General features: G+C 65.7%; 56 protein-coding genes. 37 read left to right on the top strand and 19 right to left on the bottom strand.

The features are described from left to right. The first annotated feature begins 862 nt into the window (after positions 1-862). On the top strand, positions 863-1831 hold the full coding sequence (locus tag LVY72_RS13740) for an MBL fold metallo-hydrolase (protein ID WP_237821792.1): 969 nt from the start codon (positions 863-865) through the stop codon (positions 1829-1831). Between the two features lie 133 nt (positions 1832-1964). Here the strand turns inward: LVY72_RS13740 and LVY72_RS13745 are convergent, their stop codons facing one another. The 11 genes from LVY72_RS13745 to LVY72_RS13795 form a co-directional block, all read right to left on the bottom strand. Beyond that, on the bottom strand, positions 1965-3029 hold the full coding sequence (locus LVY72_RS13745) for an ABC transporter permease (RefSeq protein ID WP_237821795.1): 1065 nt from the start codon (positions 3027-3029) through the stop codon (positions 1965-1967). Positions 3030-3039: 10 nt separating this feature from the next. Next, positions 3040-4536, bottom strand: a complete 1497-nt coding sequence (locus LVY72_RS13750) for a sugar ABC transporter ATP-binding protein (protein ID WP_237821797.1) — start codon at positions 4534-4536, stop codon at positions 3040-3042. Continuing rightward, positions 4533-5510 carry a sugar ABC transporter substrate-binding protein gene (locus tag LVY72_RS13755; RefSeq protein ID WP_237821800.1) on the bottom strand — a complete coding sequence of 326 codons (978 nt, stop codon included), beginning with the start codon at positions 5508-5510 and terminating at the stop codon, positions 4533-4535. Before LVY72_RS13755 ends, LVY72_RS13750 begins: the two co-directional genes overlap by 4 nt. A 99-nt stretch (positions 5511-5609) precedes the next feature. Further along, positions 5610-6326, bottom strand: a complete 717-nt coding sequence (locus tag LVY72_RS13760) for an enoyl-CoA hydratase/isomerase family protein (RefSeq protein WP_237821802.1) — start codon at positions 6324-6326, stop codon at positions 5610-5612. Beyond that, on the bottom strand, positions 6313-7215 hold the full coding sequence (locus LVY72_RS24725) for an NAD(P)-dependent oxidoreductase (RefSeq protein ID WP_237821804.1): 903 nt from the start codon (positions 7213-7215) through the stop codon (positions 6313-6315). The genes LVY72_RS13760 and LVY72_RS24725 overlap by 14 nt, the downstream gene beginning before the upstream one ends. Next, the gene (locus LVY72_RS13770; RefSeq protein ID WP_237821806.1) at positions 7212-8576 is read right to left on the bottom strand and encodes a M24 family metallopeptidase; all 1365 of its coding nucleotides are present in this window, start codon (positions 8574-8576) and stop codon (positions 7212-7214) included. The genes LVY72_RS24725 and LVY72_RS13770 overlap by 4 nt, the downstream gene beginning before the upstream one ends. A 28-nt stretch (positions 8577-8604) precedes the next feature. Further along, positions 8605-9633, bottom strand: a complete 1029-nt coding sequence (locus LVY72_RS13775; RefSeq protein WP_237822031.1) for a transketolase family protein — start codon at positions 9631-9633, stop codon at positions 8605-8607. Positions 9634-9635: 2 nt separating this feature from the next. Then, on the bottom strand, positions 9636-10475 hold the full coding sequence (locus LVY72_RS13780) for a transketolase (RefSeq protein ID WP_237821808.1): 840 nt from the start codon (positions 10473-10475) through the stop codon (positions 9636-9638). Beyond that, a complete protein-coding gene (locus LVY72_RS13785) occupies positions 10472-10825 on the bottom strand; it encodes a Dabb family protein (protein ID WP_237821810.1) in 354 nt (117 codons plus the stop codon). The genes LVY72_RS13780 and LVY72_RS13785 overlap by 4 nt, the downstream gene beginning before the upstream one ends. Positions 10826-10834: 9 nt before the next feature. After that, positions 10835-11374, bottom strand: a complete 540-nt coding sequence (locus LVY72_RS13790) for a flavin reductase family protein (protein ID WP_237821812.1) — start codon at positions 11372-11374, stop codon at positions 10835-10837. 37 nt (positions 11375-11411) lie between these two features. After that, positions 11412-12626 (bottom strand): acyl-CoA dehydrogenase family protein, encoded by a 1215-nt coding sequence (locus LVY72_RS13795; protein ID WP_237821813.1) that lies wholly within the window; start codon positions 12624-12626, stop codon positions 11412-11414. Positions 12627-12894: 268 nt separating this feature from the next. Between LVY72_RS13795 and LVY72_RS13800 the strand changes: the two genes are divergently transcribed. Further along, positions 12895-14331 carry a PucR family transcriptional regulator gene (locus LVY72_RS13800; protein WP_237821816.1) on the top strand — a complete coding sequence of 479 codons (1437 nt, stop codon included), beginning with the start codon at positions 12895-12897 and terminating at the stop codon, positions 14329-14331. A 386-nt stretch (positions 14332-14717) separates the two neighbouring features. Here the strand turns inward: LVY72_RS13800 and LVY72_RS13805 are convergent, their stop codons facing one another. After that, positions 14718-15986 carry an MFS transporter gene (locus tag LVY72_RS13805; RefSeq protein WP_237821818.1) on the bottom strand — a complete coding sequence of 423 codons (1269 nt, stop codon included), beginning with the start codon at positions 15984-15986 and terminating at the stop codon, positions 14718-14720. A 192-nt stretch (positions 15987-16178) separates the two neighbouring features. Continuing rightward, on the bottom strand, positions 16179-16832 hold the full coding sequence (locus LVY72_RS13810; protein WP_237821820.1) for a TetR/AcrR family transcriptional regulator: 654 nt from the start codon (positions 16830-16832) through the stop codon (positions 16179-16181). A gap of 139 nt (positions 16833-16971) precedes the next feature. Between LVY72_RS13810 and mhpA the strand changes: the two genes are divergently transcribed. From mhpA to LVY72_RS13885, 15 genes are all read left to right on the top strand, one after another. Next, on the top strand, positions 16972-18621 hold the full coding sequence (mhpA, locus tag LVY72_RS13815; protein WP_237821822.1) for a bifunctional 3-(3-hydroxy-phenyl)propionate/3-hydroxycinnamic acid hydroxylase MhpA: 1650 nt from the start codon (positions 16972-16974) through the stop codon (positions 18619-18621). A gap of 14 nt (positions 18622-18635) precedes the next feature. After that, entirely contained in the window at positions 18636-19730 is a 1095-nt protein-coding gene (locus LVY72_RS13820) for a maleylacetate reductase (RefSeq protein WP_237821824.1), read from the top strand. Further along, positions 19727-20644, top strand: coding sequence for a hydroxyquinol 1,2-dioxygenase (locus tag LVY72_RS13825; protein WP_237821826.1), 918 nt, complete (start codon positions 19727-19729; stop codon positions 20642-20644). Before LVY72_RS13820 ends, LVY72_RS13825 begins: the two co-directional genes overlap by 4 nt. 79 nt (positions 20645-20723) lie before the next feature. Next, positions 20724-21923 carry an NAD(P)-dependent malic enzyme gene (locus LVY72_RS13830; protein WP_372463712.1) on the top strand — a complete coding sequence of 400 codons (1200 nt, stop codon included), beginning with the start codon at positions 20724-20726 and terminating at the stop codon, positions 21921-21923. A gap of 67 nt (positions 21924-21990) precedes the next feature. After that, a complete protein-coding gene (locus tag LVY72_RS13835) occupies positions 21991-24393 on the top strand; it encodes a LuxR C-terminal-related transcriptional regulator (protein ID WP_237821830.1) in 2403 nt (800 codons plus the stop codon). A 157-nt stretch (positions 24394-24550) separates the two neighbouring features. Beyond that, positions 24551-25765 (top strand): acyl-CoA dehydrogenase family protein, encoded by a 1215-nt coding sequence (locus LVY72_RS13840; protein WP_237821832.1) that lies wholly within the window; start codon positions 24551-24553, stop codon positions 25763-25765. Positions 25766-25775: 10 nt separating this feature from the next. Then, positions 25776-26957: a flavin reductase gene (locus tag LVY72_RS13845; RefSeq protein WP_237821834.1), complete on the top strand. Its 1182-nt coding sequence runs from the start codon at positions 25776-25778 to the stop codon at positions 26955-26957. Between the two features lie 64 nt (positions 26958-27021). Then, on the top strand, positions 27022-28008 hold the full coding sequence (locus tag LVY72_RS13850; RefSeq protein ID WP_237821836.1) for an ABC transporter substrate-binding protein: 987 nt from the start codon (positions 27022-27024) through the stop codon (positions 28006-28008). Between the two features lie 2 nt (positions 28009-28010). Further along, the gene (locus tag LVY72_RS13855; protein WP_237821838.1) at positions 28011-28835 is read left to right on the top strand and encodes an ABC transporter permease; all 825 of its coding nucleotides are present in this window, start codon (positions 28011-28013) and stop codon (positions 28833-28835) included. Continuing rightward, the gene (locus tag LVY72_RS13860; RefSeq protein WP_237821840.1) at positions 28832-29620 is read left to right on the top strand and encodes an ABC transporter permease; all 789 of its coding nucleotides are present in this window, start codon (positions 28832-28834) and stop codon (positions 29618-29620) included. The genes LVY72_RS13855 and LVY72_RS13860 overlap by 4 nt, the downstream gene beginning before the upstream one ends. After that, complete coding sequence (locus tag LVY72_RS13865) at positions 29617-30423, top strand: ABC transporter ATP-binding protein (protein WP_237821842.1); 807 nt, start codon at positions 29617-29619, stop codon at positions 30421-30423. The genes LVY72_RS13860 and LVY72_RS13865 overlap by 4 nt, the downstream gene beginning before the upstream one ends. 31 nt (positions 30424-30454) lie before the next feature. Continuing rightward, the gene (locus LVY72_RS13870; protein ID WP_237821844.1) at positions 30455-31075 is read left to right on the top strand and encodes a malonic semialdehyde reductase; all 621 of its coding nucleotides are present in this window, start codon (positions 30455-30457) and stop codon (positions 31073-31075) included. A 73-nt stretch (positions 31076-31148) separates the two neighbouring features. After that, positions 31149-32225 (top strand): maleylacetate reductase, encoded by a 1077-nt coding sequence (locus tag LVY72_RS13875; protein ID WP_237821846.1) that lies wholly within the window; start codon positions 31149-31151, stop codon positions 32223-32225. Positions 32226-32234: 9 nt separating this feature from the next. Continuing rightward, complete coding sequence (locus LVY72_RS13880) at positions 32235-33149, top strand: hydroxyquinol 1,2-dioxygenase (RefSeq protein WP_237821847.1); 915 nt, start codon at positions 32235-32237, stop codon at positions 33147-33149. A gap of 821 nt (positions 33150-33970) precedes the next feature. Further along, positions 33971-34825 (top strand): DUF4365 domain-containing protein, encoded by an 855-nt coding sequence (locus tag LVY72_RS13885; RefSeq protein WP_237821849.1) that lies wholly within the window; start codon positions 33971-33973, stop codon positions 34823-34825. A gap of 377 nt (positions 34826-35202) precedes the next feature. On the opposite strand, the gene LVY72_RS13890 is transcribed toward LVY72_RS13885, so the two are convergent. After that, complete coding sequence (locus LVY72_RS13890) at positions 35203-36027, bottom strand: hypothetical protein (RefSeq protein ID WP_237821851.1); 825 nt, start codon at positions 36025-36027, stop codon at positions 35203-35205. Positions 36028-36314: 287 nt separating this feature from the next. Between LVY72_RS13890 and LVY72_RS13895 the strand changes: the two genes are divergently transcribed. Continuing rightward, on the top strand, positions 36315-38159 hold the full coding sequence (locus LVY72_RS13895; RefSeq protein ID WP_237821853.1) for an AAA family ATPase: 1845 nt from the start codon (positions 36315-36317) through the stop codon (positions 38157-38159). 180 nt (positions 38160-38339) lie between these two features. On the opposite strand, the gene LVY72_RS13900 is transcribed toward LVY72_RS13895, so the two are convergent. Beyond that, positions 38340-39254 carry a tyrosine-type recombinase/integrase gene (locus tag LVY72_RS13900; protein WP_237821855.1) on the bottom strand — a complete coding sequence of 305 codons (915 nt, stop codon included), beginning with the start codon at positions 39252-39254 and terminating at the stop codon, positions 38340-38342. 207 nt (positions 39255-39461) lie between these two features. Beyond that, positions 39462-39800, bottom strand: coding sequence for a hypothetical protein (locus LVY72_RS13905; protein WP_237821857.1), 339 nt, complete (start codon positions 39798-39800; stop codon positions 39462-39464). Between the two features lie 666 nt (positions 39801-40466). Between LVY72_RS13905 and LVY72_RS24395 the strand changes: the two genes are divergently transcribed. The 7 genes from LVY72_RS24395 (at position 40467) to LVY72_RS13935 (ending at position 44793) form a co-directional block, all read left to right on the top strand. Further along, the gene (locus LVY72_RS24395; RefSeq protein ID WP_269092524.1) at positions 40467-40601 is read left to right on the top strand and encodes a hypothetical protein; all 135 of its coding nucleotides are present in this window, start codon (positions 40467-40469) and stop codon (positions 40599-40601) included. An 858-nt stretch (positions 40602-41459) separates the two neighbouring features. Beyond that, complete coding sequence (locus LVY72_RS13910; protein ID WP_237821859.1) at positions 41460-41681, top strand: hypothetical protein; 222 nt, start codon at positions 41460-41462, stop codon at positions 41679-41681. Positions 41682-41743: 62 nt separating this feature from the next. Continuing rightward, the gene (locus LVY72_RS13915) at positions 41744-42946 is read left to right on the top strand and encodes a Fic family protein (RefSeq protein WP_237821861.1); all 1203 of its coding nucleotides are present in this window, start codon (positions 41744-41746) and stop codon (positions 42944-42946) included. A gap of 59 nt (positions 42947-43005) precedes the next feature. Further along, entirely contained in the window at positions 43006-43167 is a 162-nt protein-coding gene (locus tag LVY72_RS13920; protein WP_237821863.1) for an antitoxin VbhA family protein, read from the top strand. Positions 43168-43481: 314 nt separating this feature from the next. After that, positions 43482-44087 carry a hypothetical protein gene (locus tag LVY72_RS13925; RefSeq protein WP_237821864.1) on the top strand — a complete coding sequence of 202 codons (606 nt, stop codon included), beginning with the start codon at positions 43482-43484 and terminating at the stop codon, positions 44085-44087. Next, complete coding sequence (locus tag LVY72_RS13930; protein WP_308190801.1) at positions 44080-44358, top strand: helix-turn-helix domain-containing protein; 279 nt, start codon at positions 44080-44082, stop codon at positions 44356-44358. The genes LVY72_RS13925 and LVY72_RS13930 overlap by 8 nt, the downstream gene beginning before the upstream one ends. A 198-nt stretch (positions 44359-44556) precedes the next feature. Further along, a complete protein-coding gene (locus LVY72_RS13935) occupies positions 44557-44793 on the top strand; it encodes a hypothetical protein (RefSeq protein WP_237821869.1) in 237 nt (78 codons plus the stop codon). Positions 44794-44824: 31 nt separating this feature from the next. Here LVY72_RS13935 and LVY72_RS13940 read toward each other — a convergent pair whose 3' ends face one another. Then, positions 44825-45058: a hypothetical protein gene (locus LVY72_RS13940; protein WP_237821871.1), complete on the bottom strand. Its 234-nt coding sequence runs from the start codon at positions 45056-45058 to the stop codon at positions 44825-44827. Next, positions 45055-45633 carry a hypothetical protein gene (locus tag LVY72_RS13945; protein ID WP_237821873.1) on the bottom strand — a complete coding sequence of 193 codons (579 nt, stop codon included), beginning with the start codon at positions 45631-45633 and terminating at the stop codon, positions 45055-45057. The genes LVY72_RS13940 and LVY72_RS13945 overlap by 4 nt, the downstream gene beginning before the upstream one ends. Between LVY72_RS13945 and LVY72_RS13950 the strand changes: the two genes are divergently transcribed. Next, the gene (locus LVY72_RS13950) at positions 45632-45778 is read left to right on the top strand and encodes a hypothetical protein (RefSeq protein WP_237821875.1); all 147 of its coding nucleotides are present in this window, start codon (positions 45632-45634) and stop codon (positions 45776-45778) included. The two genes, LVY72_RS13945 and LVY72_RS13950, sit on opposite strands and share 2 nt — an antisense overlap. 310 nt (positions 45779-46088) lie before the next feature. Here the strand turns inward: LVY72_RS13950 and LVY72_RS13955 are convergent, their stop codons facing one another. After that, positions 46089-46817 carry a GIY-YIG nuclease family protein gene (locus LVY72_RS13955; protein ID WP_237821877.1) on the bottom strand — a complete coding sequence of 243 codons (729 nt, stop codon included), beginning with the start codon at positions 46815-46817 and terminating at the stop codon, positions 46089-46091. 375 nt (positions 46818-47192) lie between these two features. Here LVY72_RS13955 and LVY72_RS24915 point away from each other — a divergent pair, with 375 nt between their 5' ends. The 11 genes from LVY72_RS24915 (at position 47193) to LVY72_RS14005 (ending at position 55568) form a co-directional block, all read left to right on the top strand. Then, on the top strand, positions 47193-47456 hold the full coding sequence (locus tag LVY72_RS24915; RefSeq protein WP_372463713.1) for a helix-turn-helix domain-containing protein: 264 nt from the start codon (positions 47193-47195) through the stop codon (positions 47454-47456). A 208-nt stretch (positions 47457-47664) separates the two neighbouring features. Then, on the top strand, positions 47665-48105 hold the full coding sequence (locus LVY72_RS13960; protein WP_237821879.1) for a hypothetical protein: 441 nt from the start codon (positions 47665-47667) through the stop codon (positions 48103-48105). A gap of 656 nt (positions 48106-48761) precedes the next feature. After that, on the top strand, positions 48762-49082 hold the full coding sequence (locus tag LVY72_RS13965) for a hypothetical protein (RefSeq protein WP_237821880.1): 321 nt from the start codon (positions 48762-48764) through the stop codon (positions 49080-49082). A 79-nt stretch (positions 49083-49161) separates the two neighbouring features. Beyond that, entirely contained in the window at positions 49162-49470 is a 309-nt protein-coding gene (locus tag LVY72_RS13970; RefSeq protein ID WP_237821882.1) for a DUF1664 domain-containing protein, read from the top strand. Next, on the top strand, positions 49467-50051 hold the full coding sequence (locus tag LVY72_RS13975; protein WP_237821884.1) for a hypothetical protein: 585 nt from the start codon (positions 49467-49469) through the stop codon (positions 50049-50051). The genes LVY72_RS13970 and LVY72_RS13975 overlap by 4 nt, the downstream gene beginning before the upstream one ends. Next, positions 50048-51373, top strand: coding sequence for a relaxase/mobilization nuclease domain-containing protein (locus LVY72_RS13980; protein ID WP_237821886.1), 1326 nt, complete (start codon positions 50048-50050; stop codon positions 51371-51373). Before LVY72_RS13975 ends, LVY72_RS13980 begins: the two co-directional genes overlap by 4 nt. Beyond that, positions 51327-51860: a hypothetical protein gene (locus tag LVY72_RS13985; protein ID WP_237821887.1), complete on the top strand. Its 534-nt coding sequence runs from the start codon at positions 51327-51329 to the stop codon at positions 51858-51860. The genes LVY72_RS13980 and LVY72_RS13985 overlap by 47 nt, the downstream gene beginning before the upstream one ends. Continuing rightward, positions 51857-52009 (top strand): hypothetical protein, encoded by a 153-nt coding sequence (locus LVY72_RS13990; protein ID WP_237821889.1) that lies wholly within the window; start codon positions 51857-51859, stop codon positions 52007-52009. Before LVY72_RS13985 ends, LVY72_RS13990 begins: the two co-directional genes overlap by 4 nt. 514 nt (positions 52010-52523) lie before the next feature. After that, positions 52524-52760 carry a hypothetical protein gene (locus LVY72_RS13995; RefSeq protein ID WP_237821891.1) on the top strand — a complete coding sequence of 79 codons (237 nt, stop codon included), beginning with the start codon at positions 52524-52526 and terminating at the stop codon, positions 52758-52760. 205 nt (positions 52761-52965) lie between these two features. Next, entirely contained in the window at positions 52966-54807 is a 1842-nt protein-coding gene (locus LVY72_RS14000; RefSeq protein ID WP_237821893.1) for a helix-turn-helix domain-containing protein, read from the top strand. A 605-nt stretch (positions 54808-55412) separates the two neighbouring features. Continuing rightward, positions 55413-55568, top strand: a complete 156-nt coding sequence (locus tag LVY72_RS14005; RefSeq protein ID WP_237821895.1) for a hypothetical protein — start codon at positions 55413-55415, stop codon at positions 55566-55568. Positions 55569-56625 lie beyond the last annotated feature (1057 nt).

Raw genomic sequence — 56625 nt, forward strand, 5'->3', positions numbered from 1 at the left:
CCAGCGGGCATGACAACGTCCACCGCTCCACCCTGCGACAGTTCAAACCCCAACACAGGCGACGGCCAAGGCCCGTTCATGAACCGGCCACCGGCCCGGTGCTTCCCGCCCGAAGCGGAAGCACCAATGCCGGACGCCGCCCCAGCAACAACACCAAGCCTGGCCGTCCGGGGAACGCTCGGCGTGCGCCTGCGCGGGCAGGCCTACGCGGCTTCACACGCCAATAGACGGTCTGCGGCACGGATAGCCGCATGCCACCTCCCCTGCATCGTCCGCATCGGACGTGCCAAGGACCGGATCCGGACGTAATCACGGTTATCGGCTCTTGCTGCTGCGTTCCAGCCGTTTCACTGCGGTTGTCGGGCGCGGAAGAAACGGCCGCCGTTACAGGTGTGCCTCTTTGACGCGTGACCTAAGCAAGTGGACTCGCAGTCGTCGGTTCCGGCGGACCGACGTCGGCCGATACCGCCCGAGGTTGATGTAGTTGTGCGGAGTATCCAATAGATGGTGCGTTATCTGGCACTTGGGCATAAGTTTTCCGTGAGGCGCCCGTGAGTCTCCTAACATGGCGCACAGTGATGGCCATCACCGTCTTTTACTGCTCCATATTCTTCAGCTCAAACCTTCAGGAGACTCCCCCTTGTGCGACATCCTCACTAACGCTATGCGTAGCGGTGCAACCCGGCGACAGGCCATCACGGGCGTGCTTGCAGGCGCTACGGCCGTCGGTCTCAGCGCCGTTTTAGCGGTACCAGCTCAAGCGTCCCAGGTCCGAAAGCCATTTCAAGCCAAGAACCACCGTACGAAGCTCGTGCTACTCGGTACCGCTGGTGGTCCGCCTTGGTGGCCGGGGACGGACCGCATGGGAATCGCGTCGGCCGTCGTCGTTGGCGACCGTTACTACCTTGTGGACGCCGGCGAGGGTGTCGGTCCCCGCCTTCGGCGATCGGGGCTCGGCGACCCCCTTGGGGTGGTACAGAACGGGCCTTTGCGGGACCTCCGGGCGATCTTCCTGACTCACCTGCACTCGGACCATATCTCGGACCTGAACAACATCCTCTCCTCCGGCCTGCACAACGGGCTTCAGCGGGCACCGGAGAAGATCCAGGTCTGGGGTCCGGGCAACCGCGGGGCGCTGCCCGCATTGTTCGGCGAGGGCCAGGAGCCGCCCGTTGTGGCTCCCGATAACCCGACCCCGGGGACACGGGAGATGGTGGCGTTGATGGTCCGGACTTTCGCCACTGACTACAACGATCGGTCCCGGGACAACCGGTTCCCGGTGCCAGAGCAGTTGTTCGAGGGCTTCGATGTCCCGATTCCCGAGCGCTACCTCGCTGACCCGAATGGCAACCCTCATCCACGGATGAGCCCGGTACCGTTCTACGAGGACGATCGCGTGCGCGTGTCGGCTACCCTCGTTATGCATGCACCCGTTTTCCCTGCGTTGGCCTTCCGCTTCGATACCGAAGACGGTGCGATCGTCATCTCCGGAGACACCGGCGTCAGCGAGAACCTTGTCGAACTCGCCGAAGGCGCGGATATCCTCGCCCACGAGGTCATGGACCGTCAGTGGGCCGAGAGCCTGTTCCCGCAGCCGCGCGATGCTGGCTCCGAGGGGCTCTTCCAGCACATGATCCGGTCACACACCCTGGCCGAGGAACTCGGACCGCTGGCGGAGCGCGCCGGGGTGAAGACGCTGGTGCTGCACCATCTGGTGCCGGGCAACGGTGCGCCGAACTCATGGAACGAAGCCAAGCGCGGCTTCTCCGGCCGCATGATCGTAGGCCAGGATCTCGACGAGATCGGCATCGGCCGGCCGGCCCGGACATAGAACCGGAAAGGCGATGGCCGGAGCAGAATATGCTCCGGCCACCACCTTTGGTGCCGAGACTCGTTCTGGTCAATCAGTGCGGAAATGGCGACGGCGGAGCGGGCACCCCCGTGCCGCCCCGCCGTTGCCGGCTTTAGCGGTATCCGGCCCCTCGGCGCGCCTGGTCGATAGCCACGGCCACCAGCAGGAGGACGCCCCCGGCGACCGTCTGGTAGTAGGACGGGACGGCGAGCAGCGTCATGCCGTTGTTGATGACACCGATGATCAGCACCCCGACCAATGTCCGGGTCACGCGTCCTTCGCCACCGGCCAGGCTGGTGCCGCCCAGCAGGACCGCGGTGAGGACCTGCAGCTCGTAGCCGGTGCCCGCCGAAGGAACGGCGATGCCGCCCTGGGCCAGCATGAGCAGACCGGCCACGGACGCCGCAAGGCCGCTGGTGGCGAGGATGATGACGCGGGCGCGGTCCACCGGGATTCCGGCGAGGCGGGATGCACGTGGATTGGAACCGACCGAGTAGACAGTCCGTCCCCACACGCTGTACTTCGCAATCCACCAGGCCACCGCGAAAACGCCGAGCATCACCCACACCGGAACGGGCAGCAGAATCCAGCGGTCGAAGCCGATGGCGTCGAAGAAGGGGTCGCGGACAGCGATTTCACGCCCGTCGCTAAGGATGAAGGCGGCACCACGGAAAAGCGCCAGGGTACCGATTGTCACTATAATCGGATTGATCCGCAAGCGGACCACGCAGAAGGCATTGACCAGCCCGCAGACGACGCCGAGGGCCAGGGCGGCTGCTGATGCCGTAAGCGGTCCTGCCCCGAACGAGGACATCATGACGGCTGCTAGGACGCCGGTGATGCCTACGATGGAACCGACCGACAGGTCCAGGGCTCCGGAAATGAGCACGAGGGTCATGACGGCCGACATGGTGCCGATGATGGCCACGGAGCGCAGGACGTTGATGAGGTTGGCTTCCGTGAGGAAGTGGGAGCTGGCGATCGCGAAACCGATGCACAGGACAACAAGGGCGCCGATAAGGGCCAGGTCCTGTCCCCCGGGCAGGGTTCGACGGAGGCGGGAAGCGCCGTGCTTGGGGGGCTGGATTGCCGCCTGCCCAGGTTCGACGGCGGGAGCTGCGGTTCCGGCGTCAGCGGCTGTTTCCTCGACGGAGGAGATCTTGTTCGACGGGTTCATGGTCTTTCCCCTAAAGTGCGGCTGCAGTCAGGTCCGATGCGGTCAAAGCATTGGAGTCGAGTTGGGTCAGGATGCGGCCACGACTGAGCACGTAGACGCGGTCGCAGAGTGCGGCAACTTCCTCCGCGTCGGAGGACGTGACGAGGCAGGTACCGCCGGCGTCGACGTATTCCCCCATGAGCCTGTGGATTTCGGCCTTGGCGCCGATGTCGACGCCGCGGGTCGGCTCGCTCAGCAGCAGCGCCCTGGGCGTTTCACCACCGGAGAACTGCCGGGCGAGGACCACTTTCTGCTGGTTGCCGCCGCTCAGCGAGGACACCTGGGCCTCGAGTGATCCTGCTTTGACGGCATGGCGGCTGGCCAGCCTTGCTGCCCGTTCGGTTTCCATGCCTTGCCGCCTGATGCCGGCGCGGGCGAGCCTGCTCCAGTTCGCAAGCAGGATGTTGTCCCTGACGGACAGTCCCAACGCCAGGCCTGCTCCCTTGCGGTCGGCCGGCACGTAGCCGATACCGCGCTGCCGGGCCTCGATCGGCGATGCAGGCAAGGGCTCTCCGCAGAATGTGGCATGCCCGGCGGTGTGCTCCTCTGAGCCGTACAGGCAGTCCGCGATGGTCTCGTGGCCGCTGCCGGCGAGCCCGAAGAAGCCAACGATTTCTCCGGCAGCCACGCGGAATGACACGCCGCCGAGCGAACGCCCGCTGCGCAGATCCTGGACTTCAAAGACAGATGTCCCCTTCCCGGCAGCTGGGGCCGGCCGCGCTTGCGAGCCAAGCGGGTCGGCGCCGAGCATGGCGCGCACAATGCTCGGCCGGTCCGTGTCGGACACTTCGGTTGCCAGAACGACGGCACCATCCCGCAGCACCGTCACATCGTCGGCGACGGCGAGGACCTCTTCGAGGTGATGACTGATGTAGAGGATCGCCACCCCCTGCGCGGCGAGACCACGCAGTCGTTCGAGAAGCCCGTCTGCCTCGGGTGGGGTCAGGGCGGCCGTCGGCTCGTCGAGGAACAACACCTTCGGCCGGGCGGCCAACCCCCGGGCGATCTCCACGAGCTGTTGCTCCGCCAAGGGCAGGGATCCGACGATGGCTTCCGGATCGATACCGGCGCCAAGCTCGGACAGGACCGCTCCGGCTTGCCGCATCGCCTTGGCGGAGTCGACTATGCCGAAGCGCCGCGGCAGCTGCCCCATGAGCACGTTCTCGGCCACGGTGAGCGTGGGCGCGAGTTCGAGTTCCTGGTGAACAGTGCGGATGCCTTCGCGTTGGGCGTCGGCCGGGGTCCGGAAGCGCGCCGGACGGCCGTCCACCATGATCGTTCCTTCGTCAGGTTCGATCATCCCGGACATCATATTGACCAAGGTGGACTTTCCCGCCCCGTTCTCTCCGAGCAGTGCGTGGATCCGGCCGTGCCGGAGAGAAAGCTCGACGTCGCGGACGGCGTGGGTTCCGCCAAAGCGCTTGTGCACACCTTCCAGGTGCAGCGCGGGGTGCGTCACCTGGTTCACTCATTCCCGTTGATGTCGTCTGCGTTCTTGGCAGTTACGACGCGGGTCTGGCCCGGGTGCGTGACCTTCGGGACGTCTTCTCCGGCAGCGATCCGTGTGGCGAGGTTGACAATCTCCTTGCCCCACTGTTCTGGGAAGAGGCCTACGGTGGCCACGAGGGGCGAGCCCTCGCGCTTGAGCTCGTCAACCACCATGGGATCACCGGACGTTCCGACGACCAGCACGTCGTCCTCCCGACCTGCTGCCTTGGCGGCGGCCACCGCCACCATGGCCATCGAATCCAGATGGGCCCAGACAGCGATTTTTTCGCCCGGATGCGCGGAGAGAAAGTCTGCGGAGACCTGCCGGGCGACGCTGGGGTCGAGCCTGGTGTCGCCGACTGTCACGTCGATGGCGCCGAGTTTGCCCTTGAGCGCGGCCTGTGCGGCGTCACTGCGCTCAAGCTGCACGTCGCCGCCGGCGGGCAGGGCCAGCATCAAGGCACTGTCGACCTTGCCCTTGCCCCATTTCTTCAGGGCGGCATCGGCCAGGGCATCGCCCCCGAGCCGGCCTACCTCCGCATTGTCAATGGCGAACAGCGGCGCGTCACCGACCGGGTACTGGACGGCGAGCACCGGTACGCCGGCCTCGCCCATAATCCGAGCCACCCGGTCGTTGGCATCGGCTACCGAACTGTACTCGACGAATACGGAGGGAGTCTGGGTAGCAGCATCGCGTGCGTTGTTGACGACCTTGGCGGCATCGGTGTGGTTGTCGAAGACGGAAAAATTGTTGCCGACGGCGCCAGCCGCCTTCTCCACCCCCTTGGTGACGGTGGCAACAAACGGGGTCTGCTGGTCGCCTGCGTAGGCGATGGAAACGGTACCGGTGCTGCCGCTGGCAGAACCGCCCGTGGCCGGGCCGCCGCATGCTGTCAGGGTGGCAAGGCCGGCGAAGACCGTGATGGCGGCGATGGTTTGCTGGATGGTGCGCATGAATGTTCCTTTGCTGTGGTGTGTGACCGGGTGCCGCGCCGCATGGTGCGGAGCGGGCAGGGGCGTAATCCGCCCCTGCCCGCTCCGGAACCCGATTCCCTACTGTGGGCCGAAGAGCTGGATGAATCCTTCGGCGCCGGAGCGCAGGGCCTGGCCGTAGTCCTGGTCGAAGGACGCGTACATCAGCGGCCTGCCGAGACGGCCGGCGGTGCCGGAGCGCTGGACGGCCCCGGCGTAGTAGGCCACGCGGTCCTGCAGTTGATCGGCGGGGACGGCCTCGTCGATGATGCCGAGCTGTTCGGCACGCTGGGCGGTGAACGGTTCGCCGGTGAGGATGTTGGTGATCGCGGCCTTGGCCGGAACCCGGCGCAGGGCCGGGCTCTGGGCGACTGCGGGCCAGGTCCCCAGGGTCGCTTCGATGGTTCCCAGTTTGGCGGTGTCGACGGCGATGACGATGTCGGCACTGCAGACCAGGCCGAAGCCGCCGGCGAGGGCGTCGCCGTTGACGGCCGCGACCACGGGGGTGCGCAGGGCCGGGAACGTTTCGAACAGTTCGACGACGGCGTCTGCGAACGGCCGGGCGGTCCCGGTGGCGCGGATGTGCGGCCCGTCCGCGCCGCCGCAGAAGGTGTCCCCGGCGCCGGTCAGGACGATGGCACCGGCTGTCTCGTCGTCGTCCAGGGTGCGCAGCGCCGTTGTGAGTTCCCTGGCCATGCCGGCATCCAGCATGTTCCGTTCCCCGCGTTCGAGAGTCAGGTAGGCGGTGGTCCCTTCGGTGCGGACGCGCACGGTGGTGAGGTCCTCAAGCACGGCCATGGTCGGCTCCTTCGGTGGTGGTGGTGCCAGGCTGCAGGGCGGCGAGGGCGAGCATGTCCTCGTCCCCGTGGCCCTGCCCGCCGGCAATGGCGGCAAGCTGTTCGACGGCGGCGGCCAGCGGCAGCGGGACGCCGAGTTCCCGGGCTGCGCCGGTACCGAGCGCCAGGTCCTTGCGCATCATGTCCAGGGTGAAGGTGGGCGTGAAGTCCTTTGCCGCCAGTGAGGCGGCGCGGGCCCGGATCCAGCCGGAGCCGAGCACGGTGTTGCCGAGGAACTCCAGGAAGTCCTCCCGGCGGACGCCGCCGTGCTCGGCCAGGCTGGTCACTTCCACCAGTGCCTGGGCCATGATGCCGAGGTAGAGGTTGTGGGCCAGCTTCACGAGCCGCGCCCCTTCGGCCTCGCCCGCGGCGACGACGGTCCCGGCCAGTTCCTGCAGGAGGGGGTGCACCGCGGCGTAGGCTGCGGCCGGGCCGGAGGCGACGATGCAGGCGCCTCCGGCCGTGACGACGCCGGGGTTGCCGCTGACCGGTGCCGCCAGGAAGGCGCTCCCGCTGCCTTCCACGGCCCGGCGCACGGCGGCGGAGGCCTCGGCGGAGACGGTGGAGCAGTCGACGACGATGTCCGGGCGGTCCTCGCCGGCCAGCAGGCCGCCGGGGCCGGTAACGACCTGCTCAAGGTCCTGGTCAGCCCCGACCGTGGTGAACACGATCCGGCAGGCGGCCAGGTCGCTCGGCTTCTCGACGCGCTCGGCGCCCCGTTCCACGAGCGGCTCGGCCTTGGCCGGGGTGCGGTTCCAGACGGCCAGGGTGTGCCCGGCGTCGAGCAGGCGCGAGGCCAGGGCGGTCCCCATCCTGCCGGTGCCGATCCAGCCGATGTCGGCGGTGGTCACGCCGTCACCTCGGCGAAGTCGGCGGCCGGTGCGGCCGGCTGCAGGTCGACGCCGGTGTAGTAGCGGGTGCCGGCCACGTAGAGTTGGTCCGCCGGGAAGCGGGTGAGCAGCTGGCAGCCGTCCTTGGTGACCACCAGTTCCTCCTCGATGCGGGCAGCGGCGGAGCCGTCCGGGGTGGGCCAGTAGGTCTCCATGGCGAAGACCATGCCCTCCTGCAGCTCGATGGGGTGATCGAAGGAGTGGTAGCGGCTCATCAGCGGCCGTTCCCACAGGCCCAGGCCGATGCCGTGGCAGTACTGCAGCCCGAAGGCCTGTTCCTCGGTTTCGAAGCCGAAGTCCTTGGCGGCCGGGAAGTGCTGGACGATGTCCGCGCTGGAGGCGCCGGGGCGGACCTCGGCCATGGCCAGGTCCATGAACTCGCGGGCCTGCTTGTAGGCGTCGCGCTGGGCCATCGTGGCGGAGCCGACGTTCAGGGTCCGGTAGTAGCAGGTGCGGTAGCCCATGTAGGAGTGGATGATGTCGAAGTACGCGGTGTCCCCGGGGCGGATGAACCGGTTGGAGAACACGTGCGGGTGCGGGCTGCAGCGTTCCCCGGAGATGGCATTGACTGCCTCGACTTCCTCCGAGCCGTTCTCGTAGAGGAACTTGTTCACCAGCGCGACGGCGTCGTTCTCCTTCACGCCCGGGCGCAGGAAGCGGTACAGCTCCTCGTACGCCCCGTCTACGAGTGCGGCGGAGTGGTTAAGCAGGGCGACCTCGTCCGGGGTCTTGATGGTGCGCGCCTCGAGCATCAGGTGGTTGCCGTCCTCGACGGTCAGGCCCTCGGCCTCGAGCGCGCGCAGCACGGGCAGTTCGACGACGTCGACGCCGACGGGCTCTCCGGCCAGGCCGTGCTCGCGCAGGATGTCGGCGATGCGCTTGGCGTTGGCGGCTTCGATGCCGACCTCGGTGGGGATGGCGCCGCGCCAGGTGGAGACACCGGCGCGCCAGTTCTCCTCCGGCAGCCACGGGGCGAAGCTCTGGTGGGTCTTGGCCGCGGATCCGATGTCCCACAGGATCGGGGCCTGGCCGCGCATCAGCAGGGCGCAGCGGAAGTACTTGTCCCGGGCCCAGTTCCCGATGTGGGTGGCGGTGGTGTAGCGGATGTTGTTCATGTCGAACAGCACCAGCGCCCCGAGGTGGGACCGTTCCAGCTGTTCCATGGCCTTGGCCAGGCGCTCGGTGCGCAGCCGGTCCATGTTGACGCGGTTCTCCCAATCGGAGGCGGTGGCGTCGCCGGGCGAGGCGATCGGGTACGCGCCGTGGGTGGCCTGGTAGAAGTTCGGAATGCTGCGGCGCTGGCCGTTGTTGGGGGTGCACATGGTTTCTGCTCCTTACGTGGATCGGGGGTTAGACGGGGGCGTATTCGCCGGTCGCGGCCGGCGCGACCGGGGCCTGCGGGGGATTGTCCCCGCGGCCCATGGCCGACCAGGCGGCGTCGATCAGGGCCTGGGTGCCCAGCCCGTACTTTTCGAAGAGGTAGGGCGCGTTCAGGGATCCCTCGCCGAAGGTGTCGGCGACCCCGACGCGGCGCATGGGCCGGCCCAGGCCGGCTTCGGCGAGGACCTCCGCGACGGCCGAGCCGAGCCCGCCGATGATCGAGTGGTTTTCGGCGCTGACGACGGCGGCGGCCTGGCCGGCAGCGGCCAGCACACCGTCGCGGTCCAGCGGCTTGATCACCGGCACGTTGACCACCGAGGCGGCAACGCCGGCTTCCGCCAGCGCCTTCGCCGCGCCCAGGGCGGCGGCGAGCATCATGCCGCTGGCAAAGATCGCCACGTCGTCGCCCTCGACCAGGGTTTGGGCCTTGGTGAGGGAGAGTTCATGGGCCTCGGGGAAGATCACCGGGATTTCGCCGCGCTTCAGGCGGACGTAGACCGGCCCGTCGATGTCGGCGATGGCGGGCACCACCTGGGCGACCTCGACGGCGTCGGCCACGTCGATCACGGTCATGTTCGGCAGCACGCGCATCAGTGCGACGTCGTCGATCGCCTGGTGGCTGGGACCGCCTGGCGTGGACAGCCCCGGCATGAACCCGATGATTTTCACGGGCAGGTTCGGGTAGGCGATCGCGTTGGCGATCTGGTCGTAGGGGCGGCGGGTGGCGAAGACGCCGAAGGTGTGGACGAACGGGGTGAAGCCGGAGCGGGCGAGGGTGCCGGCCATCGACATCATGTTCGCCTCGGCCATGCCGGCGTGGATGAAGCGGTCCGGGAAGCGGTCCTGGAACAGGTCAATCTCGCACTGGCGGGTCAGGTCGCCGGTCACACAGAGCACGTCCGGGCGTTCTTCGGCGAGCTTTGTCAGGGCCTGGCCGTAGGGCTTGAGCGTGGTGGGGTACGGGGCGGTGCGGAAGCGCGCGGCTTCCGGTGCTTGCATGGTCACAGGGTCTCCAGGGTCCGGGTCAGTTCCGCTTCGGCGGCGGCGGCCAGCTGGGGCGGGAGTTTGATGAAGTGGCCGTCGGCATCCTCGGGCAGGCAGTCCAGGCCGTGGACGGTAGAGGTGCGGCAGATCAGCACGGACGGTTTGCACCTCTCCGAGTCGGCCTCGTGCAGCGCCGCGACGACAGTGTCGACGTCGTGGCCGTCAATGTCGGCGACGTGCCAGCCGAAGGACTCCCATTTCTGCCGCATCGGCTCGAGCGTGGTGATGCTGGAGATCGGGCCGTCGACCTGGGAGTCGTTGGCGTCGAGGATGACGATGAGCCGGTCCAGGCCGTGGTGGGCGGCGAAGATGGCGGCCTCCCAGGTCTGTCCCTCCTCGAGTTCGCCGTCGCTGATCAGCGCGTAGACCCGGCCGGCGTGCCCGCCCCGCAGCTTGTCGGCAAGCGCGAAGCCGGCGGCGGCGGACAGCCCCTGGCCCAGGGAGCCGCAGGTGTAGTCGACGATCGGCGAGCTTTCGGTGCCGATGGCTTCAAGGGGCGAGCCGTTCTTGCCGTAGCTGTCCAGCTGTTCGCGGGTCAGCAGTCCGAGCGCGCCGGCCGCGGCGTAGGGGGCGATGATGTAGTGGCCGGGCGAGCAGATGAAGCGGTCGCGGTTCCAGTCGAGATCGGCGAAGACCGCGGCGACCTGTTCGGCGCTGGAGAGGGCCTGGCCGAGGTAGCCGAAGCCCTGCGGCGCGACCATGCGGGTGGCTTCCAGCCGGATCTGTGCGGCCAGTCGCCGGGGGTCGATGTCTGCCGGCGGTTGCCGGCGGACCGGTGACTCGAGGTCGATGTTCACCGGGTGCTCCTTGTCGTGGTGGGTTGCAGATTCTCTGTTGCGGACCCTGCCGTGGTGCCGCTGTAGTGGTCCATGGCGAAGCGTTCGCTGCACAACTCGTCGAGTTGGCCGAGCAGGCGCTGGTGGGCCTGATGGTCCCAGTACTGGGACAGGCCGTCGTCGGCCAGCCGGGCCAGGCAGCCGTGGGTGAATCCGCGTTGCAGTCCGGAGGGGTTGATGTTGCGGCCCCAGCTGATCTCGTGCAGGGCGGCGCAGTCCCCGGCGATGGCGTCGCTGAATTCGGTCAGCGCCGTTTCCAGGTCGGTTTCGCGGCCCTCGGCGGCGGCAAAAAGTACATAGTGTTCCAGCATGGGGTGTTCCTAGTCCTGGTTCCGTGGCATGCGGTTGAAGGAGCCGAAGCCGCCCTTGAAGAAGAGCAGGGGCTCGCCGGGTCCCTTCTCGCCGAGATCGCGTACCCGGCCGAGGACCATGTAGTGGTCGCCGGCCTCGTAGACGTGCTCGATGCTGCACTCAATGAAGGCGAGAGCGCCGTCGAGCACCGGTGCTGCGGTCAGCCCGGGCTGCCAGTCGACGCCGGCGAACTTGTCGGTGCCGCTCCTGGCGAAGCGCAGCCCCAGGTCGCGCCGGTCGGCGGGCAGGATGTTCGCGCAGAAGCTTCCGGTGCGCTGGATTGCCGGCCAGGTCTTGGAGGTCTTCTGCGGGCTGAACATGATCAGCGGGGGATCCAGCGAGATGCTGACCAGGGACTGGACCGTCATGCCCAGCGGGCCGTCGGCCGAATCCGAGGTAATGACGGCGACGCCGGTGCAGAAGTTGCCCAGCACAGAGCGCATGGCCGAGGCCATCTCCTGGGAGTCGGCGATCCGGGCGGGGTGTTCCTTAAGAAGAGTGCTGTTCATGGTGTCCTCCTTGCGGGGATCTGTGGTGAACCGGTTGTTAGACGTGGACGGTGACGCCGCCGTCGGCCCCGAGCAGCAGGCGCCCGTAGACTTCCTTGCCCACCTGCGGGGTGGCGTGGGCGTGGCTGCCGCCGGTGAGGGCATCCTGGTAGATACGGTGCAGCGGGCTGGAGGCGAGGTAGCTGCCGGAGCCGGCGGCCTTCATGAGCTGGTCGAGCGCGTCGCCGATCAGGGTGACGATGGTGCCGGTGTCGTTGCGCACCCGGGCGCGGATGACCTCGTCCAGCAGTTCGCCGGAGGCGGCGGACCCGTCGATGTCCCGGCACGCGCGGTGCATCAGCAGTTCGGCGAGGTCGATCTTGGTCTGCGCGTCGGCGGCGGCCAGCTGGTGCACCGGTGAATTGCGGGCTTCGGTGTAGACGGTGCCGGTGACGCCCTTGGTGCGCAGGCGTGCCATGGCCAGGTCGGCCGCGGCCTTGCCCAGGCCGATCTGGATGGCTCCGAAGATAATGGTGCCCTTGGGCAGGAACGGCGCGCGGGCGGCCGGCTCCATGTCGCGCAATTCGGTGCACAGTTCGCCGTTGACCATGTCCTCGAAGTACTGGACGCGGTGCTCCGGGATGAACACGTCGTTGACAACGACGGTGTCGCTGCCCGAGCCCTTCAGGCCCATGGGGTACCAGCTGCGTTCGACCTTCCAGTCGCCCGGGTGCACGATCGCCAGGGCGTGTCGCAGGCTGCCGTCCGGCTGCGGAGCCAGGAACCCGAGCATCGCGTGCGTGGCCAGGTAGGAGCCGGAGGCGAAGGCCCACGTGCCGGACATCCGGAAGCCGCCTTCGGCGCGCTCGGCCGTGGTCATCGGGTTCAGGATGACGCACAGCTTGGCCGACGGGTTGCCTGCCCAGACCTCGTCCTGGGCGCGCACGGGCCAGGTGGTTGCAAACCAGTTGCCGATGTTGATCAGCATGGCCGACCACGCCGCGGAGCCGTCGCCGCGGGCGAGTTCGACCAGCACGTCGGCGACCGTCCGGGTGTTCGCCTCGAAGCCGTCGTAGCGGCGCGGGACGGTCAGCCGCAGCAGCCCTTCGGCTTCCATGCGTTCGACGGCGGCGGCAGCGGCCTGCCCCTTATCGCCTTCAGCCGCGTGCTCGCGCAGCACTTCCCGAATGGAAGAAGCACGGGCAACAAGGTCAGGCGCCGGTCCCAGCAGGTCGGTGGCGGCGCCAGCGGTGGGAATATCGGTCGTGGTCATGGGATCTCCTGGTGGTCGGAGGGTGTCCGGGGGTCGGTGTCAGTCACTCCATGCTCCGAAAAGCCGCACCGCCCGACTACGTGCCGGCAGATCAACGTTGCGCCGGTCACTGTGCGGCCGTCACGAGCCATGTATAGGTCCGCAAACAAACTGTGCTGGCAGCACAAACGCGGCGTCGTCCCTTGGCGGCGCGGGACAAACCGTTTGCCGGCAGAAGTGACATGGATCAAACTCAAAAGACCGCGATGACGCCAGTTCCGGAGGGTTGATGAAACATACGTGGGTTTCCCTGCTGACAGCCGCAGAGCCGGCCCGCTTCTACAGTTCGCTCGGCTGCCGCAAGCGGGCCGAAGCGGCAGTAGGTCGAAGCGCTGTCATGTGGGCGGTCCGTGCGGGACAGCGGATGGCCGACAACATCCTCCAGGAGCTCACGGACTGGACCGGCGACCGGGACGACGAGGAGTTCGAAAGCCTTCGCAGGGCGACGGAAGCGAGCACCATCGACACTGTCGCCGCCTTGTACACGGGAGACAAGAACTGGCTGGCCCGGTCGACGGAGCCCAGCGAAAACGTCGCCTTCTATGTGGCACGCAGCATTCCCCTCGACCAGGTCGTGAGGAATGTCCATGCCGGCCAGACCTTCGTTACCGATGAGCTGATGAACGCCCTGGAACAGGCCGTTCCCGAGCATGAGCGCCTGGCGACCGCAAAGCAGCTAACCCGGGATGTATCGGCCTGTTGGTCCAGCTTCGTACAGGCGCTCTCGAAGCGTTATGCAGAGGAAGCCGCACGCCGTCTCACCAGCCAGAGCGGCCTCACTGCAGAGGCCGTCCGGACCATTCTTCGCGACGAGGGCCCCGTCCCTGACGATGTCGTTGCCCAGCTTCCCTACCAACTCAGGCAGTCGCATACAGCCTTGGTGGTATGGCTCGAAGATGCCGAGCCTGACACTTTCCGGCACTTTGCCTGGGAGCAGGTCACCGCCCAGTTGGCCCGGCTGACCCAGGCCAAGGGCGGAACGCTGATACATAACGAGGGAGTCCGGCACGTCTTAATCTGGCTCGGCTCGCGTGGGCCCCTCGACACGTCCGGGCTGGAGCTTTCGGGAACGTGGCCCTCCCCCTTGAGGATCGCCGTCGGCACTACGGGACAGGGATTGGCTGGATTCCGGCAAAGCCACCGGGAAGCACTCGCTGCGGAACGGGTCGCCCGGCTCGTGGGCCGGTCCGGCACGGTCACCCGCTACGAGGAGGTCGAACTGCTCTCGCTCCTTCTGGCCGACACCCGGCAGAGCGCCGCCTTCGTCCGCCGAACCCTCGGTCCCAAGCTTGCCGTTCCCGACGACCGCGCCCGCGAGCTGCGGCGCACTCTCCTGCACTACCTCGACAACAAAGGCAGCCTCGCCCTCACCGCCGCAGCCCTGCACACCCACCGCAACACCGTGGCCTACCGTATCCGGCAAATCAACGAGGTCCTCCCGCCGGCTGCTCCTTCATACCAGGTACGGTGCGCCCTGGAGCTCGCGGAGACAGTCCCCGGCACCGTCCTGAGTGATGGGACCGAGAGCCCTTTTAGCCAAGGTGGACCAGTACATGGCGTCCTCCGTCCACAGCCCGCCACCAAGCGGGGCCGGGATCCCCAGGACAAGCTCCGGCAAAGTACCTCCCCGATGACTGTCTTGGGTTCGGGTGGAGCAATAGGGTGATCCTGGGCCAAGGACATGCGACTTCCACGGAGGGTAGCCGTACTGGGATACAACCGAAATGACCGGCAATGGGAAATCCAGCCCGTCGGGCTGCGATTTCTCGGTCAATCCTGCCGGAAGTCACCGATCCCAACCTGGATAGCCTGCTCGATAGGCCCATCCCCGCGCGGCCCTAACACTTGAGAATTCATGCATGCGGGGGTGTCCGTTATTCAGACGCTCCCCACTCGGCCCCCAAGCGCCCCGGCGGAATATCCGCCGGAGCGCGTAGGGGCCGTTATTGGCGTGCAGAGTCTGGTGGCCATGCTTCGAGGGAGGACGTACAACGGCCCGGGAACGGCATGTCCTGTGCGTGTCCCCGGGCCGTTGTGCTTGTCCGCTTGCGGTTAGCCGGCGGTCGCCGGGACGGCTTCCACGTCGACGTGCCGGGCCAGGTGCCGTCGGCTGTAGGACAGGCCGGTGCAGATTCCCAGACAGAGGATTGCCGCCAGCGCGTAGAGGGCGAAGAGCCCGCCGGCTCCCTGGGCGGCGAAGGCGAGCCCGCCGACGAAGGGGCCGGCGAACGAACCGATGAAGGCCATGGTGTTGGTGATGCCCAGGATCGTTCCGCGGGAGTGGGGTTCGACGGCGCCGGTGGCGGTGGCGTTGATGAGGTTCTGGGCCGAGTGCCCGCCGATGCCCATGAGCGCCACGCAGATCAGGGCGAAGCCCAGCGATGGCGGCCCCCAGAGCAGTCCGCCGAGCCCGGCGAGGGTAAGGGCGGCGCAGACGATGGTGACCTTGGCTGAACCGGCCTTATCGGCCGCAATGGCTGTGAACCACGAGCCGAGGACCGCTGCGCCGGTCAGCGAGAAAGCGAACAGCAGTGCCTGGGTCAGGCTGAATCCGCGGGACTTCATGGCCTCGGCCAGCCAGACGTTCAGGCCGAGCCAGGTGGCCATGTTGGTGATGGCGGCCAGTGCGACCAGGCCGACGAAGACTGCCACGCGGCCGCGGAAGAGGCCGGCGAACTTCTGCAGGGGGGTGAGTGTGGTGTCGTGGACCTCGGCGGGTTCGCTGATCCGTGAGGAGAGCAGGACGGACAGGATGACCAGGGTCATGGCCGTGCCAAGCCAGAACATGGCCCGCCAGCCCCACAGCGGCATGAGGAAGATGCCCGACAGTGCGGCGACGGTCCCGCCGAGGGGAACGCCTGCCATCGCGATGGTGATCACCAGGCTTCCGCGCCCCTGGGGTGCGTGGTTCCGGGCGAGGGTCATGGCCGTGGTGAGGGCCGCCCCCACGCCGATTCCGGTGACGAAGCGTGCCCCACCGAGGAACCCGGGCGTGGCAGCCAGGGCGGCCAGGGCGGAGCCGAACCCGAAGATCGCGGCGGCCACTGCCATGACACGGGGCCGTCCAATCCGGTCGGCGAGCATGGTCCCGCCGATGACCCCGGTCAGGGCGCCGGCGTAGACAATCCCGCCGACGAGTCCGGCGGTCCGCTCGTCGATCCGCAGCGAGGGGTCCTCCAGCAGGAGGGGGACCACGGAGCCGAAGACGATCAGGTTGTAGCCCTCCATCAGGGTGACGGTGAGGCAGATGGCGATGACGGCGTTGTTCGACAGGTAGGGCCGGGGGCCGCGGCGGTTTGGGCGCGCAGGAGTCGAGGTCATGGGAGTCCTTTGGGAGGGAGGCACACGGGGCCGGGATAGTTGACATACTCTTCAGTTCTGAGCAGTAAACCAAGTGTGAGATTAAGGTCATAAAATTGCAAGGGAATTTTTGGAGGACCGATGCGTGGGGCGCCGGGGTGCACAAAGGGCCCCCGCCAAAACGGCAGGGGGCCCTTTGTGTGAGGGGTGAGGCTACGGTTCGAGGCGCAGGGCCGGCAGCGGCCGGGCGGCGATTTCCTTGGCCTCCTGTGCGTCGATGCCGACCATCGCCAGCATGGTGCGGGCGAACAGTTGGTCGGTTTCCGCCGGCGGTTCCGTGGAGAGCACCAGGTGCAGCGCAGAGATGAGCGAGCCGAACGTGCACGAGGTCGCGATGTCGGTGTTCGGGATGGTGAAGCGCCCGGCGTCCACGCCCCGGCGGAGGTCGCGGGCGGCCCGGGGGCCGAGAATGGCAATCAAGGTCGGATGTGCGGCTCCCATGCGGACGATGAACCATCCCCACACCGGATCGCTGGTGGCCCGGAGCACCAGGTGGCGCAGGGAGGAGGCGAACACCTCGGCGGGATCCTCCATGTCCGCGGTCATCCGGTCCAGGGCGGCGCCGACGGATTCGATGGAGGCCTCGGCCACCGCCTCGACGATCTCGTCGCGGGACTGGAAGTAGTTGTAGAAGGTCCCGGCCCCGAGGTCTGCGGCGTCGGTGATCTCCGAGATCCCGACGGACTCGACGCCGCGTTCGGCCATGAGGGTCTTCGCAGCCTCGATCAGCCGGGCGCGGGTCTGCTCCCGGCGCCGCTGCTGGCGTCCGACGGTCGCCGCACCTGTCGCCTTCGTTTCTGTTCCCACCCTAAAACCGTACGCCACCGAGGACGCCGGCGCACGGAGGCATGCCCGGACCGCTCAATTCTGAGGTATTGCTCAAAGTTGAGAGATGTGTCAGTATTGGTCCGCAAGCATGACGAGCATCACACCGGAAGGACCAGCAATGGCCACCACCACCCCCACAACCCGGCGGCGGACGCCGGCACCCCCGGCCGTTGGCGCGGACGCGCACTTCGATGCCGATGTCGCGGTCGTCGGCGGCGGGCCGGTCGGCACCCTCCTGGCCGTCCTCCTCGGCCGGCGCGGCCACCGCGTCACCATCGTCGAGAAGTGGCCGGCCTTCTACGAGCAGCCGCGCGCCATCACGTTCGATCATGAGATTGCCCGGATCCTGGCCATCCTCGGGATCGACTCGGACAATGATCCGGCGATCGACTACCACAACGACATCTACTACTGGAAGAACGCCGAGGGCCGCACCCTGCTGGAGGTCGACTGGGCCAGCACCGCGGCCTCCGGCTGGCATACCCGGTACTGGTTCTCCCAGCCGGCCCTCGAGAAGCGCCTGCGCGGGCTCGCCGCCGAACTGCCCGGGGTCTCCACGCGCTGCGGCTGGCAGGCCACCGGACTCCAGCAGGACGACGACGGCGTGGTCCTGACCGGAACGGTGACCTCCGCGGACGGCACGGTGAGCACCGAGACCCTGCGCGCGAAGTACGTGGTGGGGGCCGACGGCGCCAACAGCTTTGTGCGGCAGGCCCTGGACCTGGGCTTCGAGGACCACGGATTCTTCTTCGACTGGCTGATCCTGGACATCATCCCCAACGAGCCGATGCCCTCCGAACCGACCCACTGGCAGCTGTGCGACCCTGCCCGGCCCACGACCATCGTCCCCGGGGGTCCCAGCCGCCGCCGCTGGGAGTTCATGGTGCTGCCCGGGGAAAACCCGGCCGAGCTCGCCTCCACGGAGTCCGCGTGGAACCTGCTCGAACCGTGGGGCGCCACCCCGGAGAACTCGGTGCTGGAGCGCTCGGCCGTCTACCGCTTCCAGGCCCGCTGGGCCTCGGCCTGGCGGAACGGCCGCGGCCTGATCGCCGGGGACGCGGCCCACCTCATGCCCCCCTTCGCCGGCGAGGGCATGTGCGCGGGACTGCGCGACTCCCTGGCCCTGGCGTGGCGGCTGGACCTGGTGCTCTCCGGCAAGGCCGGCGAGGCGCTGCTGGACTCCTACGGCACCGAACGGGCCGGGCACGTGCAGCACTACATCAACTTCTCCATGGACCTGGGCAAGATCATCTGCATCACCGACCCGGAAGAGGCCGCCGAACGCGACCGCCGGATGATCACCGAACTCGAGGCCTCCGACGGCACCCCGGTGGACACCGACATCGCCACCCTCGGCCCCGGCCTCTGGATCGAGGGCACAGCCCACGCCGGCGAACTCTCCGTGCAGGGCGTCGTCGAGGCCAACGGCCGCACCGGACGGTTCGACGACGTCGTCGGCCGCGGCTGGACCATCATCGGACGCGGAGCCAACCCCGCCGCCCTGCTCACCGGGGAACAGCGCCGGCTGCTGGATTGCCTCGGCGGACGCTGCGCCGGCATCGGCCCCGCAGACGATCACAGCGACGTCGTCGACGTCGACGGCACCTACGGGACCTGGTTCGACGCCCTCGGCGCCGAATTCGCCATCCTGCGCCCCGACTTCTACGTAGCAGCCACCGCCTCCACACCGGAGGAACTGCGCGCCCACCTCAACACGATCCTCGCCGGCCTCCGGCTCCCCGCCCCGGCCCCCACCGCCGCCAAGTGAAGGAAAAGAACGCGATGCTGACTTTTGAACACACCACCCTGGGCCAGCGGGTCCTGTTCGGCTCCGGCAAGGCCGCGGAAAACCTCGCGGCAGAGACCGCCCGGCTGGGCGCCAGACGGGTCATGGTCATTGCCTCCGACTTGGAGGCCGAGATGGCCCGCACAGTCGCCGCGGACATCGACGTGGCCCTGTGGCACCATGAGGTCGTCATGCACGTGCCCCTCGAGGTCGCCGACCGCGCCCGCGCCGCCGCCACGGAGGCCGGCATCGACCTGGTCGTCTGCGTGGGCGGCGGGTCCACGACAGGCCTGGCTAAGGCCGTGGCGATGACCACCGGAATCCCGATCGTCGCGGTCCCGACCACGTACGCGGGCTCGGAGGCCACCAACGTGTGGGGGCTGACCGAGGCCGCCCGCAAAACCACCGGCATCGACGACAAGGTGCTGCCGGTAACAGTCATCTATGACGCCCAGCTGACGCTCTCGCTGCCCGTGGACATGTCCGTGGCATCCGGCCTGAATGGTATGGCCCACTGTGTCGACTCGCTGTGGGGACCGCGGGCGGACCCGATCAACGCCGCGCTGGCCGCGGAAGGAATCCGGGCGCTGGCGGCCGGACTGCCGGCGATCGCCACGGACCCGTCCGAGCTGGGAGGGAGGGAACAGGCGCTCTACGGGGCGTACCTGGCCGCGGTATCCTTCGCATCGGCCGGTTCCGGGATGCACCACAAGATCTGCCACGTCCTCGGGGGCACGTTCAACCTGCCGCACGCGCAGACCCACGCAACGGTCCTGCCCTACGTGCTGGCGTTCAATGCGCCGCACGCGCCGCAGGCCGAGGCCCGGATGGCCGCCGCGTTCGGCGCGCCCACCGCGCTCGAAGGTCTGCAGGCGCTGCGGGCGACGCTGGACGCGCCGAAGGCTCTGGCCGACTACGGGTTCACCGCCGGCGGGATCCCCGAGGCGGTGCAGGTGGCCCTGCCGGCCATCCCCGCGAACAACCCCAGACCGGTTACGGAAGCCAATGTGACCGCCCTGCTGGAGGCCGCGCTGACCGGCGCGGATCCCGCCACCGTCTCTGATGAGGCCCTGGAAGGAGCCGCACGATGAACACCGAAACCACCAGCACCGGCGCCTACCGGGTCAGCGCAGAGCAGGCCGCCGTCGAGGATGACGTCGTCAACCGCGTGCTCGCCTCCTTCGACTGCTGCGAAGACCCCCGGCTGAAGCAGGTCATGCGGTCGTTGACCACACACCTGCACGCGTTCATCCGCGACGTGCGGCTCACCGAGGAGGAATGGAACACCGCGATCGAATTCCTTACCGCCGCCGGGCACATCACCGACGACAAACGCCAGGAATTCGTGCTGCTCTCCGACGTGCTCGGCGCGTCGATGCAGACCATCGCGGTCAACAACCAGGCCTACAAGGGAGCCACCGAGGCCACGGTCTTCGGACCGTTCTTCACCGAGGACGCCCCGGAGATCCCGCACGGCGGAGACATCGCCGGCGGCGCCAAGGGCCAGCCCTGCTGGGTCGAGGGCAAGGTGACCGACACCGACGGAAATCCCGTGGCCGGGGCGCGGATCGAGGTCTGGGAGGCCGATGACGACGGATTCTACGACGTCCAGTACACCGACGGGCGGATCGCCGGCCGGGCGCACCTCTACACCGATGCCGAGGGCAAGTACGCGTTCTGGGGCCTGACCCCGACCCCCTACCCGATCCCGCATGACGGGCCGGTCGGCCAGATGCTCGAGAAGGTGGGCCGGTCCCCGGTACGGGCCGCACACCTGCACTTCATGGTCACCGCAGAAAACCTGCGCACCCTCGTCACGCACATCTTCGTCACCGGCGACCCGCAACTGGAAATCGGCGACTCCGTCTTCGGAGTCAAGGACTCCCTCATCAAGGACTTCCTCCAGCAGCCGGCCGGCACACCGACCCCGGACGGACGCGATCTGAACGGACAGGACTGGGCCCGCACCCGCTTCGACATCGTCCTCGCCCCCGCCAACACCTGACCCAACTGGCTACCAGGTGCAGGCCGGTTTCCACCGTCACCATACGCCCGGAAACCGGCCTGCAGCCTATGGAAGGAAAATGCATATGACCACCGGCCTTGAAAATTCCAGCCGTATTGATTTGACCACCGAGGAGATCTTCGCCGCGCATGAGGGCGGCAAGCTGTCGATCGGGCTGACGGCCCCGCTGGATGACAAGCGGGATCTGTCCATCGCCTACACCCCGGGGGTGGCCCAGGTCTCCCGGGCGATCAACGCGGACCCCGAACTGGCCCAAAAGTACACCTGGGCCGCGCGCCTGGTGGCGGTGGTCTCAGACGGGACCGCGGTGCTGGGGCTGGGCAACATCGGCGCGGCCGCCTCGCTGCCGGTGATGGAGGGCAAAGCGGCGCTGTTCAAGCGCTTCGCGGGCCTGGATTCGATCCCGCTGGTGCTGGAGACCACGGACGTGGACGAGATCGTCGAAACCCTGGTCCGGCTGCGCTCCAGCTTCGGGGCGGTGAACCTGGAGGACGTGTCGGCCCCGCGCTGCTTCGAGCTGGAGGCGAAGCTGATCGAGGCCCTGGACATGCCGGTGATGCACGACGACCAGCACGGCACCGCCGTGGTGGCCCTGGCCGCGCTGACCAATGCCGCGAAGCTGTCCGGGCGGGAGCTGGGCTCGCTGAAGACGGTGATCTCCGGCGCCGGGGCGGCCGGGATCGCGGTGGCCGAGATCCTGCTGGCCGCCGGGGTGTCCGACGTGGTCCTGCTGGATTCGCGCGGGATCATCCACCAGGACCGCGGGGACCTGACCGAGATCAAGGCCGCCTACGCCGCGCGCACCAACCCGCGCGGGCTCACCGGCGGCACCGCCCAGGCCCTGGACGGGGCGGACGTGTTCATCGGCGTCTCCTCGGGCACCATCCCGGAAGAAACGCTGGCCAAGATGTCCGCGGACGCGGTGATCTTCGCGCTGTCCAACCCGGACCCGGAAATCCACCCGGAGGTCGCCCACAAATACGCCAAGGTCGTGGCGACCGGCCGGTCCGACTTCGCCAACCAGATCAACAACGTGCTGGCGTTCCCCGGCATCTTCCGCGGCGCCCTGGACGCCGGGGCGAAGCGGATCACCCCGGCGATGAAGGTTGCCGCGGCCGAAGCGATCGCCGGCATTGCCGCGCAGGACGGGCTGCGCCCGGACTACATCATCCCCAGCCCACTGGACGAGCGCGTCGCCCCCGCCGTCACCGCCGCCGTCACAGGCGCAGTCCTGTCCCGGAACGGAAGCGGAGGTTAAAAGGACCTTCCGGTAATAACTGGAGGCAAGGCGTTGCCCGGTACAAGATGTGCTGCAGGAGGAACGTATGCAACTGATTGACGGGGATCTGCACGGCAGGGATGAAGAGATCCGCCATGTGATGAAACTGATTGGCCAGCGGGCCCGGCTTGTGACGTTGACAGGCCTTGGCGGAGTGGGAAAAACAGTCCTCGCACGCCAAGTACTGCGGGAAGTCCTGGGCACACACGAAATTGGACGGTTCTGGTTCGACTTCGAAGACGGCCTGCCCTGGGACGATGCCGTGCTGCATCTCCGGGGGAAGGTACGTGGGATCATGGATGATTTCTCCCCGGACGACCCGGCTGGCCTGCAGCTGATCATCGTCGACTCTTCTCCCGACCATGAACACGTGCCCGACCTGGTCCGTTCCCTGCTTGAAGAACACCCGAAGCTGCAGATCCTGGCGACCGGCCGGGGCCGGCTGCGCATTTCACTGGAACGTCCGGTTGAAGTGAAGCCCCTTTCCCTGCCCGCCGAAGCCCTGCCCGCAGACGTGACCCAGCTGGTTCCATTCATCCGGGAGCACTCGGCCTTGGAATTCTTCGTGGACCGGGTGCTTGCCGTGGTTCCCGGCCTGACACTGGACCGGAATACGGTCGCCGGCCTGCTGGCTGTTTGCCGCAGGCTGGGAGGACTTCCGCTCGCCCTAGGGATGGCCGCCCTCAAGAGCAACATCCTCACGCCGGACGCGCTGCTTGCGGAACTGGACCAGTCCCTGGCCTTCCTCGAGGACTTTGAACCGAGCGCCCCGGCCCGGCACCGGTCCATGCGCGCCTGCCTGGCACCGAGTCTCGACCATCTCTCGGCGGCGGAGCAGGAGGTATTGTCTGTCGTCGCCGAATTCGAAGGCGGAGCCTCCCTCCGCACCCTCCAGTCCCTTGAACTTGGCCACGACAGCTCCGGGAACCGGGTCCAGCTGCTGTCGGTCGTGTCCATTCTGGTGGAAAAGCAGGTGCTGCAGGCCGTCCCGGCCCAGCCGGAAGGCACCAGGATCGTGGTGATGCCGCTGGTCCGCGACTATCTGGTGCTGGGCCGGGAGGCGGCCATTGGGCCGGAGCAGCGGCAACGCCTGGCCCATGTCCTGCTTGACCAGTCGCAGGCCATGGCCGCCGTCCGCGGCCCCGCCTGCGACCGCGCCCGGGAGTGGTTCGATGACGAATACGCCAACCTCACCCAAATCTTCGGCTGGTTGCTGGAGACCGGCGACATGGCGGCCGCGGCAGAACTGGTGCATTCCCTCTACCTGTACTGGCTCCACCGGGGCCTGTTCGAGGAAGGGCTTTCCACGGCGGAACGCGTGCTGGCTGCCGGAGGACTGGACGCCTGCGGACAAGCCCGGCTGCTGGGCACCATGGGAGGACTGCGGGCGCACATCTCTTCCTTCACGCGCGCCCATGACGAACTGTCCCAGACCGTGGCCCTGTGGCAGCAGGTCGGTTCACCGGCGGAGCTGGCAGCCTCTCTCGTGGCATTCTCCACTGCCGCACTGGAGGTCAACGGTTACCCCGCAGCGGAAGCGGCTCTCAAAGAGGCCCTGACGATCTTCGAGCAGCTCGACGACGGCTGGGCACACGCCAGGGCGCTGGCCCTGCTCGGAGCTGCGGCAGCCGGAGAACCCGGCAAGGTGGAATTTGCCCGGACCTGCCTTGAGGACGCTTCCGCCGCCCTGCTCACCTTTGGCGATCAGGTGGCAGCCAGCCTGCCCCTGGAGCAGCTTGGCCGGCTCCTGCTCGATGACGGCGACTATGACCAGGCGCGCCTGGTGCTCGAACACGGCCTGAAGGAAAGCACCGGCGTCGGAGACCAGGTACAGACCTCCGCGTTCCTGAACCTGCTGGCACATGCCGACACCCTGACGGGACGTCCGGCCGGTGCGGCAGCCCGCTATCTGGAAAGCCTGGAGATCGCGGTCCGGCTCGGGCTGAAGGCGCGGGCCGTGTGGTGCCTCGAAGGCCTGGCCGAATCCCTGGCCAATCTGACAGAGCCTGACCTGGCTTCCGCAGCGGCGGCCTCTGCGGCGGTGATCCGCGAGGAGCTGGGCTTGGAATACTGGGTGGAATTCTGCTGTCCCCGCAGGCCCAACAGCCCCCAGCCGACACCGCGCTCCACCCGCCTGGCCGCCGTCGGCGGGAGCGCGTGGCCGCCGCGGCTGGTCCTGGGGCAGGTTCCGGCTCTGCTGTCCAAGTTCACCGGGGATGAATCATCCGTGGCAACGGCCCGGGAACAGACCTGTGACGGCCTGACGCGGCGGGAATCCGAAGTGCTGCGGCTGGTCGCCGGCGGTTTCACCAACCAGGACATTGCGGAGCGGCTGGTGATCAGCATCGACACGGTCAAGCGCCATATCAGCAACATTTACCGTAAGATCGGCGCACGCGGCCGGGCAGATGCCACCGCATACGCCTGGCAGAACAACCTTGTGTCCTAGGCGCGACCTGTCCGGCCTGACGTCCTCGACGCCGTCGACCGGGGCGCTATGCGGCGGATCGAAAGATAACACTCCCGTGTGATGTGACACACCTCTCACAAATCTGATGATGGATCCACTCCCCAGGGAACCCGCAGACGAATGAGAGAAGGACGCCATGACTGCCACAACCACTCCCGCCATCACCGCCACCGGCTGGCCGGGCGACCCGGCCGCACGGCGCCGGCACGCTCTGGCCCAGGTTGAACGTATCCGTGACACGCTCGAGGCAGGTGTGGGCGAATCCCAGCAGCTGGGCCATCTGGTCCCCGAGTCCGTCGAGGCGATGCGGGGGGCCGGAATCCTGGGCATTATGACCCCGGACGACCTGGGCGGCAACGAGGTCGACCCCGTCACGGCCTTCGAAATCATCGAAGCCGTGGGAACCATCGATCCCAGCCTGGCGTGGACGGCGGCCATCCTTCTCGAGGGCGCCGGCCAGCTCGCCACGCACCTGTCCCCCGAGCAGGCGGCCATTGTCTTCGCACCGAAGCTGCCGCTGCAGGCCGTCTCGCTCCGGCCCGGCTCCGCGGAACGGGCCGAAGGCGGTTACATCGTCAACGGCCGCTGGGACTTCACCAGCGGCATCCACCACGCCGACTACGTGTCGGCAACCTTCTGGACCGACGCGGCCGACGGCAAAACGGAACGGCGCATGGCCCTGATCCCGGCCGGGCAGTTCGAAATCCTGGATGCCTGGGATGTGCTGGGCATGAAGGCCACCGGATCCACGGCCTTCCAGGTTGATTCGGTCTTCGTGCCCGATGAGATGATTTACGACCCGATGGGCACCCCGCGCCGTACGGACACCCCGCTGGCCCGGCTGGGCATGGTCCCGTACATCCTGCAGATGCACCCCGGGATGGTCCTCGGCGCGGCACGCCGCGCGCTGGACGAAATCATTGCCATGGCCCCGACCAAGCGCCGCGGCAGCCGGATCAACATCGGAGCCTCGAAGTCCCTGGCCGAGTCCTCCTGGTTCCAGCGCGAACTCGGCGAGCTCGACGCCCAGATCCGCGCCGCCCGGGCACTGGCCCTCGAAGCCAACCAGCGCGTCGGAGACACCCTGGCCGCCGGCGGCGAGATCAGCCTGGAACTGCTGGACTCCATGCAGACGGCCTCCTCCTTTGCCGGCAAGACGGCGCACCACGTGATCACCCGGGCGTTCCGGCAGGCCGGCGCACAGGCCATCGCCGATGATTCCGTGCTGTCGCGGCTGCTGCGGGACATTAATACCATCCTGGCGCACGGCGTCCTGGGCGAAGTGGGCTTCGAGCTCCACGGCGAGTTCACCCTCGGCCTGCAGACCGCCGACAACCGGCGGATGATCTGAGCGCGCCGGCATGACTCTCACCCTCGAAAACCAAACCGATCCACGGCATTTCCGCCGGGTCCTGGGCAACTATCCCACCGGCGTCTGCGTCATCACGGCACTCGACCCGGAACTGGGACCCATCGGCATGACAGTCGGTTCCTTCACCTCCGTGTCCCTGGACCCCGCCCTGGTCGCGTTCCTGCCCATCCGGGAATCCGGCACCTACCAGCGGATCCGAAGCATCGGGAAGTTCTGCGTCAACGTGCTGGCCTCGGACCAGGACGAGCTGTGCCGGCTCTTCGCGCGGCGCGGGAACGACAAGTTCGCCGGCAGCCCGTGGCATCCGGCTCCCTCCGGCGCCCCGGTCCTGGACGGGACCATCGCCTGGATCGACTGCGAACTCGCCGCCGTGCACGAAGCCGGGGATCATGACATCGTCATCGGTGCGGTCACGGGCCTGGATGTTGCCGAGAACCCGCTGCCGCCGCTGCTCTTCTTCCAAGGCGGCTACGGGCGGTTCTCCACGCTGTCCCTGCTGGCCGGCTCCGACGACGGGCTGTCCGCGCAACTGCAGCTGGCGAACCGTGCCCGGCCCTACATCGCATCGCTGGCCGAAAAATACGACGTCGACTGCCATGCCTCGGCCGTGGTCGACGATGACCTGGTGCAGCTGGCCTATGCCGGCGGCGGCGGAACCGACACCGGCCTGAGTAAGGTGGGCCTGCGGCTGCCGTTCGTCCCACCAATGGGATCGCTCTTCGTGGCATGGGCAGGCGGCGGCGCCGTTGATGCCTGGCTTGCCAAGTCCGGCAAAGGCGATGATGCCGTGTTCCGGGCGCGTTTCGATGAACACCTCGCCCTGATCCGCCGGCAGGGTTGGATTGCCGCCCCCGATGACGACCGGCTGTACGCCATGGAGTCCGTGGTCGAGCAGCTGGCCACCAGCGGTGTTTTGCCGGCCAGGCAGCGGCAGCTGCAGAACCTCCTCCAGGAGGTCGCGGAGGACTACGCCGCGGATGTGGATCCGGCCACTGACCGGGCGCACAGCATCTCGGCTCCGGTCTTCGACCGCAACCGGGACGTGGTGCTCACGCTCACCCTGTACGAACGGCTGCGCCGGACCGGTGCGCCCCGGGCCGAATACCAGGCCGCGCTCCTGGACGCGGCCGCCCAAGTCACCCGGGACATCGGCGGCAGCAGCCCCGCATAAGGCGGTGCCTGCACGGCACTAATGCCGCACACCATCATCACCGACACTCAGGAATGGACACACCATGCTCAAAATCCACCGCACGGTCCTGGCCGGCGTCATTACCCTGGCCGTGGCCCTGACCGGAACGGCCTGCTCCGCCGGCACCACGTCGGCTGCCGGCATCAAATCCGAAGACGGCACCACCGCCGTCACCGTGAGCCTGCCGCCGATCGTCGACACCGCGCCCGTCTACATCGCCCTGGAAAAGGGCCTCTTCAAGAAACACGGCCTCGACGTCAAGGTTGCCGCCACGCCCTCGATGGCCGCAAGCATCCCGGCCGTAGTTTCCGGCGCCTCGCAGTTCGGCATCCTGGGCGCCGTCGACGTCATGCAGGCCTCGGCAGCCGGACTGCCGCTCAAGATGATCGGCAACACCACCGTAACCACGGACAAGCCGCTGGAAAGCCCGGAAAAGGTGTACGTCGCCAAGGACAGCAGCATCAAGGCGCCCACTGACCTCAACGGCAAGACCATTGCGGTTAGCGGCCTGGGCGGCGCGGGCGAACTGTCGCTGCGGGCGGCACTGGACAAATCCGGTGCCGACAGCGACAAGATCAAGTTCCTCGAAGTCCCCCTCGACAGCATGCTCGACTCCTTGAAGCGCGGCCAGGTCGACGCCATCAACACCATCTCCCCCTTCACCAATGCGGCCGAGAAATCCGGTGCCCGCTACCTGTTCTCCGCCGGCGCCGAAGCCGTTCCGAACGCGCTGCAGTTTGTGCTGACAACCAGCGCGAAATTCATGGAACAGAACCCAAAGACCGTCGAGGACTTCAGAGCCGCCCTCGACGAGGCGACCACCTACGCCGCCGAAAATCCCGATGCCGTCCGCAAGATCCTGCCGACCTTCAGCGGCACGCCGAAGGAACTCGCCGAGGTCATGCAGCTGCCGGTATTCAGCACCGACTTCTCGGTGAAGCGTGCGCGCATCTGGTCGGACCTCATGACGGACTACGGCTTCGTGAAGGGCAACATCGACATCAACTCCCTCGTAGTGCCGAAGGGATAACCATGGCCACGCAGATGGCCCGTTACGGGCAAATAGGCAGCAGGGTCACCACGCTGGCCCGCTACGGACGGGAAGGCACGGGCCTGGCCGTGATTGCGGCCGCCCTCGGACTGTGGGAACTGAGCAGCGTCACCGGGCTCCTGCCCGGCTCGGCATTCCCGAGCATGTCCGCCACCCTCCCCGCCCTGGCCACCCTGCTGGGCAGTGCCGGGTTCTGGCAGGCGTTCGGCCTGACCCTGGGCAGCTGGGCGCTCGGCGTCCTGATCGCGGCCGCGGCCGCCATCCCGGCCGGCATGCTCCTGGGCCGGATCAGGTTCCTGTACCGCTCGACCCGGCTGGCCGTGGATTTCCTCAGCACCATTCCCTCGGTCGCGATGATCCCGGTCATCGTCCTGCTGTTCGGGGCCACCATGGAAATGAAGCTGGTGCTCATCGTCTATGGAGCTTTCTGGCCCATCCTGGTCCAGACCGCGTACGGGGTCCGGGACACGGACCGGGTGCTGCTGGACACCGCCAGGTCATACTCGCTCTCACGCCTGACCGCGGCCGTCTTCATCCTGGTCCCGACAGCGTTGCCCTACGTGGTCACCGGCCTGCGGATCTCGGCGGTGATCGGGCTGCTGCTGGGAGTTTCAGGCGAGGTCCTGGGGTCGGCCCCCGGCCTGGGACTGGAGATGAACATGGCACAGTCCGGCGGCGACCTGCCGGTCACTTATGCCTATGTGATCCTGATCGGTTTGATCGGCATTGCCGTGGACCGCGGATTGAACCAGGTATCGCGCCGGGTGCTCTACTGGCACCCCTCGGTGAGAGGAGCAGCCACGTGAAGGCCATCGTGAACAGATCAGCCGGACTGCTGACGGAAATCTGGCTGCCCGTCGCGGCCTTCGCCGCCTGGTGGATCTTCAGCCTCAACAGCACGTCCATGTACTTCCCGCCTTTGGCCCGCATTGCCTCCGAACTGGGCAACATCCTCACTACACGCTTTGCCACCGATGTCCTGCCCAGCCTGCAGAACCTTGGCACCGGCCTGCTGGTCTCCGTGGCCCTGGGCATCTCGGCCGGACTCGTACTGGGGCTGGTACCGGCCCTGTATGCCGCCGCCAGCCCGCTGCTGGAGTTCATGCGGGCCATCCCCGGCGTCGCACTGCTGCCAATTGCGCTGTTCATGTTCGGCATCGGGCCGGATATGAAGGTCGCCATCATCGTCTTCGGCGCCGTCTGGCCGGTCCTGATGAACACCGTCGACGGAGTCCGCGGCATCGACGTGCTGGTCAAAGACGTCGCACGCAGCTACGGCCTTGGACCTTGGAACCACCTGTGGCGGATCATCCTGCCCGCCGCATCACCCCAAATCATCGCCGGCATCCGGGTCAGCGTAGCCCTGGGCGTCATCCTGATCGTGGCCAGCGAATACATTGCCTCGACCGAAGGCATCGGCTTCATCGAACTACAGTCCGCGCGCCAGTACCACATGGACGTGATGTGGGCGGCGCTGCTGCTGCTGGGCATCCTCGGCTACGCCGCCAATGTGCTGTTTCGGGTAGTCGAGCACCGTCTGCTCCGCTGGCATCGCGGCCTGCGCGGAACGGAACAAGGAGAATCGAAATGACTGACACCACGCTCAAGCACAGCCTGACCCAGGCCCCCGCCCTGTCGGTGCAGGGGCTTTCCAAGACCTATAACAGCGGTGCCGCGGCACGGCAGATCCTGGGCAATGTCAGCTTCGACATTTACAAAGGCGAGACGGCGAGCATTGTCGGCCCGTCCGGGGCAGGCAAGACCACCCTGCTGCGCTGCCTGGCCGGATTGCAGCCCTCGACGTCAGGAGCGGTCTACCTCGGTAACGAGAAGGTGACCGCCCCACCCCGGCAGCTTGCTGTCGTCTTCCAGGACTACAGCCGCTCGCTAATGCCATGGCTGACCGTCGGGGCCAATGTCGAACTGCCGCTGCGCGGCCGGGGGCTCACGGCGGCCCACCGCCATGAGCGGGCGCAGAGTGCGCTGGCCAGCGTCGGCCTGCCCAACCATGCCTCGCTGCACCCCTGGCAGCTCTCCGGCGGCATGCAGCAGCGGGTGGCGATCGCCAGGGCCCTCGCCTTCGAGCCGGACGTTCTGCTGATGGACGAGCCCTTTGCCTCGGTGGATGCGCAGACCCGTGCCGACCTCGAGGACCTGACGCATACGATCAAGGAAAAATACGGGATGACGATCCTGGTGGTCACCCATGACATCGAAGAGTCGGTGTATTTGGCCGACCGGGTCATCGTCCTGTCAGGATCACCGACGAGCGTAGCTGAGATTGTTCCTGTGGACCTGGCCTATCCACGGGATCAGGTGCAGACCAAGTCGACACGCGAGTTTGCCGATCTGCGCGCTCACATCCTCGGACTCGTCCGCCGGCCGGCTGCCTGACCACCATCCCCAAAGAGGAAAGACACACCTTATGAATGCCCGTCTTCTCGCCGACACCTACCCCGTTCTCGATCAAGCGGCCCTTGACCTCCTCTTTTCAGAGGCCCGGACGGCCAATGCCTTCACCGATGAACCGGTCTCCCCCGGACAGCTCCGGATGATCTACGAATTGACCAAGTTCGGTCCTACCGCCTTCAACAACCAGCCCCTTCGGATCACTTATGTGTCGGCAGGGGAATCCCGGGAACGGCTGGTCGCCCATCTGAACGAAAACAACAAGCAGAAAACGCTTGACGCCCCGATGACCGCGGTCCTCGCCTTCGATGCCCATTGGCACGACCAACTACCGGCGGTCTTTCCTCACCGGCCCCAGCTGCGCGAGGGATTCGTGGAGAATCTGGACCTGCGGTACGGCATCGGCCGGGACAACGCACACCTGCAGGCGGGATACTTCATCCTCGCCGCCCGTGCCCTGGGCCTCGCGGCAGGGCCGATGACCGGATTCAACAAGGCGTCCTTGGACGCAGACTTCTTCCCGGACGGGAGCCAAAGGAGCATTCTCGTAGCGAATATCGGCTACGCAGCGGAAAAGGCCTGCTCCGAAACTCGCTTACCGCGGCTCCCCTATGAAGAAGCGGTCACCGTCCTCTAGACAGCACCATCGGCGGAATGCGTCACATAGCCGGGATAGCCGCGCCTATAAAAAAGACGAAGGAACATACGGAATGAATCTGGTTTTTGAGCATGTGACCCTGGGGCAGCGGGTGCTGTTCGGCTCCGGGAAGGCCGCGGAGCACCTGGCCGCGGAGGTTTCCCGGCTGGGCGCGCAGCGGGTGATGGTGATCGCCAGCGAGTTCGAGCGGCCGATGGCCGGGCAGGTGGCCGCGGGAATCGACCCGGTCCTGTGGCAAACGGACGTGGTGATGCACGTGCCGGTGGAGACGGCGGAGAAGGCCCGGGCCGCGGCCGCCGGCCACAACGTGGACCTGCTGGTCTGCGTGGGCGGCGGGTCGACCACGGGCCTGGCCAAGGCCGTGGCCCTGACCAGCGGGATCCCCATTGTGGCGGTGCCGACCACCTACGCCGGATCCGAGGCGACCAACGTGTGGGGACTGACCGAGGCGGCCCGGAAAACCACCGGGGTGGATGACCGGGTGCTGCCGGCCACGGTCATCTACGACGCGGAGCTGACCCTCTCGCTGCCGGTGGACCTCTCCGTGGCATCGGGGCTGAACGGGATGGCGCACTGCATCGACTCGCTCTGGGCCCCGCGGGCGGACCCGATCAACGCCGCCCTGGCCGCCGAAGGCATCAGGGCCCTGAGCCAGGGTCTGCCGGCGGTGAAGGCCGACCCGGCCGGGCTGGACGGCCGGGAGCAGGCGCTCTACGGCTGCTACCTGGCCGCGGTCGCCTTCGCCTCGGCCGGGTCCGGGATCCACCACAAGATCTGCCACGTGCTCGGAGGCACCTTCAACCTGCCCCACGCCCAGACCCATGCCACCGTGCTGCCCTACGTGCTGGCGTTCAACGCCCCGGCCGCCCCGCAGGCGGCGGCCCGGATCGCCGCCGCGTTCGGTGCCGCGGACGCCCTGGAAGGCCTGCAGCACCTGCGCCAGGTCCTGGACGCGCCGCGGGCACTGGCCGATTACGGATTCACCGCAGAGGACATCCCCGAAGCGGTGCGCATCGCGCTGGACGCCATCCCGGCATCGAACCCGCGCCCGGTCACCGCCGAGAACCTCACCGCCCTCCTCACCGCCGCCCTGACCGGCGAGGATCCCAAAACCCTCACCGACCTCTAAGGACCCGCCATGACCGACTCCCCGGAAACGACCATCAACGGGATCAGCGCCGAGCAGGCCGCGATCGAGCAGCAGCTGACCGACACCGTGCTCGCGTCCTTCGCCAACACGCCCGATCCGCGGCTAAAGACCCTGATGCAGGCCTTGGTCAAGCACCTGCACGCCTTCATCCGCGAGGTCCGCCTCACCGAGGCCGAATGGAACGCCGCCATCGAATGCCTCACCGCCGCCGGGCACATCACCGACGACAAGCGCCAGGAATTCATCCTGCTCTCGGACGTGCTCGGGGCCTCCATGCAGACCATCGCGGTAAACAACCAGGCGGTCGGCAACGCTACCGAGGCCACCGTCTTCGGGCCCTTCTTCACCCAGGACGCCCCCGAAATCCCCCTCGGCGGGGACATCGCCGGCGGCGCGCACGGGCAACCCTGCTGGGTCGAAGGCATCGTTACCGACACCGAGGGCCGCCCCGTCCCGCACGCGAGGATCGAGGTCTGGGAGGCCGACGAGGACGGCTTCTACGACGTGCAGTACGCCGACTCCCGCACCGCCGGCCGCGCCTGGCTGACCTCGCAGGCGGACGGGTCCTTCCGGTTCTGGGCCCTGACCCCCACCCCCTACCCCATCCCCCACGACGGGCCGGTCGGGAAAATGCTCGAAGCGACCAACCGCTCCCCGGTCCGGGCCTCGCACCTGCACTTCATGGTCACCGCCCAGAACCTGCGCACCCTGGTCACCCACATCTTCGTCGAAGGCGACCCCCAGATCGAGATCGGCGACAGCGTCTTCGGGGTCAAGGACTCCCTCATCAAGCGCTTCGACCGGCAGGAACCCGGCACCCCCGCCCCCGACGGCCGCGACCTGGGCAACCAGGCCTGGGCCCGCACCCGCTTCGACATCGTCCTCGCCCCCGCAGGCACCTGAGCCGCTGCCCTGCCAATGGCTTGCCCTGCTGGAAGCAGGAGCTCTGAGCCCGAAGTACACCGCCTTGCCGAAGTCATCCTCAAGGCAACTGCCGGAACCGTATGGAGCGCCCTCCAGGAACAGCCCACCGCCCATACCGAAGTCCGCTCCTTGGCCATGTCTGGCAGACGATAGGAAGTAATCACCCCCGGGACTGCCGCGACGCCTCCGTCGCGGCAAGCCCCGGGGTAAAGGTATGGCCTATGAGCGAGAAGACCCGCGAACACCATAAGGAATACCTTCCCGCCCTGCCTCATCGAGACCTGGCGGCGTCTGAATGGCGCCGCCGGAGACGGACGCCTCCGCCACGGGCCACGCCGGCTTTGCCCCCTGCCTGCCCTCCCAGGGCGTCCGTTCCGCCGGTCGCTACCGGCAGCCGCGCCGGATCCAGACTCTATCCCCAGCCAGATCCGGATCCGGCGCCGGCCAAAGCATAGTTTTCAAGGGAAGCCCAGCTCCCGTCACGCCTCCCCTGCTGTCGCGTAAGCCGGTCCTTCACCGCGACGCGGTCTCGTCATGGCTCGTAGGCCAAGATCACGCACAGATACTGCGATTGCTGATTGGCGTATGCCCCGCCCACAATAAAGCCCGGCGAGGTACCCTAACCGCGACAGTCACCTCCATGGCTGGTCAGGCCGCTCCAGGCCACATGCCAAACTTGGGAATTACACAGGGAACGCCGAAAGAAACTGTGTTCCGGCTTTTCGCGACATGTTGGCCGACGTGCTTCCTCCGGCACGTGGCTGGAATCCGACAAGGTACTACGCTGATAGCCTTGCGGCGTGGTGAACCAATGGCACAAAGAAGAAGCTGGCGTGCTGGCCGTTCAGATGGCGGCGCACACCGCCGGCCTGATCAGTCGAGACCAGACCAAACACGACTTCGGCATCGACCTTCAATTCGAACTGACGGACGATCGAGGCGACGGGACAGGCCGACTCTTGGCAGTCCAGATCAAGACGGGAAAGTCCTACTTCAGTAATCCGACGACGGATGGCTGGTGGTTCTACATCAGCGAGCGACACGCACGGTATTGGCTCAACCACTCGCTCCCCGTGATTCTCGCCTTGCATGATGATCGGAACGAGGCTACATACTGGGTTCGCGTTGCGAGCGACACGATTGAGAGCACAGAAACGGGCGGATCGAAAGTCCTGGTACCGTCCGGACAGGTTCTAGACGAGAGCGCGTTCGCGCACATAGCTCGGTTCGCGGAACGTCGGAGATCGATTTCGACAGGAACATTTGTCGATACGCCAGGACGTCACCGCGTTGTCATGAAGGAGGCGATGGAAGCTGCGGCTCGCGATGACGCCCGCATCGCCTTTGAGCTGGCGCAAGGGACGGGCACATTAATGGTCACCGACGCTACTTACCATATGGGTGATCCGATGGGACGCTATGTCCTTACGGCGTATCGTGAGTTCGACGAGTTTTTAGCGCTGGTTCTGGTAGTTAACCACCTCACGTCGCTAAACAAACTATTGGAATCGGTAAATGAACCGTGTGTGAGATTGCAGGCCCTTCTCAAGGGCTTTGCTATGGCGATGCCAAACGATGCCCATCTCGACGAAGTTGAGCACTTGAAGCAATACATCGCGTTAAACGCCGCCACGTACTGGGGCGGGGCCATATAGATTGGTGAAGCTCCACATACGCCGTACTCGGCTCAGCTGTCCACAACGCTCATCTCGAACGCCCGGAAATCGCTGCCGCACCAGCGAAAGATTGGGCCCAGTTTGGAAATTTTCTCGCAAGTTCCCTGGACGCAATGCTTATTGCGTGACCGGGTTCTAGCCTTCGGAGCAGCGAAACGAATGTTGGGCCTACCCCACAGCAGGAACTCGACCAGTCAGCGGCAACGTTGATGGTTGGGCGCTCCGACCTTGGACAACGGTTCCGGCTGATACCGGCAGACCGCCGGCCGAGACTCCGATCCGGGCCTGATGGTGTTCCGGGTTCGATCTGTCCTTTTGATGATCCTCGGGTTGTCAGAGCTCAGAGGGTCAACGGGCTATTCGAGGTTGAGGAACTTCAACAGGAAGCTTCCGGCCACTGTGGTGACGGCAAATGCCGCTACGGCACTAACCACCTTGAGTGTTTTTGTCATGAGTGGCTGCGGGGCATCAGTAAACCTGAATGCTGGGACGAGCAAGTTGGAAACTCCGGATGCCGTCAGCAGAACAAGGGCGGCGATAGTCGCCCACCACATGATCGCTGCTACGGCAGTATTGTGATCGTTCTGGCCGGCGTAAGAGAGGCCGGCGAGGACTGTGAACGCCCAGGCTGCCGCTACGAAGGTCCCTCTGCGGAAGATGGACCACCAGCGGGAAACTCCTCGTATTCCCATTTCAACGACGGCCGTGACAGTGCTTAGCCAATGTTCATCGTCGGACGACAACGTGATCACGAGCCCGCTGGACGCGTCCAGATTGAGCACAACGTTTGAACCGAAGTCAACACGGATCGACTTAGCGCCCTCTAGGTTGCCCTGAGCGAGTAGGTCATCGACGTCGCCTTTGACGGAAACCGAACGGCCGGCACCCAAGCTGGCATCGAGCCGGGGAAGAAGACGCTCCTTGACCACAGCTGCTTGTTCGTTGAGGGAGATTTCCGTCCTGGCCAGAAGGTCCTGGGCGTATGCATCCTGCGGACGCTCGGCCAAGGCCCGCCGCGCATCAGACACCTGACTGTGCCAGAAGACCAACTGCTCATCGAGGTTTTTCTGCCTGGTCTGCGTCAGGTGAGCGTCGATCGCACGTAGAAGTTCCCTCAGCTGGGCCATCGATAGCCGGACGGTTTTCCGTCGAATTTCTTGTCTAATGAGCATGCCGGTCACCCTATCCATGATATGTACCCATGATCGTGTCGGCCGACATGTGCTTCTGGCTGCCGAAGGTGTGTACTTGCCAGCGTAGGATCCTCCAAGGATTACCTCGCACCCTGCGACCCGCTAGCGACTAGGGCAGGTAAATTGCCGTGGTATCGGCGCGGCAGACAGCTACAAACATCTGCGGAAGGTAGGGCACTGTATCTCCCGCGGTGGATTACGCGCACCGGCTACCGTCTCAGGCAAACCGGAAGCAATAACCAGGGACACCACATCTGAAGCTCGATAATGAATCCATGACAACGGACTCCTCCATAGACCAGACCGCGCCATGGGACCCACACTTGCCGCCATATCTCCGTGGAGGAGACCCTGAAGCTTTTGGAGTCCGTGTTGCATCAGTTGCCTTTGAGGGCGGTGAGAGCATCAAACTTCCCGAGGTTGGTGTTACGGCCGTAGTCGGCGGCAATAATGTCGGTAAGTCCACGCTGCTCAAGCAAGTAAAGTCCTTGTTGGAACACGGCGGCGAACAAGGCTTCCCCTTTCTTGTTCAGGGAATCGAACTGAATCGACGCGGTACCTCATCCGACATGATCGCTTGGCTAGGACGTCACGGAAGTTACCAAGTTCAGAACCAGTCGGCCGTGCAGTTCATGAGACACTCCGAGGCGCCTCAAAATGTCGAGATGCTGAGCAATGCTCACGACGGGCATTATGGACAGCACAGCCTCGCGTATGCTTATCCTTTGCTGGGAAGGTTTTCAGATGCCCAAGACCGGCTCTATTGGACGGAACCAACGCAACGCCGCAGCGACTTCTCGGCACCGCCAACCCATCCAGTGCATGTTTTGGAAGACGACCCTGACGCGTTGGGACGAATCCAGAGGCACGCACGGGACATCTTCAATCAAGAACTGACACTAGACAGGTTGAGCGGAAGCTCGATGCTCCGGGTTGGCACCCCCGGCATTGAGGCACCTCCTGTTGATCAGGTAACCCACGAGTATCGAAATGCCCTGGCGAGTCTGCCACCGCTGAATGAACAAGGGGATGGTGTTCGGAACGCGCTCGGGATACTCATGCCCTTGGTTACCCCCTACCAGATCATCCTGATCGATGAGCCGGAAGCCTTCCTCCATCCTCCGCAGGCGAGGTTCCTAGGCCAGGCTTTGTCGGAAATGGCCTTGGAGTATCAAGTCCAAATCATTCTTGCGACGCACGACCGCAACCTCCTTGCAGGCCTGCTCGACGCGCCGGAGACAGACGTCTCCGTAGTGCTTCTCAACCGCAATAAGAACCAAACCCAGGTACGCCAACTACCGGCTGAATCTGTCCGAGAGCTGTGGGAGGACCCGGCGCTTAAGTACACCAATATGCTGGACGGACTCTTTCACCGACTCGTGGTCATCGCGGAAAACGAACGGGACTGCCAGTTCTACGCGGCGGCCCTTGAGGCAGCGTACGAGGACGGCAAGGCCAACGTTTCTCCATACGATGTCCTTTTCGTTCCCAGCAGCGGCAAGGCAGCGATTGCCCGGCTCGCGGGCCATCTCAAGAAGCTCGGCGTAAACGTCGTCGTCTCCCCCGACCTTGACGTTCTCAACGATCAACGGGTTATCAAGGCACTGGTCGCCGCGCTGGGCGGCGACTGGGACAAGATCGAAAAAGTCTACAACGCAGCAATCGGTGAGTTCGTGGGACCCCGAACCCCGAGGAAAAACAGAGACGTCCTGAACGCGATACAAGCAGTCCTGGGCGCTGCCCCAGATGGCCCATTCACGGGTGAGAGCAAGCGAGCTGTGAATGCCATGCTGTCCGTACAGAGCCCGTGGACAGCGCTCAAGGATTACGGAACAGCTGCGTTCAAGAGCGGAGCGGCAGCCGCAGAACAATTGCTCCAGTGGCTCGACGACTTGGGCATCTGTTGCGTCCGCGTAGGCGAACTCGAAGGATTCGGACGGGAAATCCAACGCCGGAAGGGCTTGGATTGGCTAACCGATGCGCTCACCGCCCAGACCCATAAGAAAGCCGCGGTGCAGGAGCATGTAGCACGGCTGGTTGCAACCCGTGAACCGCAGACCACAGAGACACGCGCTGAAGCCGGCACTGAGGACTTCATACCCTCAGAACAGCAGGGCTAGCAAAGGAGGGGACGATGCCACGAGCTAAGCGCATCCGCCCCAAGCCTGACAGCCGTAGCGCCCTCACCGTAGCGGGTACGAGCGCTGCCCCGGGAGGTTGGTTGTTGGCCTGGCTAATCGCCCGATTGTCGGTGAAACGGAGAGCTCCCTAAATATAAGGTGTAAAAACCGGGATCCGGCCTACGCCAGCGCCCGTGCCACGTCGTAGCCGGCGGACTTTGCCAGCTTGTGCCGGGACCGGTCGTACCGCCGCGTGGTGCGCGGATCGGCCTGCCCGAGGCTGTCCTGCACATCGTGCAGGGGCACCCCGTTGTCCAGGGCGATCGTGGCGAAGGTGTGCCGCAGGCTGTGCGGGCTGATCCGTCCCTCGATGCCGGCCCTGCGGGCCAGCCGCTGAACGGTGCGGAACGCCTCGGTGCGGTGCCATGACTTCCCGGTGGCCGTGGTGAAGAGCGGCCGGCTCGTGCCCTGCCCGAGCACCAGGTCGGCCCCGGTGGTGCCCAGGTAAAGGTTCAGCGCTTCGACCGCGGGGGCGGGCACCGCGACCTTGGCGATCTTGCCGCCCTTGCGCCGGACGGTCAGGGTGCGGTGGCCGGCGTCGTGGCCGTAGTCGGCCGTCGTGGCGCCCAGGGCCTCGCTGATCCGGACGCCGGTGAACAGCAGCACGTTGACCAGGGCGTTGGACCGGTCGCCGGCGGCCCGGGCGGTGCGCAGCAGCTCCTTCGCCTGGTCGCGGCTGAGCCCCTGCGTCGAACTGTGGTCGGCGTCCACCCGCGGCCGGGTGACCGCCTGCACCGGATTGAAATGGGCGGCATCCACGGCAATGGCGTACCGGTAGAAGCTCGACAGCGCCGCCAGCGTCCTCGCCACGGTCGACGGAGCCCCCGCGAGGGTGTGCCGGTAGCCGTCCACATGCACCCGGCGCGCCGTGAAAAGGTCCAGGCCCAGGCCGTCGAGCCAGGCGCAGTAGTCGAGCAGGTTCCGGCTGTAGGCGGCCAGCGTATGGTGCGACATCTGCGCCAGCTGCCACGCGGCAATAATGCTTGCGTGTCGTGCGGCGTTTCCGGCAGGCGCGGTGTTATAAGCGAGGTCCACGCCTCACTCTCCCACAACATAAGGGACATTATGTTGTGGATTGGCGCGTGTCGGAAATTTTCCGCGGAAGCGGAAATTTTCCCCGATCCGGCCCGAAATCGCTTGACCTGCGACCAAAGCCTGTTGTAAGGGGACTTCGATGCACAAAAAAGGAAGCCGGAAAGTCTTGTGCTTTCCGGCGTCCGTGGTTAGTAATCCGCGGCCAGGTCAGAGGGCGGCGGGGATCGCCGCCCTCTCGTCGTCGGTGGCCCCGTCCAAGGCCCAGCCGATGCCGTTCCTGATCTGCTCCCAGTCAACGGTGTCCGCCCCCAGCTGCCTCGCCCGGGCGTTGTAGCCGTCCCGGTACGCCCTGACCGCGGAGTTCACCGCCTCCGTCCCGTGGCTGCGGTAGGCATCAAGCACCAGGCGCCCCGTGTCCTCCCCCGGATTGTGGATGCTGGTGCCGGCCACAACCACCGTGCCGCCCCGCAGGTCCTGCGCCGCCATCTCCGCGGCATGGCGTCCTGTCTCTTCGGCGCTGACAATCAACTCGTTGACCGATTTCATCGGGATCCCCCTTTTCCTTGTTTCCCCTGCTTGAATCCTATCGGCAGGCCAAAGGTTTTTCGGGATGGCTGGCTGTGTTTTTCATATGTGACTGTCTGTGAATTTCTGTTCGCTGTTCTCGTTCGCATTGGTGCTGCACGGCAGTACCGGGAACACGTTTGAGCAGCGAAAATCAATAGAAGCGGATGCGGTCTCGTCTCTTACAGAATGCGCAGGTTTTTGGGGCTGCCCGCGCCCTATGCAATCAGGGTCATGATGCACGCCTTCGATAATGCCATGCGGCATACCGCCTATGAGCGGCTGACCAACCGCTCTCAACGTCCTCGTCCTGGCGCCTTTGGGAATAGGGGTGTCTTCGCAATTCGGCCGGGTAGATGCGGCCGGCTATTTGTGAGTTGACAAGCTTATTCATTCATTGAGCGGGCCGCCGGGAAGTCCATCCACGGGTGTGGAGCATGACGGCAAACACCAGGGTCGACGATGCTCCATGCAGAAGCACTGAAACCGCACTCCCGCTGACCGTCACGGCTCCGGCCTCGACTGCCTGCTTCTACTCCGGCGAGGCGGCCGGCCCGGGCCCGGCTCCATCAGCCTGGGCAGCACTGGAACGATGGAACTGCCTGACGAGCGGCGGCAGGGTCAAGCCGTCCAGAAGCTTCACCTGCGATGCACAGCGACGGGATCCAAGACCCCGATGGCCCCGAACTCATCACTATCATCGACAACGGCCTGATCGAGATCGAACCGGGCATGGCGACAGCACGCCTCTACCTGGTCCGCACCGCTGCACGACTGCCCTAAGCACGTCGGACAGGGGCGCCTGACGCCCGGTACCGTTTTTGGCAGGCTGCGCCGGTACTGGGTCCGAAGCCCCTTCGATGCCGCTAAAACCCCTAGCTTGAGCGGGAATTCCGCTGTTCAGGAGGTCGGCCGCGGCCGGAGTGGGTACCGGCGCAAAAAGGCGAAAAGGTACGCATATTTCTCGTTATTTCAGGGCGAACGGCCAAAAGTACCGTATGTACCGGCGCAATTAGAAAAACCCTATGCGCATGCGCGCACGTGTGTGTACTTTCTAAAATAAATTGGTACATGCGGTACTTTTCCCTCTCTGTTTGTTGATTTTTCAGGGTAAAACGGCCAAAAGGGCGTACCGTATCAGCAAAACCACGAGGAAAAATACGGTACGCGCCGCACCCTTCCTGTGCGCCCAAAAACCCCGTCGTACAAGGCGAAGAGCCGTCTGCGGGCATGCCGCGGCCGCCGGAAAAATACGGTACCTAATACGGTACTTTCGGCGGTTTTGGCCCCAAAACCCCTCAAAATCGCCCCCTGCATCCCCTCGAACGCCTTCGAAAGAAGGAGGAAAAGCCGTGCAATCTTCCGGGCATACCCTGACCGCCATCAACAACTCAGCCTTCTGCGCCCGGAGCAACCGGCCACGTTTGAGGATCTGGTCGCACTGAACATCGCACGCGAATGCATCGACATCCACAACTCACGCCAGCTGGAGTTGGACGTGCCCCCGACGGGCTCTTCCAGGCCGACGATGCCACGTAGCTGATGGCTTTCACCGTGTCCTGTGCATCAGCGAACCGACCGGGCTGAGCGCGACTCACCTGCACCGTGAACGGTGGAACGCTCTCGCGCTACCCTGTAGCCATGAGCAGCAGGAACCGGCGCGACATCGGGCGCGTGCTCAGGGGTGAGACACCATACGACGACCTCGATGAGCGTGATCAGGCGAGAGTGCGGGCAAACTGGGATGAGCAGATCGCCGAGCGTCGGGCGCGCCTGGATCTCGCTGCCGAATTCACGCAGGCGGGGCGTTCCTGGACAGAGGCGGACAAGCAGGGCTCTGCCGTCGTGCACCGCAACAGATAAAAGAGTGCGCGTAAAGCCACCATACCAAAGGCTAACCACATAGCTTTTGGCATGATGGAGTGATGATCACGGATAGACGGCAGCCCGGCACCTGGCCGGCGACCGGCTACGAAGCCCGCCCGTGGGTGCGCTCCGGTGACGAAACCGCCTCCCGCCGGGCCCTGCTCCAGGTCCGCGGCGACTACCGGGCCGCCCTCCCGCCGTTGATCGCCGCGGTCCCGGCGCTACCGGACCCCGAGACGATTGCCCTGGCCGATGATGCGAGCCGGGAACTTGCCCGGTTCGACGCCGAGGTCGGAATGATCGCTGTCCCGTTCGCGCTGATCCTGCTGCGTAGTGAGTCCGCCTCCAGCTCCGAGATCGAGAACCTCACCTCCAGCGCCCAGCAAGTGGCCCTTGCGGAAATCGGCCGGTCGAAGTCCGACAACGCGCGCCTGGTCGCCGCGAACGTCCGCGCCACGACCGCGGCCATCGAGCTGTCCGATCGGCTGGACGGGAACTCGATCCTCGCCATGCACGATGCGCTGTTGCGGGACACCGCGCCGGAATACACCGGCCGCTGGCGCAGCGAACAGGTCTGGCTCGGCGGCGGGGGCATCTCGCCGCACGACGCAACGTTCGTGCCGCCCCACCACACGCGCGTACCCGGGCTCATGGCCGACCTGGTCGCATTCGCCGGGCGCACAGACGTGCCCGTGCTCATCCAGGCGGCGATCGCACACGCTCAGTTTGAGGCCATCCATCCCTTCCCCGACGGCAACGGTCGGACCGGGCGGGCTCTCCTGCAGGGCATGCTCCGCCACGGCGGCCTGACCCGCCAGGTTGCCGTGCCCGTATCGGCAGGGCTCCTGCACGACACCAATGCCTACTTCCGCGCGCTGACCGAGTACCGGGCCGGGAAAGCCGAGGCCATCGTCACCGCCGTGGCCGAGGCAACCTTCGCTGCAATCCGCAACGGCCGTGCACTCGTGAGGGACATCCAGGCTGCGGCTGCCCGCTGGGACAGCCTGGTCGTCGCCAGAAGCGACTCCTCCGTGCACCGGGTCAAGGAATACCTGCTCCGCCAACCGGTCGTGAACACCAGGACCATCGCGGCAGAGCTGCAGATCAGCGAGGTTGCCGCGCAGAACGCGATCGACAAGCTGGTCGACGCCGAGGTACTCACACAGAGCAGCGCCGGCCGCCGGAACCGCATCTGGCAGGCGCCGGAGATCCTCGCAGCACTCGATGCGTTCGGCGCACGGGCCAGACGCCACCATGGCTGAAAGCCGCAAGGCGGTCACCGACGACGCTAGAATTGATACCGGAGATGAGGAGGCCCGACATGCTCAGCAGCGAGCAAAAACGCGAGTTGACCATCGACACCATGGCCAGCTGGGCACTGGACGGCATGCAGCCCGACCGTGAGACCGTCGAGGACATCAACGCATACCTCGATGGCCACAAGACGCTTCACGAGTTAATCGAGAAGCCGAAGAAGCTCTGATGCCTGCGGGTAGTGCCGAACCGTTCGCCGATCCGTACGTCTACTCAGGTACGAGCGTCCTCCGCGCGCTCGAGACCCCTTTTTCCGGCCCGGCCCCTGCAAGCGATGAAGTACGTCCACCCTTCACCTAGCTCCTTACTGGCGTCAACGCCGTCGTATTTCCGGGCCGTCTCGTAGGGCCGGCCCAGATCCGATGCGCAGCCTTTGGCGCAAGCAAAACAGACAAGTGATAACGAGTTGGACCGGTCTCTTGCGCTCTACTGCCCTTCCACATATCGTCTGTCGATAACATCGAAATTTGATAAGGGGGCATCATGGACAAGGCAGTCTGGAAGCGCCGCGGAGCCACTACGGCCGCCATTACCGGAGTCACGATCCTGGGCGGCGTCATGATTGCCGGCTCGGTTCTGCCGCCCTGGCCGCTGATCTCCAACCAGTATTTCGGCCAGAACTCACCGATCGGCAACTTCGTCCAGGCGGTCTTCGAGTACCCCATCGTTGGTCCAGCCGCCTGGCTGTTTGTCGATCAAGAACCGTGGTACGTGAGCGTGCTGGAACTCGCACCGATCATCCTGCAGGCCATCATCCTGGCGGTGCTGACGTTCGCGATAGCCCGGCTGCTGGCCGGCATCCCCGGCGGCGACTCGTTCGCCCCCTCCGTCCGCAAATCGTTGACGCTGCTGAGCGTGGCGGCGCTGGCGGGCGCCATAATCCAGTTCAGCGTAGGGTTGCTGGCCTGGACCATCTGCAAGGGATGGCACGACGCCAACTTCGGGCCGGTGAATGACCTCGTCTACGGCCGGCCGCCGTTCCCGGACTGGCCGGTGACCCTCCTGATCATCGGGATCCTGGCGGCAGCCCTCCGGGCCGCATTCCGCGATGGCGCACAGCTGCGGGAGGAGGTCGCCGGAATTGTCTGACCGGAAAGAGGAACAGCACCGCATCACCTGCCATCTCGACGAGGTGCTCCAGACCCACGACGTGACCCTGACCGAGCTGTCGCGCCGCACCGGGATCACGATGGCCAACCTGTCGATCCTCAAGACCAACAAGGCCAAAGCGATCCGCTTCTCGACCCTTACGGCGATCTGCGAAGCGCTCGACACCAGCCCGGCGGAGCTTTTCAGCTTCTCCCCGGACCAGAGCTTTCCGGCAGGTACGCAAAAGGCGACCGCCCGGATCCGGCACTGACCCAAACAGTGACGACGGTCCCATCTGCATCCGTATCCCGGCCAGCCGGCGTAAATCGCTCAGGCCGTGCCGGGCTTCCGAAAGGATAACGATCCCGGTCTTGTCATTGTCGAAGGCCGGCTCTGCTGCTTGGCTGGAACCGGCACGTATCACGATGATGAATGTGGGGGCCGGGTGGAAGCGTCGAAACTGTCAGCGATGACTATGCGCGCCGGGGCCGGGCTGGGAGCAGCTGCCGTCCTGCTTGTACTTCTGAACCCTCTGATCATCGGCACCTTCGGCACGACCACATTCGTTGAGCACGCGCCCGTGGCCATGGTGGTCACTGCGGTTTACCTGCTGGCAACAGCCGCCTGTGTCATATTTTCCGCTGTCCTGGTTGCCGCTTCCCTGATCATGCGCCATGCAGAATTGCTGAAGTCAGAGTCCCGCTGACCGTCATGGCTTTAGGCTCAACCGTCGGCTTCTATTCCGGCGAGGCGGCCGGCCCGCCTTCATCAGTCTGGGCGTTACGGGAACGGTGGGACTGCCTGACGAGTGGCGGCAAGGTCAGCCCGACCAGAAGCTTCACCTGCGGCGAGGTCTCACGGCCCAGTTTCCTGTCCAGCGTGACCTTGAGCCGTGCCGCGCGGATTTCCTTGCGCAGCACAGCGGCAACCTGGTCCCGGTCAGCCGGGTCGTAGCTCCTGCGGTACGTCATGTGATGTCCCGATCCTTCGCCCTGGTAATTGGCGGCAGTTCCATCTCGGACAGAAGCTTCACCTTCTCCGAGGTCTCGCGCCCGAGCGCCTTGTCGAGCTCGACTTGCAATTGAGCAGCGAGGATCTCGCGGCGCAGGGTGGAGAGCACCCGGTCCCTGTCCGTCGGGTCGTAGGTTCTGCGGGCGGTCACTTCATCGACGCGCTGGTGCCGCCCGGCGATCGGCGCCAGCTTCATTCGGGACAGGCGTGTCACCTTTGGCGAGGGTTCCCGTCCCAGCAGTTCGTCCAAGGTCACTTTCAGGCGGGCTGCGAGGATCTCGCGACGCCGTGTACCGCAGCCCGGGTCCTTGGTCGCCGGGTCGCCGCTGCCGCGGCCGGTTGCATTTTCGGCGGGATGGTCCAATCTGACGATCCGCGGCAGGTCCATGGCCGCCAGAGCCTTCACTTCCGGGGAGGTTGTGCGGCCGAGCTCTTCGTCGAGAATAACCTTCAGCCGTGCAGCCCGGATCTCGCGGCGCAGCACGTTGAACACATAGCCCTTGCCGTACTGGCGGTATTTCGTCGGCTTCGTCATGAGCGTCCTCCTGCTGCAAGGCGTTTCCATCATCGCCCGTTACTGGCCGATGGTCTATGCCACCGGGATACTGAAAGGCCACCAAACCATCGTGTGGCAGGTCTTTGAACGACGTAACAGAGTGCTGACGCCTTTGATAGGGTGACCATCCGTTATAAAGAACCCCCGGTCTGCTCGACCGGGTACGCACCGATGGGCAGCTTGCCCGGCTCCGTCAGCCGGGCACATCGTAGGGGGCGCGCCATGCGGATTCTTCCCGGCTGATCCGCCTGACCCAGGTGGCCGGGATCCAGCGGGTTTCGATGCCGAGGTCATCGTCCTGCCGATCGCGCCGGTGGCCCGCGGCCCGGGCAATCTATCTTCCCGTCCGTGAAGGCCTTTAGACGGATCGCCGGTCATGTCATCTCCTTCCGGACCGCAGCGGCCAGGGTTGCCGCAGAGTTCATTGCGGCACCTTAACGCCGGGGGCCGGGGCCGAGCAGCCAGTCCACAATCGCCTTGACCTCATTGGGGCTGGAGAGGAACCATTCGGCGCCGGGGGCATCGGCCAGCTGCAGGCCCCTGAGGGAGAGGATGGCATGCAGTGTCTGTTCCAGCTTGCGGGGTGTGTCCGTCAGCCAGGCATAGGCGACCACGGGGGCCTCGGGCATGGCGGTGCCCTGCTGGTTCGCCACCCGGACACGGGAATCGCGTGCAGACGTCATCCCGACTTTCACCGGCCACCGTGCTTCCTTCCTGAGGCCGGCCAGTTCCTTGTAGCTGGGGAAGTAGTAAACGTAGACACATCCGGACCCCTCTCCCTCGTTGGTTTCTTCACCGGCCACGTCGACACTGGCCACTTCGAGTTCCCCTGCAGGTTCCGTCCCGGGAGCAAAGGCAGGCTTTAGGCTGGCCGGGACGCCCGGCCTTTCCCGCCAGCGCCACCAGCCGTGTACGCCGGCCGGTTCGATCAGCTGCGCACGAGCCAGGAAGATCACGGCCTTCCGGACCAGCAACGTGAATGCCGTTTTCGCGGGCGCCCCGCCTCGGGCCAGATGGTACTCCTGTACTTTCTCCAATGCGCGGCGCCGGAACACCGGCTCGTCCAGGACGCTCCGGGCAAGAGAGGCCATGAGCTTGGGAGTGAGGGGCACGCCCTCGAACCTGTATCGGGACGACACGCCGCCGATGTCAGCCTGCCCCATGGCACCGCCTTCCCGAAGCAGCCTTCCCTGCTGTCACGACGGTTCTTTTGCGGAGATCAGCGGACCGGCCACGGCAGCCGGTGCAGCCGCGGACTGCCGGCGGAGCGGCCACCCGGGAGACAAGCCCGCGGGGAGTTGCAGGGCCGTTCATTGGCCCGGATCGCGGGTTGATTGCCCAATCCTGCCCGGCTGCGGCCAAAGCTGCGCGATGCTGGTTCTGCGTGTGGGATCCAGATGGACGATGAGCGGTCCCATGGCCGACCTCCAGGCTGCGGTGGTGGCGTTCACCATTCTGGGATGAGCGTCACGTCCACAGCCGAAAGAATCCTTATATATAGGGTCGATTGTATTAGGCCATATTGACATGTTCAATGTATGCCTTGGACCAAGCAGCACTCAATCCAACTTGGATTACGCATCCGGGAGTTGAGACGGCTGAAGGGTCTAACGCAGGAATCTCTGGCGCACCGTGCAGGGATCACCAAGAACCAGATGCAGCTCATCGAGGCGGGCAGGGGCTCGCCTGGAGACCCCCTGCCCGGTTCCAACCCCAGGGCATCCACTCTTGTCGGGATCGCCGAAGTGCTGAGCGTCAGGCCGGGAGATCTTCTCAATGAAGCGGTAGCACCACCGGAGTAAGACATGGCATATGCAGAGGTTTGCGGATTCCTTGCTCCCTCACCGCAGACACTCAAAACCATGCAGGTGGCAGACCACGAAAGACCCCACGACGTTGCGCTGCGCGCATCACGAACCGGGTGGGAACCGACAGGAAGCACCTTAGCTCGGGCCCATACCGGTGCGGGGTGTGCGACAAGCAGGTGAAGTCGCACGGGCAGCGGTATGGATGCGCAGGTCACGTCGTGCGTTCACGGAGCAGACCGATGAATTCATTGGCGCGGTCGTCCGGCGGCAACTCTCGCTTCCGGATCTCCGCGACCTGCTGCCGCCTGCAGATGAGCCGCGTCTGCGGGAGATCAAAGAGGACATCAACAAGCACCGGGCCAGGATTCACAGGGCACAGCGGGATTACGATGACGAGTTCATCGAAGGCTTAGATCCAAAGCGCGTTCGCGACCGTGAGAACGCCGCGATTGACACCCTGGAAGTCGAGCGCCTGCGGCTCTCGCTGAGAGGACGCACTCCAGCGTGCTGGGAGCACGTGATCCAGTCGCTGCCTTCGACGCCGGCAATCTTGCTAATCGGCGGAGGGTTGAAGACATCCTTCGTGAGGTGCGTCTCTACCCGCATCCACGTGGAGTCAAATCGTTCGAGCCCGATTCGGTAACCGTTCCGTGGCGGTGAGCCATATCGACGCGCGACTCACCGTCGTTCGACATGACGCGAAATCGTCGCTCATGAGCACTACAGTGATGGTTGTCTGACTACCCGGTCAGATGCACCCGACGGGACAACGGGGATGGGATCCCGCCGTCGAAACAGGTTCCCACGCTCCAGGCTAGTGCGATCACCAGCGCATGATGAGCCTACGAGTCAATCGTCTGGTGAGGTCGGATCGGCCAAAAGCGATCCTGGCAGGGTAAAGCGCGGTAGCGTCCTGCGAGACGTACAGGTGCTCACTCCTCATGAGAGGAGCGGCCCTTGCCTGCTGCCCTTGCTCCCCCTGTCCCCGTTACTCTTGCCCCCCCTTATCCCTCCCCTTGCTCCCGCTCCGCGCCTGACGCTTCCGGAAGCTGTTGCAAGAGGCTTCGGCGGGTATTCCACGCTGCGCAAGAAGACCGCTTCTGGCGAACTCCCCGCCGAGCGCGTCGGCCGGCGCTACCTCATCCGCGAAGCCGGCTTAGAGGTTATGGTCGCATCCGTCGTCGGCCGTTGCACCGAGCAGGCCTCCGTCAACGCTGCGATCGATTGTCTCGTCGCCGCACCACAGCTCTCGCGGGAGCAGCGCGAACGCCTCTCCGGCATCCTCGGCGGAGGTGCGGCGTGAGCGCCCCGGCACCGGCCGGATGTTGCCGGACCGTCGCCGCCCGGCGTTCCGTGTTCATGGGCATCGTCATGGCGCACCGCCACGGCATCGTGGGTATTCCCGCGCTGACTGACCGTGCCTCGGCGGTCAGCGACAAACTCGCCTGGCTCGCACAGCGGGGCCTCGGAACGGTTTCCGGGGGCGATTGGAAGAACGCGTGCAGGCTTGAGCGGACCTCCCGGATGCTCCCCCTCGGCACGCTGAAGCCCTGCCTCGACCGCATGCTCGCGATGCCCGTCGGTGTCAGCTCCGGCGAGGCTGACCGCCTGCGGTATTGATCAAGACCCGGACCACCCGGCGTGGTCGCCGCAAAGCGGGATCGGCTCCGCGCATCACCCTGAACGAAAGGTCGTCACCATGAACACCATCACTGCCCACCTCGACGCCGAGATCGCGAAGGCGAAGAAGCAGGCAGCCCAACGCATCGCCAAACTCAAGCGGGAGGCCGCCGCCGAACAGAAAAAGATCGATGCGAAGGTCATCGAGCTGCTCCGCCAGCAGTACCCCGACCAGTATGAGGGGCTCGTCCGGGAGGCCATGGACGCTCTTGCCGCTGCCAGGGCGAAGAACTCGAAAGGTGCCCGCCGCCCTGCCCCGACAAAGCCAGTGGAGCCGCAGCTGTGGAACAACGACGCCGATGGCGCGTACGGGGAAGGGACACGATGAACGACGAGTTCAGCAGCCGTTCCCGGGGGATCGAAGGGGGCGCAGCCCCTTCGCAAGCAGTACCGGACGACACGGGCGCCAGCGACATGTCTGACGGGGCTACTGCTTGCCCCTATGCCGTACAGGTGGAACAGCAGCCCGGCACCCGAGGCAACGCCGGTCCGGATGCTCTGGAGGTTGGGCGGCAGAGCCATGGCGCGAAGCGTCGCGGAAGTCGGGCAAAGCTCGACGTGGACTTCGGCCACGCGACGCTTCCGGCGGTGCGCGCCCGCGCGGACCGCCTCGGGCTCCAGCCCGGCGTATGGGTGAAGGCCGTCGTCCGGGACGCGCTCCATGCGTCGCGGACGGAAGAACTCGATGCCGCCATCGCGGCTGCCCTCGTCGGTGGCGAGCAGCGGGCCCAGGTATCAGCGGACGTTCGGGCATTGGCAGCGCAGATCCGTCCGCTGGCGATCAACGTTCACGATCTCGGCCGTCGTGCCCGTGCAGGTGAGCCCGTGTCGCTCGGCGTCGATGTGCCCGAGCTGATCGATCTGCTCCGCGAGGTACGTGAGCTGTTGGGTGATCGGAGGGCTGGATGAGCACCACGCACTACAGCCCGAGCAACAGCGCTGCCGACACCGAGCGGTACGTCAGGGGCAAGGACAACTCGCGGGGTGTGGCGATCACGTGCGACGTGCCCGGTCCGCCGGGCACGTTCGCCGCCCGGGCTCGTGCCCTGACCCAGAACACCCGCCGTGAGGTTGAGGTGCTGCACTACCGGCAGTCGTTCGGCGAGGACTTCGACCCGAAGGATCCCAACCACGTGCAGCGCGCGAACGACCTGGGGTATCTGCTTGGGAAGAAGATGCATCCACACGCGGATGTCCTCGTCGTCACGCACACCGACGGCCGCGGCGGGAAGGTCCACAACCACATCCTCGTAATTAACCATGACGACTCGACCGGCAAGGCGCTCTCGGACTACCGGACGTTCCACGACCGGAAGGCAGGTAACCAGCACGGTGTGCAGTCGGCCAACGACGAACTGATGGCCGAGCACGGCCTCTCGGTGGTCAAGCGCATCGAGCATCAGCCGAAGGACTGGGAGCTTCGCCGCGAGGACTTCGCAGAAGGCTCTCTCGACCGCCAGATGGGCGATCGCATGACGGCCGCTCTCGAAGACCCCCGTTCGACGAGCAAAGCAGCACTCATCGCAGTGCTCGACGAACAGAATCAGCTGCCCGGTGATGACGGCCGGGCCGTGCCGCGGATGCGGCTGCACACCTCGATCGCCAAGAAGGGCAAGCGCCAAGGTCTTGAGACCTGGACGCTCTACATCGAAGACCAACGCGGTGAGACCGGCCGCGCCGAGCGGCGCAAGCGTACCTCGGTGCTCTCGGCGGACTTCACGCCCGAGGGCACACAGGCGTTCTTCGACTACCACCAGCAGAACCACATTCAGAAGGAACAGGACAATGAGCGCAGCGCTCGAACGGATGAAGCAGCGCGACGTGCCGCAAGTGCAGCGCGACACGCCGCAAGTGCAGCCTGTGGTGCAGGCGGACAAGACGATGGAGATATTGACCTCGATCCTCACCGCCGTCGAAACACAGAACAGCCGTCTCGCAGGATTGGAGCAGCGGCAGCAGAAGCTCGCCTCGTACGTGAAGGTCATGGACGAGGCGACGAGCAGGCAGATCGAGGGCATGGAGCAGCGGCTCCGGCAATCGATCACGCAGGCATCCGTGCCCGCACCCGGCGCCTCCTCGACGAACGAGAGCATGAGGAGCGAGCTGCGCGAGATCGGGCGGACGCTGAGCTCGCTCGCCAACGCGCTCGACGGGAAGCAGATCGCCGGCGCAGTTTCATCGCTGATGTCCGCGAAGACACAGATCGAGAAGACGACGGAATGGAACTCTAAACAGGCCAACGAGTTCGTGAACAAGTACCGGCAGGCTCTCAACGCTGCCGGACGGGCGATCAACACTACGGCGGACCAGGCTGTAACAGCGATCAAGGAGTCGGCTTCCACAGCAGCCGGAGCGGCAACACAACAGATCGACGCTGCCATCGACCGCGTCAATGCTGCTCGTGAAAGCGCAGAGCACCTCGTGGAAGTTGCCGAGCGCCTCCAAAAACCCCTGGCATGGGCCACGGCGGCCCGAATGGCGCTTACTCTGCTCCCAGTAGCCGTGGTGCTGCTCATGGGCGTGCAGAGCGTCTGGACCCTCGTGGTCGGCATCCGGTGGGCGCTGGCACAGGACTGGGCCCTTTGGCTGAACATCACCGCCGGGATCGGCCTCGCCGGTCTCGTCACCGGTGCCGGGTTCGGATTATGGCGACTGACTGTATGGGTGAAGGCTGCACTCGACGAGGCTGCGACGCAACCGAGGAGGAACAGGCGATGAAGTACGGCTGCACCCGCACGTCGGCGAAGGACAAGCAGGACGACGAACTTCAGCGCCACGCCCTGGTCGCTGAAGGAGCCGCCGCCCGGACCGTTGGGTGGTCGAACGCGACCTACTACCGGCACCGTTCGATAGCCGGAGTCTCGTAAACCCCAGCCCGAGGCTGAAACTTCTAAGACAACATTCCGAGGCCCGTTCGCCGGCGCTTTGCCGGTGAACGGGCCTCGTCTCATTTTGGAGATGACTCTGGGACTTAATTGTGATGACTGATGGACAGCAGCGCCCGTCCCGGTTGCAGGAGAAGGCGCTGCTGTGATGTCGAGGGCATCGATGGGTTCATCTCGATGCTTGGCGACGTGCGCGTCATACGAAAGGACCTAATACACGCGCTGCCGGCGAAGCACGGCCTGCACCGCCGCCTGACGAAGGACCTCGGTTACACCGGTGCCACCGGCTGGCGACATCGGCGACACGATTTAAATTAACAGTTTCTAATATTCGCTGTGGCGGGGATCGCGGTGCTAGATTCCACTTATGACCGGGAGCGCATTCCGCATCCGGCGCCCGTCGGCCACCCGGCCGGTCCGGGAATCCGCTCGACCCAGGTACGACCACCGCGGTGCCGCACTTTGGCCCCGCAAAATTCGAAGGACAGTGAGTGATATGGCTGCTACAGAACAGCGTCGGCGCGGCCGGCCAGCTATGGGCGACCGCAAATTCATTGGGTTCCGGACGGCTACGTCCCGGGCCGAAGTCCTGGAGGAGGCAGCAAAGGCCGAGGGCATCACGATGAACAAGCTCGTCGAAGAGCTCCTGGACATCGGCTACAGGCACTGGGCACCCGGTCACCACGAACGCCTCAACGGTCAGGAGGAGCTGCCCATCAGCCGCATCGCCTGACAACGCAGAAGGCCCGCACTGAGGCGGGCCTTCGAAGCATGATACTTCTACCTGACATTGCTTGCCGGCTTTCCAGGTAGAAGCCGATTACCAGTCGCTTCTCAGCGATTGGCCTCTTTCGCTCCTTCGAAAGAAATCCTCCGAGGGGAGTGCCCTCTTCGCATCCTCTGAAAGGAATGCCCTCATCGTACAACAGCATGCCCTTTTGCTGCCAGACACGCAGGTCAACGGCGCGTCGGACCCGGAAAACCCCGCAACCACGTGGGCGGCCCTGGCTCCGTTGCTTGCCGGCCAGCCGCGCGTCCGGCTTTCCCGTGACGGCGGACGGTCCTACCCGCAGAAGCACGAACGGGACCTGACCGCAGCCCTGCCGTCCGTTCCCGCCGCCGTGCGCATTTTCGGCAAGGACGGCACCTGCGCCGCCATCTGCCTGGACTTCGACTCCTCGCTGGCCGGGCCCGACTGGGTGGAGGCCGACGTGCGCGCCATCCAGTCCTGGCTGCACCGCTGCGGCGCCCGCTGGATCGAGGACTACTCCCCCAGCGGCGGCCGCCACCTCTACGTTCCGCTGGAGCGCCGTGCCACCTTCACCGAAGCCCGCGACCTTGTCGAGGCCCTGGGCGCCAGGCATCGGAGCCTGGACAAGACCCCGCACCAGAACCTGCTCCACGGTTGTATCCGTACCCCGGGCAGCCGGCACAAGCGCGGCGGCCACCAGCAGCTGGCCATGAGCCTGTCCCTGGCCTACGACGTCGCCCGCCGGCCCAACAGCTACGCGGTATGGACCGCCATGACCGCCGACCTGGCCGACGAGATCGCCGCCGTGCGTGACCTCCGGCTCGAGCAGGAGTACCGCCCCGCATTGCCCGCCGACCCGGATCCGGCGGAGCTGGGCAACAACGGAAGGATGTCGAGGGCCATGCAGCGCCTGGCGGTCTCGGGCATGTACGAGGCCGGACGGTACGGTTCCGACTCGGAGGCCCGCCAGGGCGTGATCACCGGCGCTGCCGCGGCCGGCCTGTCGCTGCTGGAGGTGGACCGGCGGATGAAGCAGGGTCTGTGGCCCGGGCTCGCCTCCTTCTACGCCCGCTACCCAGCCCGGCACCGTATGCCTGCACTGCGTAGGGACTGGAACAACGCCGTCCGTCACCTGCGACAACACGCGGGCGAAGCGCCAAGGAAGAAAGATGTAAATAAATACCCCACAAGCCAGCTACCTTCACAGGCGCGGGTCGGACAGGGTTCTGAAAATACGATGACCGACGAGAACGAGCATCGGTTCATCAGGACCTGGCGCAACGCCCTTGCCTTGGCTGAAAAGCGGTACGGGGATACCCGGGCGGGTCTGGCCAGGAAGATGGTGCTCAGGTCCTTGGGTGAGGCGGCGCATAAGTCAGCGAGCCGGTTCGTGGAATTCGGGGTCCGCTCACTGGCCGTTGCCACCGGGCTGGACCACACCACGGTCAGCTCCCACCTGCGGGCACTGCGGGCCGAACCGGATCCCTTGCTGGTCCTGATCGAGGCCGGGCGTGGAACCCGCGGGGATCTCTACCAGCTGCAGATCCCCGAACAGCTTCGGGAGCACAGCGAGGCGGCAGCGTGGCGGCGCGGCAAACTCCACGCGCTGCGGCCGGTGTTCCGGGAGCTGGGCCTGCCGGCGGCGTTTGTGTACGAGGCACTGGAACACTCCCCCACTTCCCTGTCGACAGCGGAGCTGATGCGGATTACCGGTCTGTCCCGGCCCGCGGTGGCCCAAGCCCTGGAGTCGATGGCGGCCTGGAACCTGGTCCAGCGTGACGACAACTGGTCGGTGGTGGCCGCAACGAGCCTGCGGGCCGTGGCCGAACTGCTCGGCGTCCTCGAAGCGGTGGCTGAGCAGCTGGCCCGGTACCGGGCCGAGCGGGCCGCCTGGCGGGAGTGGCTGGCCCGGCACGTCGTGGTCAGTCCGCTGCTCCCCTCTCCCGACGACGACTACCCCTGGGAGAACTTCGAGGGCCCGCCCGACGAGTGGACACTATCCGACATGTCATTCGGTCTGGCTGGATGAGGAACCCGCCGCGACACGCCGTAAAGATAACGATTTCCTGAATACGTTTCCCTCTGAGTGCCCTCTGCATGGCGGGAAGACAGTCGGCAGACCAGCTCCTGCGTGACAAAAGGAGGAAATGGTTCCGTTGGTTCCGTTGGAATCCGACCCTTTTGACCCTGATTGCATATCGTTCGGGGGACTGAAAACCGGTTCGGCGAAATTGGTTCCATTTCTGGCGTTGGAACTATGGGTTCGCAGCTTGACCCTGCTCTGTCAACGAACGCCGGGCACAGTCTGCTGCCGGCTTTCCCGCAGAATCACGGGCCAAAAAGCCTGTAACAGCTTGCCGCGGCGTAGGCGCACCCGGTGGTAGGTTCGGGAACAGTTGGAAAAAGTTACAGCCTCGCTGGCGGCAACCGGTGGAGGCTGAACCCAGGCCACCCGGCCGCAACCAGCTGATCGGTCCGCCGGATCCCGGTGGAACCGGAGCGTCTGCCAAACCGGACTCCGGAATGGCCCAGGCACCCGCGTGGGATAAGTAGGACAGGGGCCACATGGCTGCGCCAGGAAACCGCGGATGCGGCCAGCGAAGCAAAGGCGAACGCCGCTTCGTTGGAACCCGTGTGCCCGTAGCGGACCACGACCTGTTGGTCGCCGCCGCGGCCGTGCACGGCTTGACTGTCAGCGAGTACGTGGCAGCTGTCCTGACCGAGAAGCTCCGGAGCGAACACGTGGATCAGACTCAGGAGGGGCTGCCTATCGGGCCCAAGGCCACTTAAGCACGGGAAGGCCTGCACGAGGCAGGCCTTCCGATGACGCCTCCAGCTCTACACCTACTGCTTCCCGGCTACCAGGTGAAGAGCTTCCAAGCAGCTCCCGGCCGGGAGCTGCTCTATAGCTGACCCCGTGGAGGGTCCCTCTGCTATGCCCCCAACTCTACACACGGGTGTGGGCGTATCAAGGGGAGATGACCGGCGCGTCGGTTTTGTCATGCCCCTAAAGGGGGTGTGTCCCCGCTGTGCACCGATACTGTCGCCCGGACCATTGGTGCCCGGCACGGCCTTGGCCTGCTAGAGCCGGCAGCAGGAAGGATGCAGCACACGCCAACTTCGGCACGCCATCACGCCATGCGGGAGTGCCGGGTCATTCAGGCTAGCCTAAACCGCCGGCATCCACTGTGGCTGCTTCACCGTGCTTACCCTGCTCACATCCGATCATGGAGAACACTGCCAAGTCACGTGGGGCCGCTCCGACGTCCGATTCTGTCCCAGTCTCACCCAGGGCACCACCCATCCTGCTTCTATGTGGATCTCGTGTGGCTACCCTCGGACCGGTTCGCCTGGCAATGACAGCGCCTTGCCAGGCTCCCCCTTGAGGTTCCGTTGGCGCACTCCCCTACCGGATTGGTCCGGTTCGGCAACCGGTGGTATCCATCGGTTATGGCCAGCTGCGGCGGTGCCGGCAGGAGTACCAGCATTTGTTCGAACCGGAGCACCCGGTATCGTCAGCCGGAGCGGGATCCCCTATCCGCACAGCAGTTGCTTCGCCGCGGACGATGCAGCAGCACACCGTCTAAACCTTCGGTCTATACGTCCGGCTTTTTGGTCCGGCGGCACTACGACGGGGCAAGGCTCCAGATCGGCATCGAAGATGCCTGCCAGTTCCTCCGAGGAAGGGTATCGTTTAGCCGCGCCGGCTGTCCGCCGAAGCTGCTGAGTGCCCCGAGCGCAGCCGATCCGGACAGAGCTCGGAGTGGTTGGAGACATTGAGTTGGGCGGGAAGCCCGGGACAAATCTGGACGCGTCACGTAAAGAGAGAATGCCCGTAAAGCTGCGG

This window comes from Arthrobacter hankyongi (assembly GCF_022012395.1).
Lineage (GTDB): Bacteria > Actinomycetota > Actinomycetes > Actinomycetales > Micrococcaceae > Crystallibacter > Crystallibacter hankyongi.

Coding starts and splice junctions, on each gene's coding strand:
- LVY72_RS13865 (WP_237821842.1), top strand. CDS start 29,617: ATGACTGACACCACGCTCAAGCACAGCCTGACCCAGGCCCCCGCCCTG.
- LVY72_RS13840 (WP_237821832.1), top strand. CDS start 24,551: ATGACTGCCACAACCACTCCCGCCATCACCGCCACCGGCTGGCCGGGC.
- LVY72_RS13870 (WP_237821844.1), top strand. CDS start 30,455: ATGAATGCCCGTCTTCTCGCCGACACCTACCCCGTTCTCGATCAAGCG.
- LVY72_RS24395 (WP_269092524.1), top strand. CDS start 40,467: ATGCACAGCGACGGGATCCAAGACCCCGATGGCCCCGAACTCATCACT.
- LVY72_RS13995 (WP_237821891.1), top strand. CDS start 52,524: ATGGCTGCTACAGAACAGCGTCGGCGCGGCCGGCCAGCTATGGGCGAC.
- LVY72_RS13790 (WP_237821812.1), bottom strand. CDS start 11,374: ATGAACAGCACTCTTCTTAAGGAACACCCCGCCCGGATCGCCGACTCC.
- LVY72_RS13745 (WP_237821795.1), bottom strand. CDS start 3,029: ATGAACCCGTCGAACAAGATCTCCTCCGTCGAGGAAACAGCCGCTGAC.
- LVY72_RS13970 (WP_237821882.1), top strand. CDS start 49,162: ATGAACACCATCACTGCCCACCTCGACGCCGAGATCGCGAAGGCGAAG.
- LVY72_RS13845 (WP_237821834.1), top strand. CDS start 25,776: ATGACTCTCACCCTCGAAAACCAAACCGATCCACGGCATTTCCGCCGG.
- LVY72_RS13905 (WP_237821857.1), bottom strand. CDS start 39,800: ATGAAATCGGTCAACGAGTTGATTGTCAGCGCCGAAGAGACAGGACGC.
- LVY72_RS13895 (WP_237821853.1), top strand. CDS start 36,315: ATGACAACGGACTCCTCCATAGACCAGACCGCGCCATGGGACCCACAC.
- LVY72_RS13850 (WP_237821836.1), top strand. CDS start 27,022: ATGCTCAAAATCCACCGCACGGTCCTGGCCGGCGTCATTACCCTGGCC.
- LVY72_RS13795 (WP_237821813.1), bottom strand. CDS start 12,626: ATGACCACGACCGATATTCCCACCGCTGGCGCCGCCACCGACCTGCTG.
- LVY72_RS13925 (WP_237821864.1), top strand. CDS start 43,482: ATGGACAAGGCAGTCTGGAAGCGCCGCGGAGCCACTACGGCCGCCATT.
- LVY72_RS13855 (WP_237821838.1), top strand. CDS start 28,011: ATGGCCACGCAGATGGCCCGTTACGGGCAAATAGGCAGCAGGGTCACC.
- LVY72_RS13800 (WP_237821816.1), top strand. CDS start 12,895: ATGAAACATACGTGGGTTTCCCTGCTGACAGCCGCAGAGCCGGCCCGC.
- LVY72_RS13825 (WP_237821826.1), top strand. CDS start 19,727: ATGAACACCGAAACCACCAGCACCGGCGCCTACCGGGTCAGCGCAGAG.
- LVY72_RS13920 (WP_237821863.1), top strand. CDS start 43,006: ATGCTCAGCAGCGAGCAAAAACGCGAGTTGACCATCGACACCATGGCC.
- LVY72_RS13940 (WP_237821871.1), bottom strand. CDS start 45,058: ATGACGTACCGCAGGAGCTACGACCCGGCTGACCGGGACCAGGTTGCC.
- LVY72_RS13755 (WP_237821800.1), bottom strand. CDS start 5,510: ATGCGCACCATCCAGCAAACCATCGCCGCCATCACGGTCTTCGCCGGC.
- LVY72_RS13875 (WP_237821846.1), top strand. CDS start 31,149: ATGAATCTGGTTTTTGAGCATGTGACCCTGGGGCAGCGGGTGCTGTTC.
- LVY72_RS13785 (WP_237821810.1), bottom strand. CDS start 10,825: ATGCTGGAACACTATGTACTTTTTGCCGCCGCCGAGGGCCGCGAAACC.
- LVY72_RS13950 (WP_237821875.1), top strand. CDS start 45,632: ATGAGCGTCCTCCTGCTGCAAGGCGTTTCCATCATCGCCCGTTACTGG.
- LVY72_RS13760 (WP_237821802.1), bottom strand. CDS start 6,326: ATGGCCGTGCTTGAGGACCTCACCACCGTGCGCGTCCGCACCGAAGGG.
- LVY72_RS13775 (WP_237822031.1), bottom strand. CDS start 9,633: ATGCAAGCACCGGAAGCCGCGCGCTTCCGCACCGCCCCGTACCCCACC.
- LVY72_RS13960 (WP_237821879.1), top strand. CDS start 47,665: ATGCGCAGGTCACGTCGTGCGTTCACGGAGCAGACCGATGAATTCATT.
- LVY72_RS24915 (WP_372463713.1), top strand. CDS start 47,193: ATGCCTTGGACCAAGCAGCACTCAATCCAACTTGGATTACGCATCCGG.
- LVY72_RS13835 (WP_237821830.1), top strand. CDS start 21,991: ATGCAACTGATTGACGGGGATCTGCACGGCAGGGATGAAGAGATCCGC.
- LVY72_RS13830 (WP_372463712.1), top strand. CDS start 20,724: ATGCATATGACCACCGGCCTTGAAAATTCCAGCCGTATTGATTTGACC.
- LVY72_RS13955 (WP_237821877.1), bottom strand. CDS start 46,817: ATGGGGCAGGCTGACATCGGCGGCGTGTCGTCCCGATACAGGTTCGAG.
- LVY72_RS13975 (WP_237821884.1), top strand. CDS start 49,467: ATGAACGACGAGTTCAGCAGCCGTTCCCGGGGGATCGAAGGGGGCGCA.
- LVY72_RS13915 (WP_237821861.1), top strand. CDS start 41,744: ATGATCACGGATAGACGGCAGCCCGGCACCTGGCCGGCGACCGGCTAC.
- LVY72_RS13990 (WP_237821889.1), top strand. CDS start 51,857: ATGAAGTACGGCTGCACCCGCACGTCGGCGAAGGACAAGCAGGACGAC.
- mhpA (WP_237821822.1), top strand. CDS start 16,972: ATGGCCACCACCACCCCCACAACCCGGCGGCGGACGCCGGCACCCCCG.
- LVY72_RS13910 (WP_237821859.1), top strand. CDS start 41,460: ATGAGCAGCAGGAACCGGCGCGACATCGGGCGCGTGCTCAGGGGTGAG.
- LVY72_RS13945 (WP_237821873.1), bottom strand. CDS start 45,633: ATGACGAAGCCGACGAAATACCGCCAGTACGGCAAGGGCTATGTGTTC.
- LVY72_RS13740 (WP_237821792.1), top strand. CDS start 863: ATGGGAATCGCGTCGGCCGTCGTCGTTGGCGACCGTTACTACCTTGTG.
- LVY72_RS13805 (WP_237821818.1), bottom strand. CDS start 15,986: ATGACCTCGACTCCTGCGCGCCCAAACCGCCGCGGCCCCCGGCCCTAC.
- LVY72_RS13935 (WP_237821869.1), top strand. CDS start 44,557: ATGACTATGCGCGCCGGGGCCGGGCTGGGAGCAGCTGCCGTCCTGCTT.
- LVY72_RS13980 (WP_237821886.1), top strand. CDS start 50,048: ATGAGCACCACGCACTACAGCCCGAGCAACAGCGCTGCCGACACCGAG.
- LVY72_RS13985 (WP_237821887.1), top strand. CDS start 51,327: ATGTCCGCGAAGACACAGATCGAGAAGACGACGGAATGGAACTCTAAA.
- LVY72_RS13820 (WP_237821824.1), top strand. CDS start 18,636: ATGCTGACTTTTGAACACACCACCCTGGGCCAGCGGGTCCTGTTCGGC.
- LVY72_RS13880 (WP_237821847.1), top strand. CDS start 32,235: ATGACCGACTCCCCGGAAACGACCATCAACGGGATCAGCGCCGAGCAG.
- LVY72_RS13770 (WP_237821806.1), bottom strand. CDS start 8,576: ATGTGCACCCCCAACAACGGCCAGCGCCGCAGCATTCCGAACTTCTAC.